This is a genomic window from Actinomadura hibisca NBRC 15177, from assembly GCF_001552635.1.
GTDB classification, from domain to species: Bacteria; Actinomycetota; Actinomycetes; order Streptosporangiales; family Streptosporangiaceae; genus Spirillospora; species Spirillospora hibisca.
The window spans coordinates 57,672-111,042 of the sequence record NZ_BCRO01000040.1; the positions used below are offsets into that span (position 1 = coordinate 57,672).

Consider the following 53,371-nt stretch of genomic DNA (forward strand, 5'->3'; position numbering starts at 1 on the left):
CAGGCCGCCGAACAGGGCCTGCACGCCCTGGCCTGGCAGGCCGCCGAGGTCATGCAGGCCTACCTGGTGCACACCAAGGACTACATGTTGTGGCGGGTGCTGTGCCGGATCGCGGCGCCCTCGGCGCGCGCGTGCGCCGATCCGGGCGCCCAGGCCCGCATCCACATGCTCACCGGCGTGCTGGAGCGCCAGTGCGGCGACTACGACCTGGCCGAGCAGCACTACACCGACGCGAGCCAGTTGTTCACGCAGATCGGCGACCTGCTCGGCGAGGCGTCGGCGGCCGAGCACCAGGGCGCCACCCTGCTCCAGTCCGGTCGCCACGCCGAGGCGCTGCCGGTGCTGGAGCGCGGCCTGGCCCTCTACCAGGCCGTCCACCACCCGCGCGGCCAAGCCCTGCTGATGCGGCAGCTGGCCGTCGCGCTGTCACGCACCGGCAACTGGCAGCAGGCCACCCAGTACTTCGCCACCGTCGACGCCGTCCTGGCGTCGCTGGACGAGCCCTACCTGCGCTGGCGCAACGGCCTGGACAACGCCGCCGCCGAGCTGCACGCCGGGCACAGCGACGCCGCGCGCCAGGTCCTGGACCGCATCGCGCCGCTGTGGCCCGACCCCTCGGTGCCCGACCGCGCGCAGGAGCTGTGCCTGCGCGCCGCGATCTGCCTGCACGACCACGACCCGCAGCAGGCGCGCGCCCACTACGACCAGGCCACCGACCTGGCCGACGCCGCGGCCCTGCCCGACCGCCACTTCGTCCGCACCCGCCTGGCCGAAGTCGCCCGGCTGCTCCCGCCGCCCGCGCCCGACCAGCCCTGACCCTGCACCCGGAAGCCACCAAGGACTTCGACATGAACACCACACTCGGCCCCTCGGCCGACCTGCTGGGACACCTGGCCCAGCAGATGGCCTACACGCTGCTGTGGAACGCCGCCGCCGAACTGGCCCGCCACGGATACCAGGCGCACACCGCCCCGGGCCTGACGCTCTACCTCCACCCGCCCACCCGCACCGGCACGCGCCGCCTGGCCTGCCGGCCCCACGTCCTGGACCAGGAACGGCTGTGGATCTGCGAGGTCGACCTCAACACCGCCGCCGGTACCGGCAGCGACGGCGGCTGGTTGGTCCCGGCCCGCCCGGAGTACTGGGACGACCTGCGGACCGCCCTGCAGCCCCCGGGAGGCACCGCATGATCCCGCAGCGCACGACCCCGCCGCAGCGGCTCTCCGCCGTCGCCGAACGTCCACCGTGGCCTGTCGCACAGCCGGACCACAACCGGCATGACGCGCCCCCCGACGTAGTGCCTGGCACAGCGTTCTTGGATGTCGGGCCTAGGGAAGCCCCAGTCGCCACGCCCAGCACCACCCGGACGCCCCGGCCGGTCGGTATGGACGCCGTCCCGGACCCGGCGGCCGAGCCGGGAAGCCAACAGGGGAGTGGGCAAGGGCGTGACGACGCGCCCGACGCACCCGACACCTCGGGCAGGGACGGCGAGAAGTCCGCGGTCCAGGTCACGCCGCCCGGCCAGCAGCGGGAGCTGGAGGCGTTGCGGCACCGCTTCAATCCCAGCCGCCACGACCGGCCCGGTGGCATCGGCATCCTCTACCTGCCTGGCCATCCCCGTCCCTGGACCGCGGTGCACGGGCCGCACACCATCGCCGCACGCACTCCCGGCGAGTTACACGACCGTCTCTCCTCCAACTGGTGGACCCGCTCATGATCGATTTCCCTGCGCCGCCCGTCGGTCCCGGGCTCGGCGACGACCTGCACGCCGCATGGGTGCGCGAGGTCCTCGCCCGCGTGATCATGATGCCGTCGCGTGCCTGGTCGGTCACCCGGGCCGTTCGCGAGCCCGGCGGCCCCCCGGTGGACATCATCATGCTCGCCGAGGACTGGCGGGACGAGGACCTGGTGGTGGTCTGGATCCGCTACCCCGGCTCCTACACCGGCACCGTCGGCAGCCAGATCACCTGCACCGGCCGCTACTGCACCGACATGGTCGCCGCCTGGGCGGCCCAGACCCACCAGCTCGCCGACCTGGTCGAGACCATCGACACCTGCGTGAACGACGCGCAGGCCGCCTACCTGCGCTGGACCGCCGCCTACGGCCAAGCCGTGGTGCTGGGCGGCCTGGCCGTGGACAAGATCCGCGAAGCCCACGACGACGGCGTACTGGACGGGCAGGCCAGCCTGGGCGACCTGACCGGCTCCGACATCACCGCCATCGCCTCCGGTGCTCGCCCCTTCATCCCGCCCGGATGGGTTGAAGACGGATGGGAGCCGGCGCATCTCAGCGCCGCCCCCACCGCCCCATGGGATCTTGCAGGCAGCAGAAACTTCGACATCCCCGCCTGCCCCTGCCCGCCGACTCGGCGCCCGCACCAGCGGGCGAGCACGCCGACACCGACGAGCCGGTAGACGCCCAGCATCATGGTGCGCCTACTGCTCGCCGCCTTCGTCACCGCCTCCGCCGCGGCCTATCCGCACCTGCCTCTGGCGGTCATCCCCGCCCCCGCCCGGCCCAATCGACTGCCCCGCGCTTCACGCCTACCCGCCACCGATCCCTGCCGCCGGAGACCTTCATGACGCCCGCCCTACCGGTGCGGGCCTGCCCATGACCAGGCCCGCACCGCCGCGACTGCCCGGCGAACCCGCCGACCTGGACTGGACCAGGCACCGCACCCCAAACGGGCGCTTGATCGCCGAATCCTCTCCCCGCCAGCCGATCCAGTACCAGCTGCTGGCCGGCGGCGGACAACGGTGGATCCGCCGGATCGACCGCACCGGTCCCGATCCGGTCACCGTTGAGACCCGCCCCGGCCGCGCTAGGACCGTCACCGACCTGTGGAACAACCTCCGAACCGCAGCTAACCCGCCTAGGGATAACGACGCATGGACTCCCGAGAAGACCTTGAATTCCTGAGAAAGACTCAGAAAGACCTGCTGGGCGGGATCGACACCTGGGTCCCAGACTCCGCGCGCGTCTGGAACTACTGGCTGGGCGGCAAAGACAACTTCACCGTCGACCGAGAGGCGGCCGAGGAGTATGCCCGCCTGTTTCCTGGAATCTTCAAATTGGTCCATGGCCAGCGGGCCTTCGGAGCCCGCGCGGTCCGCTACCTGGTCGCCAAAGGCGTCCGGCAGTTCCTGGTCCTCGGCAGCGGACTACCCGCCGACGAGAACCCCCACCAGGTCGCCCAACTGCTGGCGCCCCAGTGCCGTGTGGTCTGCGTCGACAACGATGCGATGGCGGTGACCCACGGGGAGGCGCTGCTGGTCAGCACCCCTGAGGGCGCCATCCATCAGATCGACGCCGACCTGCGCGACCCCGGCCGCATCCTGGCCGAAACCGCGCAGATCCTAGACCTCGGCCAGCCAGTCGCGATCCTGATGATCGCCGTCTTGGGACACATTACCGACAACGACCAGGCCCGCCAGATCGTGCGCCACCTGATGGACGCGCTGCCTACGGGCAGCTACCTGGCCCTCAGCGACGCCACCGACATCCACCCCGACCTGGTCCAGGCCCAGCAGGGCTACAACGCCAGCGGCGCGGCCCCCTACCGGCTGCGCACCCCCGAGCAGATCGAGCAGTTCTTCGACGGGCTGGAGCAGATCGAGCCGGGCCTGGTCTCCCCGGCGCTGTGGCTGCCCGACCTTGGGCACCAAGCGCCCTCGGCCGTGGGAGCGCTCGCGGGAGCCGCCGTGAAGCGCTAGGTTGTGTCGTCAAAGTTCATAGCCACATCAGTAGGGCGGTCAGGGTGACGGCGGTGTGGTAGGACTGGGCGGTCTTGTCATACCGGGTGGCGATGCCGCGCCAGTGTTTGAGGTGGTTGAAGCAGCGTTCCACCACGTTGCGGCGTTTGTAGATCTCAGGGTCGAAGGCCGGTGGGCGTCCGCCGCGCGAGCCGCGGCGAGTCCGGCCGGCGGCTTGGTCGGCGCATTCGGGGATGGTCGCGCCGATCCCGCGCCGCCGCAGGTAGGCGCGGATGGCCCGGCTGCTGTAGCCCTTGTCGGCCACCAGGTGATCGGGCCGGGTCCGGGGCCTGCCCCCGCCCGGGCGCGGCATGGCGATCTGCTCCAGCACCGCCGCCAGCATCGTGCAGTCACCTGCGTTGCCGCCGGTCATCACCAGCCCCAGCGGCCGCCCGCGACCGTCGACCGCCAAGTGGAGTTTGCTGGTCAGCCCGCCCCAGGACTGCCCCAGCCCCTGGTGGCAGCGCCCCCTTTTTGAGCGCCTGCGGCGCTCTGGCGGGCCCGCACCACGGTGGAGTCCAGGCGGGCAGGTGCTGGCTGCGGTCCTGGAGCTGGCCCTTGGGCGACAGCGTGACCTGGTTCAGCGTGCCGACCGGCCGGTAGTTGAGCTGGCGGCTGGACTCCGGCCGCCACCGCGGGTGCTCCTGGTCAACGCGTTTTCCCAAGTCGCCGATCAGTTCACCGGAGGTCGCTCCCCCGGCCAGCACCAGCCAGCCGTCGTCCAGCAGCACCGACTTGACCGCCTCCACCAGCTCCGGCGTCATCGTGCTGCGACCCAGGCACGCGGGTGATGAACTCCTTGACCGGTCCGTCGTCCAAGCGGCTGAGGATCTGCTCGCGCACGTACAGGGCCTTGTCCAGCGCCCAGTTGCCCAGCCGGCGGGCGCTGCCGCTGCCGAAGCGCCCGTCACGCCACCACCCCAGCATCTGCGTGCGGAACTGGAAGGCCAGCGGCTCGACCAGTGCGAAGATCCGCGAGGTTCACGGCGCCACCAGCTTCTGCCACTGCTCGGCCCGCCGGTCCAGCAACCGCAGGTGGTGACCACCGAACAGACCGGTCAGTTGCCCGGCCAGCGGCGCCAGGACCGAGCTGGACAGCCCGCTCAGGCGCGCGACGTTCCAGGGCGAATCCAGCACGCCCCACCGGTTCCGGTCAGCCTGCGCCGACAGCCAAGAACCGTGGGACATCTGCTCCAACGGGCTGCGGAACGCCGCCGAGACCTGCGGGGTAGCGACCGCACCGCCTGCCAGCCGGGAGAACCCGGTCACTGAGGCAGCGGACCAGGCAGACAGCGCGCCGCTGAACAGCGGCGCGCCGCTCGGCCTGCGGCTGGCCAGGACGCGACCGGCCTCGGAGCGGCTGATCACCGAGATCATGTTCGCGCCCAGGACGAGAGCTGTGCCCTGCGCACCGTCTGCGGTAGTTTCCCCACCGGGGTCACCGTCATCACCAGCGGCGGCGAGCGGACCGATGCCGCCACCACGGTCAACTCCTTCACGTCCGTCTCGCTGGAACCGCCGCTGGTGCTGTTCTGCCTGCACCGGGGGTCCCGGCTGCGCGGTCCCCTGGAAGAATCCGGGAGCTTCGTCGTCGACTTCCTGACGCACCGCCAGGAGCAGGTGGCGTGGCGGTTCGCGGGCCGGGAGTCGGCACACCTGTCCGAGGTGCCGCACCACCGGACCCCGAACGGGCTGCCGGTGCTCACCGAGGCGCTGGTGTTCCTGGAGTGCCGGGTCGCCGACGAGTACGACGGCGGCGACCACACGATCGTGCTCGGCGAGGTCATCGGCCTCGGCACGTCGGCCGAGGAGGTCGACCCGCTGGTCTTCTACCGGGGCGGGATGCGCGTACTCGGCGCGGCCGGCCCGGAACCGGTCGACGTCTGAGCGGCCGGCGGGACGTCCCGCGTCTCCCGGTGTCCGGCCGGGCCACGGCGACCGCCGTGACCCGGCGGGTCTCAGCGGGCCGCCGCGACGGCGGGCTGGTCCGCCTCGTCGAACTCCTGCCTGGCCCGGTCGACCTTCGCCAGGTTCTCCGCCGACCACTCGGCGAGGTGGGCGAAGACCGGCGCCAGGCTGCGGCCCAGCTCGCTGATCTCGTACTCGACGCGGGGCGGTACCTCCGGGTAGTACGTGCGCATCACCAGGCCGTCGCGTTCCATCTGCCGCAGCCGCTGGGTAAGCACCTTCGGCGTGATGGTGGCGATGTTGCGCTGGAGTTCGACGAAACGCTGGCGGCCGAACTGATTCAGCGTCCACAGGATCGGCGTGGTCCACCGGCTGAAGACGATGTCGAGCACCGGGGAGACCGGGCAGGCCAGCTCCGACCCGGCCTGCGCGTCCGGCTTGCCCCGGCCCGCCACCCGGACGTCCTGCATAGCGGTGATCTCGTTCATCCGTCCCTCCCGGGGAAGTCACTTTCCTCTAGGTACCTACTTTACTCATGATGCTAGCTTCCCGGAATGAGGACGGCGGTCGCCGTTTCCCCGCCTCGCACCATGTCTTCCCCGCCCGACCGGAACTCCTCTCCGTGAACCTCATCAGGAGCGACATGTCTGCCCAAGAGTCCCTGCGCCTCACCGACCACAGCCAGGGCTCGGGGCCGCCCAGACGACCCGGCCTCATCCTGGCCTTCCTCTGCCTGGCCGGCTTCATGACCTTCCTCGACGTCTCGATCGTCAACGTGGCACTGCCGACGATCGAGAAGGAACTGGGCATCTCCCAGACCTCGCTGCAGTACATCGTCACCACCTACGGCATGCTGCTCGGCGGCTTCCTGCTGCTGACCGGCCGGCTGGCGGACACGTTCGGCCGCCGCCGGATGCTCCAGACGGGCTTGGTCCTCTTCGCTCTCGCCTCGCTGGCCGCGGGCTTCGGCCAGAGCGCCACCACGCTGATCATCGCCCGCGGCGCCCAGGGTCTCGGCGCCGCGTTCATCGCGACCGCCGCGCTCTCCCTGCTCGCCAACAACTTCGAGGAGGGGGCCGAGCGCAACAAGGCCCTCGGCGCCTGGGGCGCGCTCAGCGGCATCGCCGCCGTCGCCGGTGTGACCCTCGGCGGTCTGCTCACCGACGGTCCGGGCTGGCGCTGGGTCTTCTTCATCAACGTGCCGATCGGCCTGATCTGTGCCCTGCTCGCCCCGAAGGTCGTCGCCGAGAGCCGCGCCGCCGAGCGAAGCTCCTCGTTCGACGTGGCCGGCGCCGTGACGCTGACCGCCGGTCTCGTGCTGCTCATCTTCAGCCTCGGCCAGACCGTCAGCGACTCCGACGTGCCGACGGGCCGCGTCTACGGCGGCTTCGCCCTCTCGGCCCTGCTGCTGATCGCCTTCGTGCTCATCGAGCGGCGCGCGGCCGCCCCGCTGATCCCGCTGGGCGTGTTCAAGCGCAAGCCGCTGCGCGCGGCCAACGTGGTCGCGATCCTGCTCCTCGGCACCTGCGTGACGCTGTTCTTCTTCGCCAGCCTGTTCATGCAGCAGGTCCTCGGCTGGTCGGCACTGCGCACCGGCCTGGCCTACGTGCCGCTCGCCATGATCGTCGCCGTCGGCGCGGGCGTCGCCTCGCAGCTGATGACCAAGGTCGCCGCCAAACCGGTGCTGGTGACCGGTCTGACGCTCACTGCTGTCGGCATGTTCCTGCTGTGGCGGGCCCCGTCCGACTCCTCGTACCTGGTCGATCTGCTGCCCGCCTTCCTGCTCTCCGGCCTCGGACTCGGCCTCTCGTTCGTGCCGGTGCAGGTGTCGGCGTTCACCGGCACCCAGGAGGACGAGTCGGGTCTGTCGGCCGGCCTGATCAACACCGCGCAGGAGGTCGGCGGCGCGCTCGGCCTCGCGGTGGCGGCGACCTACGCCTTCCGCCGGGTGGCGGAGCTGACCGAGTGGGCCGACGGAGTGCCCTCCCGCGTGACCCACGCGCGCACCGAGGTGTTCCACGACGCGTTCCTCGCGGGCGCCTGCTTCGCGGTGGCCGGCCTGCTGTTCACGCTGATCCTGCTGCCCTTCACCAAGGCGGAGCAGCCGGAAACCGCTCCCACCCACGCCTGAGGAACGGACCGACCCGCATGACGACCCAGCGGCTGTCCCCGGCGGCGGACGCCTTCCTCGCCGAGAATCACCTGTGCACCCTCACCACGCTCCGCCCCGACGGCTCCCCCCATGTGACGCCCGTGCGCTTCACCTGGGACGGCGAGGCGGGTCTGGCCCGGGTGATGACCGCGGCGACCCGGCGCAAGGCGAAGAACCTGCTCGCCGCGCCGGGCGGCCGGGTCACGCTCTGCCAGACGGCCGGCCCGAACTGGATCTCGCTGGAGGGCCACGCCACGGTCGTCAGCGACCCGGCCCGGGTCCGGGAGGGGGCGCGCCACTACGCCAAGCGGTACTGGAGCCCCCCGCCCCAGCCTCCGGGCCTGGTGGTGATCGAGATCGAGGTGGACCGGGTCATGGGCCTGATCTGACCCCCGTACGGCCGTCGGCCGGGACCCCGCGCACCGGGCTCCCGGCCGACGGCCGTACGGGCGGGACGCTGGCCGGCCCCGCCGATTTCCCGGCACACTGCCCCCGCGGTCCCTCTGACACAGCGGGAAGACATCTGACGAAACTTGTCAGAGTCCTGTAATTGAGGTCGTTCAGCTTCACCGGCTCCCCGGAATACACTCCAGTCCATCCACCTCGCCAGGCTCATCCTCGCGCACCTGCAGAGGTTCCTGAAAGAGGGGCGCAGGGCCGGTGACCCGCCGCGTGCGCGCAAACCTGGAGTCCGCGCTGCGTGAGCGCGGAAAAGAAGGTTCGTTATAGGGGACGGTCGAGTACGCCAGAAACATACCGCCGTGCGGTCCTGGCCGGACAGAATCTCAGCTTTGTCCGGCCAGGGCCGCAGCATTTGCGCAGCGCCAGGCTTCTACGACGCGGACGGCTTGTCCGGAGCGACAGAGGCGTTCTTCGTCGGCGCGTACTCTTTCACCGGCGCGTCCTTCGCCCGGGAGGCGAGCGTTGCCTGGCGGGTCAGGGGTGGGTGGGGTAGTGGGGTGGAAGCCACAGGTAACCGGTGGCGGTGGTCTCCTTGTGGGTGATGTGCAGCGGGCGGTAGGCGTTGGGGTCCAGGCCGGTGGCGGCGTCCTGGTGGACCTGTTCTGACAGCAGCACTCCCAGGTCGGCCGAGCCGGGAGCGGCGGCCAGTTCGGCTTTGAAGGCTGGGGCGTCCAGGAGCCGGTAGAGGTGGATCAGGGCTTGGCCCAGGACGCCTTGGTCGTCGCGTTCGATGTCGCCGATGTGGATGGCCATGCGGACTTGCAGGCGGCATAGAGGGCTGGCCAGGCGGTTGGACTGGCGCATCAGCACGGCCAGGTGGTTGATGAGGGGGTCGGTGACGGTGACGGCCCGCACGGTCGGGGGCAGCACCATCAGGCGTCCGTCGCCGCGGTCTTCGCTGTGGATGGTGCACAAGAGCGGCAGGCCGCTCATCGCGAAGGCGCACGTGAGGTGGTCCAGGTGTCGTCGGCGCAGCAGGCGCTGGATGTCGGCGCCGCGGCGCTGGTCACCGAAGCCGCGGATGTCGGTGGCGATGATGAGGGAGTACATGGTGGAGGGCAGCTCGCGAAGTAGAGGAGAAGATGGCAGGGCAGGAGCGCAGGCGCTGGCGAGGGTGGGCGCGGGGGGCAGCGAGGTGGTCATGAGCGGCTCCTGGTGGTCGGTGCGGCGGGCACGGCCGGGTTCGCCGCCAGCGCGGTCCCTGCGGTGGGCGCTGCGGATGCCGAGGGCGCGGGACGCGGGTCGAGCGGCTGCTGGTCGGCCCAGCGGTCGATGAGCGTGGTGGTGGTGCAGCATCGGATCCGCGCCCGCCACAAGGTGCGCAGGAGCGCGGTGGTCTTGGGGGCGACGGCCGCCCGAACGGGACCTGGGCGGCTGGCCCGGCCATGCCACGCGCTGGCGGGCGCCGGCGAGTTGACCGATCCGGCGGCCAGGCCAGCGAACGGCTCCGTCTTGCGGAGGGCGCTGGTGTTCGGTTGGGCCCGGTCAGCGGGCCCCGGCTCCAACGCGGCGACCTGCGGCAGGGAAGAGCGCTTGGCAGGCGCCGGCCTGCACCGGTGAGTGGATCGAGGAGTGGGCATCTGGCTTCCTTTCCGATTTCACTGACCTGGCCACCCGCGGTGGACTGCCACTTCCTGAGCCGACCCGGGTGCGCCCTGACCGTTCGAGGACGTTCGAGCGTGCGACGGAGCGGCGTTCACCGGGAATGCCAGTTCAGCCAGGGTTCATAAGAAAGACCCGCCATCCGGTGATCGTCTGGTTGCAGACCGTCTCCGAATGCGGTGCAACCACTGTGGGGGCTGGACTGCGGCGCGGCAATGACCTGGCCCAAGCCCGGACGTCCGGCCGCCGCTACGTCCGGGTAGCTCTACGTCCGGGTAACCCATGGCTCCGCAACCCGAAGGGCCGCTGGAGTGCTCGCCTTCACGGACGTTCCACAAAAGACGTTTTCGAGTGCTCCTAAAACGACTTGGGAAATTTGCGTCGTGTGACCAAGCTTGACGCGGATCTGATGGCACGATGGTCGCTGCCTGCGGGGAGGCATCGATGTCGCTTCGCTTTGAATGGACGCCCGATGACAGACGACGATCTTGGCACTATCAACGCCGCTATCATTACGCCCTTGCGGCACAATCGCGGCATTGCGGACAAAGCGTCGTTGCGTGAAATCACTCGGCGCTCTGAGAAGCTCCACGCCGCCGGCCGGCTCGTTGACGACTTCGTGGTGGAGGAACTTCCCAAGTCCACCGTCGGCGATCTGTTGAAGCTGCCGCGCCGGCGTGTTCCGCGCTGGGGGCAGGTGGCGTCGCTGTGGGCGGTGCTGGTCGACATCGCCGAGACCGCGGGGCGGCCCGTCGACCAGATGGTCTCCCTGGAAGTCCTCCGTGACTACCATCAGCGCCTGGAGCAGGAGATGCCCGCGCCCGACGTCCAGATCCCTCCCCTGCCCGCCGCCCCGCCACCTCCCGCGTCCGGTGCGCCTGGCGGCGCCCACGGCGGTTCCAGGACCGCCGATGTCGGCGAACAGGAGACCGAGCCAGAGCCTGAGGTGGCAGCCGCACCGGCGGCCGGGCCGGTGGCGGGGGGCCAGCACACCGGTGCCTCGCGGGCGGCGGCGCTGGAGCAGTTGATCCGCACGGCCAAGCACACCACGCAGGATGTGTGGTGGAGCGCGTTCGCCGACGTGGTCAGTGACTGGTTCCGGCCCTACCTGTCGCTGGAGCCCGTCTCGGCGCAGATCAACACCTATGCCCCCTACCGGCTGCCGGGGCTGCTGCAGACCGCCGACTACGCCCACCACGCCCTCGCAGTCGACCGGCCCGACCTTGAACCCGGCGAGCGCAAGCGCCTGGTGGACCTGCGGACGCTGCGCCAGCAGGTCATGTTGCACCGCGACCAGCCGCCGGGCCTGTGGGCCGTCATCAGCATCCGTGCACTCCTGGCCGAAGACCTGCCGCGCGCGGTGGTGCGGGAGCAGATCAAACACCTGATCGCCATGGCCGCCCACCCCCACGTGAATCTGCGGATCATCGACGACCAGGCCGCCGACCGCATCCACTCCGGGGCGGTGACCCTCCTGCGGTTCGCCGACCCCGGCTACGCCGACGCCGCCTATGTGGAGCACCCGGGATGGGGACACTGCCACCACGACCCCGAGGTCGTGGCGGGACTGTCCGCCCAGTTCTCCCGGCTGGCCCGCCAGGCGCACAAGAGCGCCGAAAGCATCCGCGTGCTGCTGGACATTCTTGACCAGTTGTAGCCAACACGGCCGCAGCCCGTGCACCGGCAGGCATTTCCTGGTGTCATGGCGGGAACAGTGAGATTCACACACGCCTTCACGCACGTGCCCGCCCACACGCGCACCCAGTCCCTGACACCTACCCCCTGAGCGGCACCCGCCTTCCTCTTTTCCCGATCAAATCGGCCTGCCATGCCGAAGTGATCGGGAAACAGCACCCCCATAGCGAAAAAGAGGGAGTTCGTGAGTTGCCGACGCGTCCCGGCGAGCCCGATGCGTGACATCGGGACACGCGGAGGCACGATGAGCGAGCAGCAGCGGAACTCCTGGACGGCGGCCACCGAGGAGCTCGGGGAGCTGAACGTCGACGACGGCGGCATCGACACCACCGTCCCGCACTCGGCCCGCATCTGGAACTACTGGCTGGGCGGCAAGGACAACTTCCCCGTCGACCAACGGGCCGGAGACGAATACGCCCAGACCTTCCCCGGCATCTTCGAGTTGGCCCGCTCCTCCCGCGCCTTCATCGGCCGCGCCGTCACTCACCTGGCCGCCGACCACCACATCGCCCAGTTCCTGGACATCGGCACCGGCCTGCCCACCGAGAACAACACCCACCAGGTCGCCCAGCGGGCCAACCCCCGCGCCCACATCGTCTACGTCGACAACGACCCGCTGGTCCTCACCCACGCCGAAGCGCTGCTGACCAGCAACCTCGAAGGATCCACCCAATACATCGAGGCCGACCTGCGCCGACCCGACCTCATCCTGGAGCGCGCCAGGAACCTGCTGGACTTCGACCAGCCGATCGCGGTGATGCTGATGGGCATCCTCGGCCACATCGCCACCCACGACCAGGCCCGCACCATCATCGGCGACCTCATGCAAGGCGTCCCGGCTGGCAGCTTCCTGGCCTTGTACGACGGCACTGCCACCAACCCCGACCTGCTCTCGGCCCAGGAAGGCTACGACGACACCGGAGCGGTCCCCTACAAGCTGCGCCACCCCGACCAGATCACCGCGTTCTTCGACGGCCTGGAAGTACTGCCTCCCGGCATCGTCCCCATCCACCAATGGCGTCCCACCACCGCCGACCCGGTGCCCGTCGACGCCCACGGCGGCATTGGCCGCAAACCCTGATCTTCGGCAGGCGCGACCATTCTGCTGGAAGCGCGGCGGTAGCCGCTGGGCTACAGCCGCGCCACGCATCCGGATCAAAACGGTGCGGCCTTCTGCCCCTCGTCACTCGTTACCAGTCGCGGCATAACCACCCATAGGCTGAGCAGCGGAGTTGGGCGCGCAGGTCGCTGGCTGCTGTTCTTAGCACCATCCCAACATCGAGTAGCGAGGGCGTGGGATCTTGGCGGTGTCGTAACCGCGTTTGGTGAGCTCGGCATAGCCGATTCGGTTGTCGAATTCGTTCACGACAATCTCGGACATGACGTATCGGTGGATCAACTGGTCGTCTGAGAGGGCCTCCAACTCGGTATGGCGCTTGTCATGGGAGACGACCTGGCGCTCGTACATGTTCGGGTGAGGGTTCTGGCAGAGCCATGCGCATCTGCCGCAGCGCCACTTGTCCATGCCGAGACGGTGTTCGGCGGCTTTGACCTCTTCGGGATCCGGTACGCGCATGGCCTCGCGCCAGCGGCGTTCGACGTCGGCGCAGTACTGTGCCCATCTGACTTCATGGTCGGCGTCACTCACGATAGTCACCAATCTTGAGCGTTGAGAGGGCCGCGGAGAAAAGATTGCCATTCGCGTTCGAGCGCGGCGAACATGGCGTCATCGGTTCTTCCTGCGTCCTCCCACTCCCAGATGATGTTCTGGACTGTTTGGGCGGTCATCGCGTAGTTGGTGCAGGGGGTTCCAATGAGGCGGCACTGTGCCACGTTGGCCATTCGCGCGTTCCCGGCCGATGGCTGGTGGGTGCTGCCGTGGCGAGTTCTCGTTGAGAGTGTGACGGCACCGTATGGCCCCGTGAGGCCGAATTCGTGGTGAATGTGCTTGATGCGCGTCAGGCCGTCGATGTGGGTCGATGTCTCCCAGATGGGCGGGTGAGGATCGACGCAGCGGATCCGCTTCGCCGGCATCAACATTCCTCCTCCATGGGCGAAGGAGACGATGACGCGGGGGCCGGCGTCTTCGATGCTGATGCTCTCAAACTGTGCTTGGCTTCCATCTCTGAGAAGGAGAGGTGTCCCTGATTCGAGGGTGTTGATATCGGAAAGGCGCATAGTGGTGGCTCCTTGGCTGGGTGTCGCCGACTCTGAAAGGTCGGCTGGGATGCCGTCCGGCGTGTGGGCGGACGCGGCCGACTTGGGCCGGACCGCAAGGTGGAGCGCCCGCAGCGCGAGGAACGAGCGCGCGGACGAACGACCTAGCGGGCAAGGCCCGTGGCCGCGAGAATCGCCCATGCCGGGCGGTAGCTATTGTTGGCGGGAGGGCCGGCGGGCCGACAGTTCCGCTTGGAGGCTCCCGAAGCTGCGGAGGCCAAGCTTTCTACGCAGGTGAGGGTGATTGTTGATCGTCATGCCGACCGGTGTAGGCCCGAGAACGGCCAGCAGGTCGGACTCGGTCTGCGGGTGGTAGCCTGCCGCGAGGATGTCGGCCTCGGTGGGAAAGACGTCCGCTACGCGGTCCCTTCGGAAGTTGATGAGCTCATCTTCGCGGCCCCCGAGGGAAAGGACCCATCCGGAGTTCTCCGGAGGGTCGGGTTCGATCAATCTCCGGTACCGGTCAACCTCTTTGGTGTAGGCGTAGAAGTAGACATGTGGATTGGCGCGGATAATTCTGAGCCACAAGGTCGTGTAGGAATCGGAGAAGAAATCGCCGGCGTCGTGCAGGCGTACCTTCTTTCCTTCCATGACCGGCCGGGCCAGTTCCGCCATCATCGCGTTTTCCCAGCCCGAAGGATCCTCCAGAACGTAGAGGAGATTCCTCAGGTGGGCGGTTTTCGCAGCGGGGAACATATAGCTCCCCGTTCGGGCGTAGCAAAGGCTCGCGCACCCGTGGGCCGCAGGGCACGTGCGGAAGAGGGAGCCGTCGGGAAGGCGAGCAGAGAGGGCCGGGATAGTCCAGCTGTAGATGCCGTCGCGACGAAGGTTGCGGTTACCGCTGGTCAGGAGCTTTTTGGGGCGCGGAGAAGGGGCTGCAGGGTTCATCGTGGTGTTCCTGGGTCAGGAAGGCCCGTGGCCCCGCCACCGAAAAGACGGTGCGGGGCCACGGGCGAACGGAGGGGTGAGGGATCAAGCGGCGGGGGTGAGTTCCTTGCCTTCCTCGGTGGGGTGGTGGGGCTCGGGCGGGAACTCGATGCGGGCGGTGAGGGCTTGGTGGATGCGGGCGGCTTTGCTGTGCCCGATGTGGAGCTCGCGCTTCAGTCGGCGGATCGAGGGCTCGGCTCCCTCGGCCAGGTCCCCGGCGTAGCGCAGGGCGGCGCCGACGATCTCAGGGACGAGATCGGGGACGAGATCGGGGAGCTCCTGGCCGTCCTGGTCGGAGAGGGGAGCGGGATCGGCCGAGGGCGCGGACGCGGCGGAACGGTCCTGGGTGTCCGGGGTGGTGCGGGTGTCGTGCAGTAGGCGCATGAGGAGTTCGAAGGAGCCGACGGCCACGAGGGCGGGCCACCCGGCGACGATGGCGCCGATGGGGCCGTAGGCCAGACCGCTGTGGACGTTGGCGGACACGGTGGCGATGATCCCGACGATCAGCAGTGCCCAGGCGTGCCACGGGGGCCGGCGGTTCTTGCGGATGCGGTTGAGGATCACCAGGGAGCAGGTCGCGACCAGGCCGTCGACGGTGAGGGGGAAGGTCTGGGCGTCGATGCCGGTCTGGCCGTAGGCGAGGGCGAACCGGTGGGCGTGCTTGTAGGAGATGACCGCGGCGATGCTGATCGAGGCCACGAAGGACAGGGCAGCCGCGGTGAGGATCAGGTGATCGGCGGTGATCCGGCGCGAGACCGGGCGGTCAGAGGTTGAGGGAGCGTGCTCCTGTTCTGCAGGGGTGGGCTGGTCGGTGGTGGAACCGTCGTGCACGGCTGGTTCTCCAAACAAGATCAGCAGAGAGCGGCTTCGATAGCGCCTCAGACAGGTGTGCTGGTCGAGGTCAGCTGGCAGAGGCCGTCGTGGATGCGCGAGCGGCCGGGGTGACGCGGCGTCGGGCGCTGGCGATGGTGCGTCGCGCTTCGGTCTCGGGGAGGCCGGCGTGGACGGCGGCGTCGAGGAGCGCGGTGAGTTCGGTGTTGCCCTCGGCGACGGCGCGGCAGGTAGCCCAGAACAAGATGCTGTTCCGGTTGCCCTCCGGGGTGCGGGCGACGGCCCGGGTAAGGGCGGTGATACCGCCTCTCGAAGCAGGACGTTTGATGAGCTGCGGAGGCGACGCAGGGACGAGGACCTGCCGGATCGCAGCCCAATCGAGGGGAGCGGAAGGGGCTTGGTCGGTGAGGTCGATCCATTGATACGGGCGGCCGTTGATGGCCGACGGCGGCGCGAGGACGTAGCCGCCTGCGGCTTTGAAGTCCAGGTGATGAGCGGGCAGGGCGCTGGAGGGTTGCGAGGTGCCGGGGAAGTAGAGGTGGAGCCCTCCACTGGGGGTCTGCGCGGCTGCCCGAGGCGGGGGGATGAGGCCGGCGCGCTTGAGCCGGTTGAGGGCGGCCCATCCGGATCCGGTGGGGCGGACGTCGATGTCGAGGACGTCGCCGGTGGGCTCGCCGGTGGGCCAGGCCAGATTGGCGGTCGGCCAGCGCCCCCACCAGCTCCGGATGACGTCCGGGTCGGTGGTGGCGTCATGGAAGCCGTGGACAGCGCCTACCACGTGATCGGAATGGTCCAGGTGTTCGGCGAGCGGTGCCTTCCCGTTCGGTCGGCAGGGGAAAACGGGCCAGCCGATCGCGGCGTACTGGAGCGCGAGATCGAGGATCTGCATGAAAGCGGTGTCTTTCTCCTCAGTGAGGCGCGAGTGCAGAAGGCCCAGCCGCTCGCTGGTGGTGGCGAGGGGCCGGGTTGAAGTTCAGGCGGCTTCGCGTTGACGGAGCTGCGCTAGGGGGAGGGGCCGGGAGTAACCACCGCGTCGGTCACGGAGGATCGCGACGTCGCCGAGCTCGGCACGCAGCTCCTCTTCCTCTGCCTCGACGCGTGCGAATCCGTGCGGGTCGACGGTGAGCATGTGCCGCCACTGGCGGATGCCGGCGCGGACGCAGAAACCGCCGCAGTTGGCGTGGGGCAGGGAGTAGGGCGGGTAGTACAGTGCGGGCGGGCGCAGGCCGAGGCTGATCGCCCAGTCGAGCATCTCTTCCTTGGTCAGATGGGGCTTGTCGCACATCGGGTACTGCACGCGCCAGGGTGTCCAGCCCCGGGTGATGGAGGCGGTGCGGTGCTCTTCGGCATGGTCGATCCCGACGTACAGGACCGCGTTGGCCGGATCACCGATCGCGTTCTCCAACCAGCGGCGCGCAGGGATTTGCTTGAGCAGTCGTGAGCACGGGGCGATGCGGTTGTTGCCCAGAAAACGGACGTCGCGGAACAGTTCGAAGGGAGTCCGGCCGTCGCATACCCGGTGTACTGGCAGGCCGAGTTGCTCGGCGGCCTGATGGGAGAACCTGTACACGTCGGGATGCTCAACGAGCGTGTCGGCGAGTCCTGTGCAAGTTCATGATTACTGAGGGGCTGACGGCGGGAACTTGCGCCTTGTGCCGGATGGCAAGGGGTGCGGTCAAGAGAGTTGAGGTGAACTGGTTGTTGCTCCATCCATGATGGTTTCCGGGCGAGCCCGGCGCAGTCTGTCGGAGCGCGGCCGACGGCATCGGCACGTCAAGGTGGAGCGCCCGGACCGAGCGCAGCGAGGGAGGACGAACGACCTTGCGGGTCAGACGGCGGACGCGAAGCTCCGGCGCGCCGGGTGACGCCTGGATGTCCGATCGGCGCGCCAGCACCAGCGACCGTTCTTTCTGCCGCAGCCCGTCGGGCCATCTGGCCGTCGAGCCCGTCAGCGTGGAGCAGATGGTTCCACTTGCGGATGGAGAACACCTCGCGCCGTAGGCTCACAAGGCCGCCGTCGACAACCAGGTCCCGTCCTTCTTGAACCGCATGGCCGCGGACAAGCCGACTACTGTTGCAGGGGTATTACACCGTGCGTAACTCCTCGCCCAAGAGGTGAGGATGGGGCGAAGTTATGGTCTCGGCTGTGGGGCATACGCCGCTCGAAATTCCGCTTGTGCCAATGAAGGTAAACCTATAACTCGTTGCGAGTCGTGTCCCCAAGAGTCCGCCTCGCTCTCATGGCCGAGTTGGCCGTTGAGGGCGTCCCGGTCAAGCAGGTATGTCTCGCCTCGAGTGTCCCGGTCGGTGGTTCTCCGCACGTTTCTTGGCCCCATCACGGCGGCCTCCGGATGCTGAGACTCTCAGCGCTTGATCGCCGCGTCGGCTCGAGTGATCAGCTCTGCATAATGGCTGTACTGCTCGTCGACGTGCGCCTTGTCGCGTACGAGCGTGCCTTCCTCCGGTCGGTAGGTGTGTGTGGGCTGGTCACGGAACGACAGCCAGTCGAAGCCGCTGTTGACCCAGGTGTCATCGAAGATCAGAACATTAGTGCCCGGCTCCGGCATGTGGGCCACTGTGAGCCGAGGGTATCGGCGGGCAAGCGTGCGCAGCCGACCGAGAGCAGTGTTATCGCTGTGCGTGAGATCGTGGCCGAGGCCATAGCCGATATGGGCGGTCAGGCCCGACTGGCGCAGCATGGTCTCCAGTTTGGCCAGGAAGTCGCCGGTGACCACCGCGTCTCGCACAAACGGTGCGGCCAGTAGGAATCTAGTGCGGGCCGTATCAAGCGCAGTCATCAGCAGCTCCCGGTGCTCGAACAGCGGGACGGAGCGCACGGTCAGGGCGTCCAGTTCGGCCCGTGCGGTGACGCTTTCGTGCTCCTTGGTGCCCGGCGAGACCGTGACTGGTGTGCCGTCATCGGCTGGTGGCGGGGTGTCGGCCCGGCGTTGCAGGTCGCGGACCACATCGTAGGGTGTGCGCTGGTGACGCAGCGGTGCTGGCAGGTCCGGTTCGCCGACGGCGGGCGCTATCTGGATCCTGGTCCGTTCTAGCCCGCCTACCTGGTGCAGCGCGCTGTCGTGGGACTCACTGAGCGTGTCGTCGACGACGAGATTGAAGCGCTGGTCGTCGGCTGTGTCCGAAATGAAGACCAGCAGCACGGCGGGCAGGTACAGCCGCGGCTGGCGGGTGATCGCCTCGACGCTGAGTACTTCGAGTTCCGGGTGGCCGTTGTCCTGCTGGGCTTGGTGCAGCAACAAGTTAAGCCGCCGCGGGGTTACGTCGCTGGTGGCCACCTCCGCAGTGCGAGCGGACGGCAGAACCAGCATGCCCAGCCCTTCGGCGTCGGCTCGAGCAACTAGATCGGACCGGCTGTGTGGGATCGGTTTCCACAGCAGCCGGTCGAACGCCGTCTGGTACTCGGTGCGTTGCGGGGTGACCGTGGACAGTTCCTCGACCGCACGCTGGCCGCCATAGGTCAGCAGAACCTTGCGTCCCCCCAAACTGTCTGGTCGGTATTCGATGGTTTCGGCCGACAACTGGTGCACGACGGCGTCTGAGACGGTCGGTGTATCGATGCCGAGCACGGCCGCCATGTTGCTGATTTTGTGGATGCCGTGGTCGGCCAGTCGCAGCACGAACTCGTCCACCAGAGGAAGCTCTTTGCGCTGCTGCGCTAGTACGTCGAGAGTGAGTAGAGACACCGGCACGGCCGCTTCGCCGGCGTAGGCAAGCCGGTAGCCGGGGTGCTGGTCGCTGTAGCGGCGCGCCGCGATGACGGTGGCGTCAGCCATTGCTCGCGTCTCCGATCCTGCAGGTGGCGTCGTGGCGCCGAATGTGGGTCAGCACCTTGCTCAGCGGGCCGGGCATAGATTCGCAGAACGGGGCATCGCCGACGATGACCAGGCCGTACCGCGACCGGGACAGGGCTACGTTGATGCGCCGCCAGTGCAGCGGTCCGAGGAACCCTAGTTTGCGCTGTTTGTTGCTGCGGACCACGGAGTAGAACGTGATGTCGGCTTCGCGTCCCTGCACGGCGTCGACCGTATTGACCTCGATCTCCAGATTTTCTGATCGCGGGCCGGCGACGGCGTGGTGTAGCCGTTCCCTCTGCTTGCCGTAGGCGGTCAGCACCAGCACCCGCAACGGTCTGCCGGATGGTGGTGTGATCGCGCCTTTCTCCACTGCTGCGCGCAGGGTGGTAATCGCGCGGCGGATGATGCGTACTTCGCAGTGGTTGACCACGCTGGTGCCGTCGGCTTGTTCGCGCCGATCTGCCATTGTGCCGGTGTCCAGCCAGGTGACCGGCTTGTACAGCGCGTCCCAACCGGGTAGAGCGTTGGTAGGCATCGACAATAGCTGACCGCCGTAGAAGCAAGCAGACACGAGATCACCGATGCCGGGCACCATTCGGTACTGGTGGGTCAGCCGGTGTCTGGCGGCAGCGGGCGCGTGGTCCAGCAACCGTTGGAACAGGCTCTGTTCGACATCGGCACGTTCGAGGCCATGCCGCTTCATCAGTTCAGGATGGTCGAGGACCTCTTCCTGCATCGGCGGAAGCTGGTGGGAGTCGCCGACTAGCACCCACCGCTTGGACCTCGACAACGGAACCAAGGTTTCGGTCGCGGTCGCCTTCGACGCTTCGTCCAGGATGCACAAGTCAAACTGGAGATCCCGGACGGCGGGGTGCGACAGGAACCCCAGGCAGGTGCCAGCGACCACCCGCGACGCGCGTAGCACCACGCCCTCCAGTTCGCGGCCCGATTCGATCCGCTGGAACCACTCTGCCTGCAGGGTCAGAAGGTCGACGAGTTTGCGTAGCTGTTCATCGTCGCCAACGACGGCGTCGAACGCGTCGTAGGCGATTTGCAGGGTCAGTTCCTGCGGCAGGTCCAGATCTCCATCCAGGACCAGGTTGGCCCGCTCGCGCAGATCGTCGATTCGGTCGCCGAGCGCTTGGATACGCTCGTTGAGCGAGGCGGTCTGCGCTTCGGTGTCCTGCTCTCCCAAATCGGGCAGCCGCCCGTTCGTGTTGCCGGACCTTGTGTCGAGGCCGTCGAGCCGGGCTTGGGCATTGCCAAGTTCGCGTAGCGCCTCGATCAGCTCCAGGATCGCCGCAGCACCTTCCACATGCCCGAGATCCACGCCGAGCGCGGTGGCGCGTCGTTTCAGTTCAGTTCCGGCCCGTTGCCGGACCTCACGGATCATCCCAGGCATCTTTTGATCGAGTAGATGCTTACGGGCCTCAGCGGCGATCCGCGGGTCGTCGTCCTTGCCGAGCCTGATCAGACGTTCCACGCCAGCTTCGGCGAGCCTTACCAGCGCGTTGTCGACTGCGACGTGGGCCTGGCTGACTAGCAGGATCCGTGCGTCAGGCTTGCGGGCCAACTCCTGCTGCACCAGTTCGGTGATAAAGCTCGTCTTGCCGGTGCCCGGTGGCCCCTCGAGCAGGAAGAAATCGCCGCTGCCCATCGCCGCCGAGACCGCGGTCTTCTTGTCGTCGTCCAGCGCACTGCCCGACCACTTGTCGATCACTCGGGAGCTTGGGACAGCGATCCGTGTGGGGTCGAGCAGTAGCGTGCGTAGCTGGGGGCGGACCGAGATTCCTGCGCGGACGTTGACGACGGCTTCGCGCTGCCGACGCAACGCCGACGCAGTCGGTGCGATGTGCCGCGCGAGTTCACCGGCATGCGGCAGGCTCTTGATCTTTCTCGGGTAGGCGAGCGTGATGGTCGTATCTTCCTGCTCGATCACGACGCCGGGACCGCCGACGGGCCGACCCGCCGGTCCGCGGCAGACCCGTTCCTGCCCCAGAAGGTCGGAGTCGCTGACCTCGCGGAGGTAGAACTTGACACGACGGCCATCAATGTCGATTGACTTGTACGCCAATGGTGTCTCCCGCTCGAGTTCCAGATCCTCCTTCGCTTCGAGCAGGTCGATCCACTTGTCGAACATCATGTTCTCGGCCCGGCGGTGCTTCTCGTCGTCCAACCGGATGTAATGGTCGTCGACGCCGGCGAGGACTAGTTCCTTGGCCGCCATGGCCGCTGCGGGCGGCTGGGAACGCGTCGTCCATACGATCTGATCGCTGACCGGCCAGCCTCGCCGACGCAGCCCCTCAAGGACCGACTCGGCGTCGTCATTGACCTTGGTCAGGATAAGCTCGGGCCGGTCGGGCTGCACGGCGAGCCGCAACCGGCGCTCCCGACCGATCAGCTCCAATGTGTCGATCGACACGTTCCCGGCGCCATCGGTGTACCTCAGCAGATGGGCGCCCTGGGCCAGTTCGCTCGCAAGGGCCTGTTCGACCGCGTCGGAGTCACGATTCAGCGGCGGAGCGACCAGCCTCCGGGCGGCGTCCTCGCTGACTCGCAGTTGCAGTCGGTGGGTGTACGTCGAGAAACGGCGTTGACGGCTGGACTGAATCTCCCGTAGCCGACTGCGCAACACCACTGCGTTCTGCGGCCGCGTCAGCGGGTCCGGGCTGGTGCACTGGGCGAGCAGTTCATGTACCTGTGGCGGCACATCGATGTCGGCCAAGGCTGCCGGGATGTCGGGGTAGTCGTCGAACGGGCCGCTGGTCAGGCAACGTAATGCGGTCGCGGCGAAGCCCCATACGTCCCGGCTCGCGCTAGCCATGCCCTGCCGGTCCGGCGGCGCGTACGGACGCGAGAAGTGCTCGACGAGTGTGAGCCCCGCGACCATCTGACTACGGATCTTGCTGATGCCGAAATCGGCCAGCTTGGGGGTGCCGTCCTCAGCAATCAGGATGTTCGCGGGCTTGACATCGCGGTGAACGACGTCTCGCTGATGCGCGTGTGCCAGCGCCTCGACCAGCGGAAGCCCCCATTGCTCGGCGAAGTCGTCCCAACCCAGATCACCGTCCTCAGGCAGAACGCCGGGCAGGTTCTTGTCGAACCAGGGCATGACCAGATAGAACGCATCCTCGTGCTCGTCTTCGCCGAAGGCGCGCAATGAAACGATGTTGGGGTGATCCAGCAGATAGAGGGCCTCGACGTCGCGGCGAAAATACTCTTTCTGGATCTCGTCGGCCTCATGCCGAGAAATGAGTTTTAGGGCGACCTGGGCTCCATCCACGGCGTCGAACGCCTTGAGGATTTTGCCCTGACCGCCGATGCGCTCGGGCTCGGTTCCGACGACATACCGGTCTGCCACCAGACGCAACGTTGAGCTCCCTCACCGTGTTTTGGCGCAGCGTAGCCTACCGAAACTTGGGCTGAGCTGAATAACTGTTCGAAGATTAGGCATGTTACTCACTGTCAGTCCGACCGGCATACACTTGCTCGCTGGCATCAGGTCCTGGCTGACCGAAGCTCACCCCAAGTACTGAATGGTGACAGCCAGTCGACAGCTCTCCTTGGCTCCCGCGACGGCTCCGGACGGCAGGCGCACTCTCATTCCGCTGACCGCGTGTCATCGGTTTGGACTGCGCTCGTGGTCCCATGTCCTGCGGGCGGCGAGGCAGTCGGTGCTCGTGGCCGTCAGGCTACCCCTCGTGAGAATCTTCGCCTGGGTTGCTTAGTAGGTGTCGGGCCGCGTCGGTGTACCGGATAGCTGCGGTTTCACTGATGCCGAAGACTGCGCTGAGATGGAGTGGGTCGGGTCCGTATGTGAGGCTTCTTCGAGCTGTCGGTCCATGCGGATCTGGTTGATCGTGATGCCGAGTCCGCGGAGCTGCTTGTTGAACCACCATTCGGTCATCGGCTTCTGGTCGTGGCCGCTCTGCTCGCTGAGGAACAGGTGTGGGTTGAGTGTATGAGGCCAGCGGTCGCGACGGTGGGTCAAGTGCTCGGCGATCAGGTGGGCGGTCAGTTCGTCCAGGAGACGGGTGTGTCCGTTGATGGTGATCTTCCGGTTGGCCAGGTCGACGTCGTCCAGGAGCAGGTGCCGCAACGTTGTGGGGCGGGCGGCGTGGATTGCAGTCAGGGCGAGGACCAAGCGGGCGGCCGGCGTCGTAGCGCGACGGGCGGCCTCTGCCAGGAGCTGGTCGGGGAGCGGGACGGGCAGGGAGGGGTTGCTGGGTCCGCCGCTGAGGCGGACAGTGGGGTCGCGGAAGATCCGGTGTGTGCGCTTGCAGAACCGGAACAGCGATCTCAGGGCGACGGCCGTGCGACGCCGGTGGGATCCGGTCATGCCAGAGAGCGCAGTGTGGGCGTCGTCGGAGGTGATCTCGCGCAGCGTGGTGCGGGTGGCCGACCAGGTGAGAAGGACAGGGTGGGCCGCCATCACGTAGGTGCGGACGGTGCCTTCCTTGCGTGGTTGGCGACGGGGGCTGCCGTGCCGGAGTTCATGGGTCCACGCGCGTACGTCATCGGCGATGCCGGATGCCAGTTGGCGGACTCGGCGTTCGAGCCAGTCACCCAAGGTGTCGGCGCGGTCATCGTGGAGCAGGCCGAGCTCGTGCAGGACCTCGGCGGTGCGTGAGACGTTGTGCCCGAGCTTGTCGACCTGAACGACACCGGAGAACAGGACGATGTCCCCGGGAGCCTGCCCAGACAGCAGGACCTTCAGCGCACGGACGATCTCTTTGCGGAGGTAGCGCGACCAGCCACGGGTTTGGCAGATCTCCTCAAGGACAGCCAGAGCGTGGATGAGGGTCGGGTTGTCGAGGTTGGTGTGCCGAGCGCGGTCGAAGCGGGTGAAATCAGGACGGGCGGAGAACAGCGGAAGCTGCCCGGGGACCTGCCAGGTCACGGGAGGAGCTGATGCGGGCGGGCCCTGAGCCCGTTCGCCGCGGAGGTCGACACCAAGCAGGAGATGCAACTGCCAATGGTCCAGCCGAAGGCCGACGGGGAGCGGACCTCGGATCTTGGCGAGGCCGAGCTCCCGCATGGCCTGGCCGCGGCACATCCGGCAGTAGCCATTGAGCGCGGGTGCCCTTCGGCCGCAGCCGATACAGTCGATCCGTTTCCAGCTGCCGCGCCCCTGGCAGGGGGTGCAGCGCCCGGTGGCCGGATAGATCGGGCCTCAGCCCAGGCACAAGCGACAGCTGTCGATGGGGCGTTCGAGGTGCTGGTTCACACCGGGGGCAACGAGCGGCCGGTGCGCGGGCGGGGAGTGACGGTCTCCGGGCCGGTGCCGGTCTGCTCCTGGGGCTGTTGGTCGGTGGTCTTGTGGACCTTGTCCGGTTCGGGGATCAGGAGCTCATCAACACCACAGCCAAGGACCGCGCAGATGATGTTGAGGTCGGAGAGCTTGACGCTGATCGGCTGGCCCGACCACAGCCCGGACATCTTGCCGGAGCTGATCACCAGGCCGTGTTCGGCGAGCATGCGCTGGAGTTCACTGGCCTTCCAGATGCCGCGGTTGGCGGCGGCCAGCCGCAGGTTCCATCTCATCCCAGCAGTCCTTCCATCCGGGCGGCGGCGCGCTGCGGGCCGGCGATCCAGGCGTCCTCGACATGAGTCTGGTGCACATGCACGTACCGCATTGTGGTGGTGATCCACCAGTGTCCGAGCAGCTCCTGGATCGCGATCAGATCCATGCCCGCCCCGTACAGCTGCGAGGCGCAGTAGTGGCGCAGCACGTGCGGAGTCAGCAGGTCCACCCAGTGCGGTAGGTGGACCTGCGCAGCTTCCCTCAGGCCCCGCCGGTAGGACTCGGGGCTCACCCGTGCGGCCGATCCATCGGCGTTGCGGCGTTCGGAGGGGAACAGCGGGGCGCCGGGGCGGGTGTGGTCCTCGTCGAACAGGCCCCACACATCCTCGATGTACCAGCGCAGCAACCGGTCCGCGCCGTTGATCAGCGGAGTGACCCGCTGGCGCGGGCCGCTTCCCTGGCTGCCCTTACCGAACCGCACATGAAGCTTGCCGAACCGGCCCAGTTCCCACCGCATGTCGTCCAGATCCAGGCAGCGGACCTCGTTGACGCGCAGCCCGATCAGGGACATTAACCGGGACGCGGTGTAGTTCCGAGCGGCCGTGGCGAATTTCCGGCAGGTCGTCAGCTCCGCACGCCATCCAGCGAACAGCACGTCGATCTCGGCGTCTGTCGGCGGGATCCGCAGGCCGATGTCCTTGCGGCCCCGCGGCCAGTTCATCTCATCCAGCGGACACTGCACGAGCTGGCCCGTCAGCTCATGCAGCTCCGCCCGGAACCGCAACTCCAGGAAGGTGAAGTAGGTCGACAGGCTCTGTGCGCGGGCCAACCGTGTGGCCTGGGAGTTGCCGCGCGTCACCTTCCCGAAGTAAGCGTCGGCATCCTTGGGCTCCATCGCCCACAACGGCGCTCCGAACCACTCCCTGACCTGCTCTAGATGACTCAGATCGTTGCGGACCGTGCTGTCGGACAGACCTGCGGACGCTCTCGCAAGGACGAAACCCGACAGCACGTCCGTCTCAAACGCCTCAATCTCCTCCACCGTCGCCGGAACCGGGCGGCGCGAAAGATCCCGAACAGACGCGAGCTCCACAGCAACCCCCGATCTTCGGCTAACCAAAACATAGACCAGGAATATTGGGAGAGTCTCGGGAATCCTGAAATATCTTCACCTGCTGTGGTTGCTGATGTATCCCCATGGAGGCCCAGGCCAGGGAGGAGGAATGCCTGGTTGCAAGCTGACGACCGAGGCGGAACCTAGGTGCTTTCCCGCAACAGCAGGACCATGTCTTGGACGCCGTGCTCGGCGGCGACCCGTTGTGCGGTCGCCCAGGAGCTGATCCCGCCCGACCACTGGATCACATGCGCGACGCGAGAGCCCGCTCCCGGCAAGGACATCACGCGCCCTCCGCAGGGACGGCGCCGATGAGGCCGACGATCTCGTCGATCCAGCCGCGGGCCCCTTGGAGAGTGCCGCGGAGTCCGTCCCGCTGCTCTTCGGTCAGGCAGGACGCGTCCCCCTTCAGCCGATAGCGCAGCCACTCGAACTCGTCGCTCGCGTTCTCGACGGCCATCACCAGCATCCGTGCCCGCTCCAGGGGCGTCTTCTCATAGCGGGGGAGTTGGCCGCCCTCGGCGATGTCGGCCTCGACTTGGGCATGGGCGGTCATCCACTTCTTGAAAGGGAAGTCGCTGGTGAGCTCGTTGCGTGCGGCGAGGACGGAGGCGGCCAGGAAGCGCACGGTCTCGACGGCGATCCGTTCGGCGATGAACAACCGCTGGTACTCCGTCAGGTCGCCGGGCGTCCAGCCGTTGGTCTTGCAGTACAGACGCTCCAGCCGCTTCCTGATCTCAAAGAACCGCTCCTGCTGGCCGGCCCCGGGGTTACCGAGAGCCAGCGCCATGTGCCAGGCCCCATCCGCGACGGCGGCGGCCTGGATGTGCAGCTGGAATCGGTCGCTGTGCTCCAGTTCGTAAAGCTCCTGCTCCTGCTGGTTCATGCGGCGCTCCCGGAGGGCGCGCCGGGGTTGGGAGACTGTTCCTGGAAGGCGTCGGGATGCTGGGAGCGCGCTTCAGCGGCGGTGAGCTTCCCGGTCACCTCGGTGTAGGTGATCTTGTTCTTCCAGCCGGGGCCGCCCGCCGCGTTACGGGCGTTGACGCTGGTGACGATCTTGAGTTGGTGGGTGTTCACGCCGTTGTGGACGGTGAGGGTCTTGGGGTTGCGGCGGGCGATCTCGTAGAACCGGGTGCCGACCTTGGCGAAGTCGCCGACGGCGAAGTCTTCGCGGGTCCAGACGCGGATGCCCTTGGCGGCGCGGGTCTCCTCCAGGTGCCTCTTCCAGTAGGTGATCTCTTCCTCGCGCATCGCGACGAGCGCGGCGCAGATGGCGAGGGAACCTTCGCTGCGGACGATCTGGATCTTCGCGAGGTTGCGTCGCAGGTCCAGCGCCAGGATCTTCGAGCCCACGGGGAGCTGGGCGAACCTGTCCCGGAAGCTTTCGCGCTGGCGTCGGTAGCCGAGCCCTCCGAGCCAGATGGTCCAGTAGTCCTCGCGCGGGAGCATCTCCCGCTTCAGGCGCCGGACCTCGGCTTCCAGCCGGTCGATCCGGTTGATCGTCGTCCTGATCGCTTCGCGGCCCTTCTGGTAGGTCGCGGCGTCCTCAGCGCGCTTGGCCCAGTGTCGGCCGCGCCGCACATGCTCCAAGCCCCGCTGCTCTTTGGCGTTGCGCTTCTCCTCTTGGCGGACGGTCCGGTTGAAGGAGTGGTGGCCGATGAGATGGGGCTGGCCCAGGGGGATGTGGCTGCGTTCCTCGTCGACCTGGGCGATCATCGCCTCGCCCTTGGCGGAGGCGCTCTGGGCCCAGCCATCGAGGCGGTCGGCGCGGGCGTTGGCCCGGTCGTAGCGGTCCTGCTCCAGCTCGGCGAACGGGGTGGTTGGCAGGGTGGTGTGGTCGATCTCCACCGTGACGTCGTAGTCAGCCTCGCGCAGCGCTTCGGCGCAACGGTCGATCTTGTCGGTCTTGGCCAGGTGCCGCCGGGTCGAGGGGACGTACCAGTACGCATCGCCGTGCTCAGGATGCTCGGGGAGGGAGTTGGACGGACGGAACCCGATCTGATGGATGATCGAGGCGGTGCTGTCGTTGCGGCTGGTGCCGTACACGACGGTGCCGGTCTCGAAGGTGTGGCTGATGACGATCAAAACGGTGCTCCTTTCTTGCCGGGATGAAGAAGCGCCCCGCCCGGAGTGGGCGGGGCGCTGAACGAGTTGGGGCGGGCCGGGTCAGTCCAGGCGTGGTTGTAGAAGGGATCGGTGTAGGTGTTCAGGGCCGCGTCGAGTTCGGCTGCTGGGATGGCGAAGGTGGCGCCCCATATGCGCCAGACCGCAGTGCAGGCCCAGGTTGCGACGGCGGCACGGTCGTTGTCGCTGGTGGGGGTGGGCCAGGCGGAGATGCAGTCCAGGCCGAGCTCCCACATGGTTGCGTGGATGCGAATGAGCGCCCACTGCTCGCCGGGGTGGGCGGGCAGATCGCGGACGTCGGTGTCCTCGATGGCCGCCCATGCGGCCAACGCTCGGGCTAGGTCCCAGAACTGGACTCGACCCGAACCCTGCAAGATGATCTTGTATTGCCCGTCAGATCCCCTGGACAGGACCAGCCGGACCGGCCGGATGCGCTGGGCGGTGGTCATGGCCGGAGTCGTCGTCACCGCTCGTCCCGGGACGGCGGGCCAGGATCGTTCACCCGGACGGTGCGAATGACCTGCCCGCCAGGATCGGTGCCGTATTCGCGACGGGCCTTGCCGGTTGGCTCGTAGTCGAGGAGCCATTCCCGAAGGCGGGCGCCGCTTGGGCCCTCCAGGAGCGGAGGAGGCGGTCAGCCGAGGGAAGCTGTGGCCGAAGTTGTCGCGCTTCCAGTAGTCGCGCAGCTCATCCAGGGCAATGACGGCCTCGTAGTAATGGACGGTGGTGCGCTCCCAGGCCAGGGTGACGGTGCCCGATTCCTGGATGAGGTCGACGTCCCAGGCCAGGAAGACCTCGGATCCGCCCTCGTCGAGCTCGGCGGAGTAGACGGTGGAGCCGCCGTCCTCGTTCTCCTGGTGCCTCCACCAGCCGGTGCACGTTCCGGTCTTGCCGGTCTCGCGCCAGCGAACCCGAACGCCTTCTTTGAAGATCGTCATGCGGCTTCCGCCAGCGCGGTCTTGATCAGGTCGAGGTCCTCGACATGACCGGGGTGGTGCCGTTGGACCTGGTCCAGGAGCGTCTCGCGCCAGTCCAGCGCGTAGGGCAAGCAGTTCCCGCAGTGCCCCGGGTGATCGTGACCGTGGATACGGACTTGTTCCCACCTGGCGGTGCGGGACCAGGACAGGCTGTCGGCTGAGGCGATCTTGTCAGCGGAGGCGAGGAGACCCTGGATCTTGTAGCCGAAGGTGTGGAGCTTGATCCCGTACCCGGCGAGTTCGTCGATCAGCAGGGCAGTGGAGATGGTGTTGCCGCGGCGGCAGACCGATCCGAGACCGACGATCGGCTCCTTGGTCAGGTCGATGCCGGCGGCGAGCCACTGATCGAGATGCCGAAGGTAGTCGCCCCTGCGGACGCCCTGAAGCACCATCATCCACGGCAGCTCCGGCTCACGTTCCCGCAGATCAAGCCCGTTCCGGATCGTCGCTGCCTGGTGTTCGGCGATCGACAGGCCGGTCTGTTTGAGGGCGGCGTCCTCGCACGGCCAGTCGAGCTGCGCGCAGTGCGACATCGGGCCTATCTCGTCGTGGTAGCGGCGGGCGAGCTTGGCGTAGGCGGGCGCGTCCAGCCGCCACCTGCCGAACGCGGTCAGCTCGGTGTAGGCGCCGGAATCCAACGCCCACACAGCGCCCTGGAGTCGGCGGGGCAGGGACACCAGCGGGGAGAGGGCGTGCTGGGACACATACAGCGGAACGCGGACGTGCCGCAGCCACGAGGGCTGGTGGGTGCCGAGGAAGAACCGCATCAGGCCGTCACCGCCCTGCGCACCGGCTCCTCGATGAGGGCCAGGTCTACGGGCCTGTCGTTGGTGGCGTAGACGAGCCCGAGCCGGACCGGGCCGCCGAACCGCTGGGTGCTGTCGACCGGCGGGAGCTCGGCGGACTCCTCGTCGGCCAGGTCGACGGTGACGGTTTCGCCCCGGGGATTGGTGACCAGGAAGTGGTTGGCGATCGAGCCAGGGGCACTGCGCATCCGCCATGCCTGCTCAGCGGCCTCGCGCGGGTTGATCGCCTGACACTCGGTCTCCCAGACGATCGTGTAGTCAGGCATTCTCAAGTTCCTCCCCGGAGCGGGCCGAGGTGGACTGGCCGGCCAGCACAAGGTGTTGACGGGCGCTGCCGAGCGCGTCGGGAATGTTCCGCAGGTTCTCCCTGGCGGAGTCGAGATGGTGGCGGGCGGTCATGGCCGCAGGCAGGTTGGTGATGCCCGGTCCGGTGCCGGAGGCGTCGTCCCGGATGGCGCGGAGGGTGAGCTGGATGAGCGCCTCGGCGATTCCGCCCAGCCGGGCGGAGATCATCTGGGTGCGGAGTGCGAGCCGGTCGATGTCGGCGGGCGTGATCTGGGGGTCGAGGTAGTCGTAATCACCGATGAGCGTCAGCGCGACCGACAGCGCGTCGTGGGCGTCGATCAGTGCTGGCTCCGCCGGAAGAAGATCGTGCATGAAGGTCTTTCGGGTAGAGACGGCGGAGGGCAGCCGCACCGGGATGCGGCTGCCCTCGGGGACGGAGGGGCTTAGGCGGCTACGGCTTGCGGCTCGGTGTGGTCGAGATCGCCTTCCTCGGCGACCTGGTCGTCCTCGCCGGACAGGTCCTGCGCCTCGTCGCCGGGCTCGTCGCGGGGCTCGTCGTCGGCCGTGGTCACGGCTTCGGAGCCCGGCAGCTCTTCGGGACTGGCCTGTCCGTCGGTGTTCTCGGCGGGCTTGGACGCCGCGGCCTCGGCCTCGTCACCGAGATAGGGGCGCTGCTCGGCGACGGCCCGCTCGATCGGGCTGGGCTCCCACCCCTGGCTGGCACCGATCGCGATGCAGAACCGCAGGTAGGCTCCGGCGTCGGCGAAGCCGACCGGGCTGTACTTCTCCTCCCGCCAGGTATCGCGGCGCACCCCGTGGTCATCGCTCATCTCCTGCTCGTAGGCGTTGATGATCGGCGCCAGCGCGAGCATCCACAGACCCGGCAGGGAAGCGCGCTCGGCCGCGGTACCGGCCTCGATCGCCCGCGCCCGGTTCCGCATCCCGAACAGCTGCGAGTTCTTGGCCGCGCTCAGCTTCTTGCACAGCGGCTCGGGCATCGTCAGGTACTGGAGCGCGACGAACTCCGCGACGGTCCGCACGAGATCCTTCGGCGGGGTGGGCCGTTTCAGGAACTCGGCCAGGAACTCGCAGCGGACGCGGGCCGCCGCCGGCCACGCCACGTTGCCCTCGCGAACGATCTTGTGGGGCATACGGGGATCGGCCTCTTCGACCGTTCCCTCCTGCCCGACCGGAACCGGGCGGGTCGTCTTCGGCTTGTTGGTCGTGCCGGTCGCGGCCCACACGTGCTTGTGCTTGACCGGGTTGTCGCAAAAGTACTTGGGCTCGCTGTCGGACCAGCGGGACAGGACCACACCGCGACCGAGGCAGGAAGCATGAGCCTCGGCGTCCATCCGCTCGGTGCCGTTCATCAGCTCGTTGAGATAGGCGCCCTTGCGCGGCAGCTCGTACGCCACCTGGACACCGGCCGCCTTCAGCTCGGCCAGGAGTTCAGCCTTGCGGGCCTGCTGCTTGCGCTCCTCCAGCAGCTTCTGCACGGTGTACTTCAGCGGGGCGGGGTTCCACTGGTTCCGGGACCGCAGCAGCCGGTCCATGATCTCTTCATCCTCGCTGTACTGCGCCAGGACCGACAGATCCTCGATGGTCCACTCGTAGCCGACCTTCTCCAGGGTCTTGTGGTGCTCCGGCGTGAGCGTCGCGGCACGGATGCCAGCCTTGACCTCGGCGGCCTTCAACCCAGTGGCCTTGCGGATGTCGGTCTGGGTCATCCCGAGCTCAAAAGCCCGAAAAAGCGCGGCGGCCTCCTCCTTGACCGTGAGGCCGACCCGGTAGCGGCTGGTGACCAGCATGTGGAGGGCCTGAAGGCCCTCGTTGTCGACGGTCTCGGTGTTGAAGGTGTACGGCACCTTCTCCAACCCGACCTTGAGCGCGGCGTCCAGCCGACGGTTTCCGTCGACGACCCGGAAAGCGCTCCGGTCCGGCTCGAACGTGATCTGCAGCGGGGTGATGATGCCGAGCTGGGCGACCGACCGGCAGAGCTGGGTATCGGCCTGCGCGTCCTCGCGGACGTTGTCCGGATGCTTGATCAGCAGCTCCACCGGGATCATCGGCCGGGCGGTGTACGCCGCGACCTCCCGATGCCGCTGCTCCGGGCTGAGGACCTGATCGACCGGATCCGACTCGACCGCTTCCAGATCGGGGGCTTCAACCACCCGCTCTTCCAAGACTTCGACCTCGGAGTCGATGACGGCTACTTCACTCACGTGCCCTCCAGGCGACCTATGCGCCGGGCTGGCCTGAGTCCCGCTTTTCTGCGGTGACCCGGGGGACACAAGGACGGTCCCTGCCCGGCTCAAGGCGCCCGCGGCGCCCGCAGGCGGGACCGCAACCGGTGGTCCGGGCGGGCCAAGATCTTTTCCCGAAGGGAAAAGATCTGTGGGCCGCCAGGGACGAGCGCAGCGAGAGCCGGTTGAGGGCACGGCAAGGGGGACGCAGCCTGGAGAGCCGGGCAGGGCCGTCCGCCCCCGGGGAACCGCAGCCGAACACTCCCAAGACGCCGAAAAGCCCGGCACATCCGTGACAGATGCGCCGGGCTTTCAGGGACTAACGATCTTCTATGAGTCTCGATCCACCACCACGGGAGGGCGGCGGATGATGGCGAATGCCGGGGTTGAGGGCCCAACGTAGGCCCCGGTCACGTTGTAGTCGATGTATTCGGCCGCTTCCTCGACCTCCATCCCTGCGTCCGTGAGGACTGTGAGGCAGATAGAGAGGTCGTAGAGGGCCACGACAGAACGGCCAGCGGCGCTCCATACCTCCGCAAGCCCGATCAAGGCCGGGTCAAAGCCGTCCGCGATCAGAGCCTGCCCGTCGCTTGCGTCGACGAGTTGTTCGACGATGTCGTCGAAGAGGGGGTCAGTCAAGCAGGCCCTCCACGTTCTCGTGACGACGGCGCCGGGTCTTGCGGCGCGGCCGGGCGGCGATCGAGAGCGGCATTCCAGTCCGGGTGTCGAACGGCTGACCCTCGCCGCTGGCGACCACGAGCATGTCCTGGAAAGCCTTGGCAAGGCTGTAAGAGCGGAAGTTCCGGCCTCGTCGGTGGCCGGCGACCAGCCACACCACGCGAAAGGTGTCGCCCTGGGAACCGTGCCGGACACTGATCCACTCCCATACCTGGATCTTGTAGGTGACCTCGTGCTTGTGGTTCCGGCTCTTGCGAACTTGGTTTGTTGAATTTGTCGGGTGCATCAGAGGAGTGCCTCTTTCTCTGGGCTGAAGGAAGTTGTTCAGGCGGTACCGGCTGGTTGAGCGGTCCGCCTGAACGTTTCGTACCGGACAAGAGTCAATACGAGTTCTCCTCGGTGGGAGACGTGGCAGGAATCTACACTCACGAGAATTTTTGGTCAACGCAGAGGGCTGATCCGGGGCAGATGGCACTGGCCGCACCTCATGGCGGTCGCTCGCCGGGAGTGCCTTGATCTTGATGGTGTGCCAGTGGCGTCCCTGGGGGTGTGGGGTCGGCGCGGTTCCCCAATCGGGAGGGGAGCGGCGTCGCCATGGCATCCCGTTAGGTTGCGCTCTTCTCCACAGGGCTCCGTCAACCTTCAAGGGGGCGGTTGGCGGTACTTGCTACCCGGCCAGGCCAGGACGTTTCAGGCTTCCTCGAAGCAGACTGCTGGTCGGACTACTACTGCGCGCAGGGCGCCGCGACCGAGAAGGGGCAGTGGATCATCGCAGAAGCCGAAGCGATCGGTACCAGCTACAAGAAGGCGCTGGAGATCACCGGGTATCGTCCTGCCGCGCGGGCCGCGATCCTCGGAGACCCGCTCACCACGGAGGCCCCCAGAGAGACGCTGCTATCACGCCCTGAAGAGCGTGCGATCACCCTGGCACAGGTCCTTGCGGCCCCTGTGGCGCGCAAGGCCGCTCAGAGGTCCTAACAGAATCAGCGGACGAGGTGTCGCCAGCAGATGATGGCTGCGGCCAGGATCATGAACGCCTCGTGGATGTCGTCGCGGATCTCCCAACGGATGCGCAGGTGGCGGAACCAGTGCAACAGGGCGATGGTGCGCTCGACGACGTAGCGCTGGGCGCTCAGGCCCGAGCCGTGCGGGGTGCTGCGGCGGGCGATGAGGGGCTTGATGCCCTTCTTCCGCACCAGGCGCCGACACCGTCGACGGACAAGCGTACGAAGTGCACCGAGCCGTGCAGCGCATCGGCGAGGCGAGGAGTGAGCCGGTGCCCGTGCGTCGTGAACGTCACTGCCATCGACGTCGACCCTGCGATCCCCGCACACCCCGGGCGAAGCGGAAATGTGCCATCGGCTCACCACCTCCCAGGCCGATCCCCAGGCACCCGGTGCCGTCGACCTTGACCGCCTAGCCGACCACGCGGTCGGCTTCGAGCATGGCGGCGTGCTTGGGCGCATAGCAGTAGCTGGAGCGGAGTTCACAGGCATTAGTCAGCGCGACGGACAGATACCGGGGAGCACGCGAGACCTGAGCTGGCGGCACTGCTACCTCGTCGAGCAGGATGTTCAATCCGGTATTGCGGTCGAACAGGTGCATCCCGGCTTCGGACAGGCGGACCTTGTAGCTCACCCGCCCCAGCATGCCAATGTCACCAGCCCCGGCGCGAACTGATCGGGTGCTTGGCGGCTTCTCTCGAAGCGGTTGCGGAGAGTGCTCACCGAAGACGCTCCACAGAGCGCCACAGGACTCCGCAAGTTCGGCGGAGAGGGTGGATTTTAGCCGCTTCTTTAACGAATGATCTTGCCGGAGGCGGGTTGGCAACGGACCAGGAGGGCCCGCGTTCAGCCCTCCCGGCCGGTCCGTCAAGGGGTCTTGGGGATGGCGCGTTCGATGATGGGGGACAGGTCCAGGCCGGTGGGGAGGGTGCCGTAGGCGTTGCCCCAGTCGCCGGCCAGGCGGGTGGCGCAGAAGGCGTCGGCGATGGCGAGATTACCGTGCCTGACCAGCAAAGATGCCTGGAGAGTGAGGGTCATACGCTCGACGACGCGGCGGGCGCGGACCTCGATGGTGGCGACGTCGGTGAGTGAATCTTTGACCTCACGGATGGCGGCGTCCAGGGCGGGGTTGGCGCCGGCAGCGAGCTCTACCTCGGTGAAGAACGCCTCGATCGTCTGAGGTTCGCGTACCATGGCTCGTAGGGAATCGAGAGCGGCTACGTTGCCCGAGCCCTCCCAGATCGAGTTCAGGGGCGACTCGCGGAACAGGCGCGGCATCCCCGACTCCTCCACGTAGCCGTTGCCGCCCAGGCACTCCAGCGCCTCGGCCGTGTGGGACGGCCAGCGTTTGCACACCCAGTACTTGCTGACGGCCAGCGCCAGGCGCTTGAAGGCCGTCTCGGACGTGTCGCCGCGCACCGAGCGGTCGGTCGCGCCCGCCAGGCGCGTCATCAGGACCGTCGCCGCCTCGGACTCCACCGCCAGGTCGGCCAGCACGTTGCGCATCAGCGGCTGGTCGATCAGGTACTTGCCGAACGCCTTGCGGTGCGCGGCGTGGTGGGCGGCGACCTGGAGGCCCTGGCGCATCCCGGCGGCCGCGCCGATCACGCAGTCCAGGCGGGTCATGTTGACCATCTCGATGATGGTCCGCACGCCCCGGCCCTCCTCGCCGACCCGCCACGCGACCGCGTTCTCGTACTCGACCTCGGACGAGGCGTTCGACTTGTTGCCCAGCTTGTCCTTCAGCCGCATCAGGCGCAGCGGGTTCAGGGAGCCGTCGGGCAGCACGCGGGGGACCAGGAAGCAGGTCACGCCCGCCTCGGTCTGGGCGAGGGTCAGGAACACGTCGCACATCGGCGCGCTGGTGAACCACTTGTGGCCGACCAGGGAGTAGGTGCCGTCGCCGTTCGGGGTGGCGCGCGTGGTGTTGGCGCGGACGTCGGAGCCGCCCTGCTTCTCGGTCATCGACATGCCCGCCAGCAGCGCGTTCTTGCCGAGGGGCGCGCGCAGGCCGAAGTCGTACTCGCGCTTGGCCAGGAGGGGTTCGTACTGGGCGGCGAGTTCGGGGGTCTGGCGCAGGGCGGGGACGGCCGCGTACGTCATCGAGATCGGGCAGCCGTGCCCGGCGTCCACCCGCCAGGCGTAGAACTTGGCGGCGCGCGCCACGTGCGCGCCGGGACGGTCGTCGGCCCACGGCGCGCCGTGCAGGCCGTGCGTGACGGCGACGGTCATCATCTCGTGCCAGGCCGGGTGGAACTCCACCTCGTCCACGCGGTGCCCGTAGCGGTCGTGGGTGCGCAGGACCGGTGGGTTCTCGTTGGCGAGACGGCCCCATTCCTGCGCCCGCTCGGTGCCCGCCAGGCGGCCGAGTTCGTGCACCTCGTCGGCGGCCCAGCCCGCGCCCTCGCGCGCCAGGCCGTCCAGGAGGGCGGCGTCGTCGGCGACGTCGTACCCGGTCAGCGGGGGGACCTGGTTGAAGACCTCGTGGGTGGTCACGGCTGCACTCCAAGGGCTCGGTGGGCGAAACGGATCAGGGCGGGGACGGGGGCGGGCGAGCCCGCGGCCAGCGGGCCGACCAGCGCCTCGCCGATCGCGCCGACCAGGGCGGTGGCGCTGAGGACGGGGTCCTGCTCGGGCAGCTCGCCGCTCGCGACGCCCTCGGCGACGTAGCGGGTGATCACCTCGGCGTAGGCGCGCCGGAACACCAGCCGCTCGGCCTCGACGGCCGGGTCCACGGGCTCGGCCAGCAGCGCGTACGCCAGGCGCGGCGCGCGCAGCGCCCGGCCCGCGAAGGTCTCGACGACGGCGGTGACGCGCTCGCGGGCGGTGCCCTCCAGCGCGGCGGCCCGCGCGACGGCGTCCACCTCGCGCTGCGAGGCCGTCCGGAACACCTCGGCGACCAGGTCGGCCTTGCCGGGGAAGTGCCGGTAGACGGTGCCGGTGGCCAGGCCCGCGCGGTCGGCGACGGCCGCGACCGAGCAGGCGCGGTAGCCGCCCTCGGCGACCAGCTCCAGCGCGGCGGTCACGATGCGCTCGCGCGAGGCGGTCAGGCGCGCCTGCACTCCGGGGGTCCTGCGGTAGGGCATGGAAGGATTGAACCTCAATTCATTTCTTGCGGCAAGCCCGCATCCTCCTGAAGGCGAGGGGACATCTCGTCCGCGCGGCGGATTGCCGAAGGTGGCCGGGGGCATACCTTCGGAATCATGAGTCAGCCCACCCCGCAGCAGGGACGGCCGCCGTCCCCGGCGCAGCCGCCGGGCGGCCGGTCGCACACGCCCGCCGAATCCGTCCGCGCCTCCGACGCCGAGCGGGAGGCGGTGGTCGAGCGGCTGCGGATCGCCTCGGTGGAGGGGCGGCTCACCTTCGAGGAGCTGACCGAGCGCAGCGAGGCCGCCTACGTGGCGGTGACGCGCGGCGACCTGGAGCGCATCATCGCCGACCTGCCCGCGCTCGGCGCGCCCGGCGCGCAGCCCGCCCCGGCGCAGGTGCGGCGGCGGTTCAGCGCGATCATGGGCGACTGCAAGGAGCGCATCTCCGGCCGGGTCGACCAGGAGCTGGAGGCGTTGTCGGTGATGGGCGACGTCGTGCTGGACCTGCGCGACGCCCAGGTGCCGACCGGCGAGGTGACGGTGGTCGCCACGGCGGTGATGGGCGACGTCAAGATCATCGTGCCGGACGGGGTTGCGGTCGAGCTGACCGGCTACGCGGTCCTCGGCGACCGGCGGGTCCTGGTGCGCGAGGGGGCCGCCGGGGCGCGCGCGCCGGTGGTGCGGGTGCGGGCGCACGCCGTCATGGGCGACATCAAGATCGTGGACGACGAGCACCACGCGCCGGTGCGGCGCGCCATCGTCTCCTGGTGGGACGAGCGCAAGGACAGGTAGGGGCCCGGCCGCCGCCGGACCCCGGCCCTGCTACTGCGGGTTCTTGCTGTTGTAGGCCGTGCGCGCGCCCAGCCACGCGGTGTAGACCGCCGTGCCGACCAGGCCGATCTTGCGGGTCTTCTGCGTGGTCAGGGCGAGGCCCAGGGCGAGTTCGGTCGCGCCGTTGCGCTTGATCCAGGCGGCGGTGTCCTGCGGGAAGGCCAGCTTGGAGATCGGCTCGAACACCTGCGGCGCGGCGAAGTGGGCGGCGCCGGTGGCGGCCAGGGCGAGCCCGGCGGCACGGAGAAGGGCCATGGTGCGGATTCCTTTCGAGGGTGACGCGGTCACGGGGTGAACGCGTAGTCGTCCAGGTCGAAACGCCTGGAGCGTCGGAGGGCCTGCAGGGTCGAGGTGGGGCGCAGGAGCGGGGCGTCGCCGTCGGCGGCGAAGTAGTAGCTGTTGGACGTCCCGCAGTTGTTGTTGTAGAACGCGGTGCCCTTGCTGCGCCGCAACATGTCGCGGAAGAACCGGTCGCTGGCCTCCTGCCGTACCTGGACCCTGGTCGCGCCCCGGCGGCGCGCCTCGGTGAGGCAGCGCAGCACGTGGGTGCTCTGGTACTCGATCATGCCGAACCAGGAGAAGCCCGTGAACGAGTAGGGCCCCATCAGCATCCACAGGTTGGGCGCCTGGGGCACCGACGTCCCTTCATACGCCTGGTAGCGGTTGCGGGTCCAGTGCTCGCCGAGGTCCACGCCGCCCGCGCCCGCGATCGGGTACGGCGGCAGGTTGTCGGGGTCGATCACCTTGAAGCCGGTGCCGAGGACGAGGGTGTCGAACTCGTGCTCGACGCCGTCGGCGGTGCGGACGCCCTTGGGCGTGATCCGCTCGATCCCGGCCGTCACCAGGTCCACGTTGGGGCGGCGGAACGCCGGGAAGTAGGTGCTCGACATCGACGGCCGCTTGCAGCCGAAGCCGTAGGTCGGCGTCAGCTTGGCGCGCAGGTCCGGCTCGGGCACCTGCCGTTTGAGGTGCGCCAGGCACAACCGCTCCAGGCCCTTCACCACGAACGGGTAGCGCCGGTTCTGCGTGACGCCGGTGACCAGGAACAGCTCCACGACGGCGTTGGTGCCCGCGCGCACGATCCGCTGCGTCACCGGCACGCGCCGGTACAACGTCCGCACCGGCTTCGGGATGCGGAAGTCGGCCTTGGGCGCCACCCAGATCGCGGTGCGCTGGTAGACGTACAGGTGCTCGACCCGCCGCGCGATCTTCGGGATGACCTGGAGTGCGGACGCGCCAGTGCCGACCAGCCCGACGCGGCGGCCCGTCAGGTCGTGGTCGCCGTCCCACTCGGCGGTGTGCATGACCTTCCCGGCGAAGTCGTCCAGGCCGGGGATGTCGGGCCGCTTGGGCTGGTGCAGGACGCCGTTGGCGGTGATGAGGAACCGCGCGGTGATCTCCCCGGCGGAGGTCGTCAGCCGCCACCGGTGGCCGTCCTCGTCCCAGTCGGCGCGCTCGACGCGGGTGCCGAGCCGCAGGTGGTCGCGGAGCCGGTACTTGTCGGCGACGTGGTCGGCGTAGCGCTTCAGCTCGTCGCCGGGCGCGAACACCCGCGACCAGTCGGGGTTGGGCTCGAAGGAGAAGGAGTAGGAGGCCGACGGGATGTCCACGGCGATGCCGGGATAGGTGTTGACCAGCCACACGCCGCCGATGTCGGCGCGCTGGTCCACGATGGCGAAGTCGTCGAAGCCGTGCCGTTTCAGCTCGATCGCGATGCCGAGGCCGGAGAACCCGGCCCCGACCACCACCACCTCATGGTGGGGCATGACTCACCTCTTGGGGGTGTAGGCGTAGTCGTCCAGGTCGAAGGTGCGGGCGCGCCGCCACACGTACAGGCCCGACTGCGGCCGCACGTAGGGGGAGTCGCCGTGCCGGTCGAAGTAGTAGCTGTTGGAGGAGGCGCAGCTCGGCTGGCCGAGGATGGTGCCCTTCATGCGGCGGCGCATGTCGTCGGTGAACGCGTCGTGCGGGGCCTGCTTGACGACCATCCGCCCGGCGCGGCGGCGGCGCGCCTCCACGATGCAGCGGGTGGCGTGCGTGGCCCCGGCCTCGATGATCGAGAACCAGGACGCGCCGGTGACGGTGTAGGGGCCGTTCATCAGCCAGAAGTTGGGGGCCTGCGGCACCGCCAGGCCCTCGTAGTTCTGGTAGCGGTTGCGGTCCCAGTGCTCGCCCAGCTCCACGCCGCCGAGGCCGGTCACCGGGAACGGCGGCATCGCGCCCAGCTCCAGGATCTTGAAGCCGGTGGCGAGGACGAGGGTGTCGACGGGGCGCTCGCGGCCGTCGCGGGCGACGATGCCGGTCGCGGTGACGCGCTCGATGCCGTCGGTCACCAGCTCCACGTCGTCGCGCGTGAACGTCGGGAAGTAGCGGTTGGAGAACGAGGGGCGCTTGCAGCCGAACCCGTAACGCGGCGTCAGCTTGCGCCGCAGCGCCCGGTCGGGCACCTGGCGGCGCAGGTGCGCGCGGCAGACCGCCTCGGTGGCGCGCACCAGGAACGGGGCCTTGTTGTAGTGCACGATGCCCAGCACCATGACCACCTCGGAGGCGACCGTGGTGAGGAACCGGACCAGGCGCTGCACCGGCGGCGCGAGCCGGAACAACGCCCGCACGGCCGCCGGGATCGGGAAGTCCACCTTGGGCAGCACCCAGATCGGCGTGCGCTGGTAGACGTCCAGGTGCGCGGCCCGTTCGGCGATCTCGGGGACGACCTGGAGCCCGGACGCGCCGGTGCCGATCACCGCGACGCGCTGGCCGGACAGGTCGTGGTCGTGGTCCCAGCGCGCGGTGTGGACGATCTTCCCGGTGAACTCGGCCAGGCCGGGGATGTCGGGGTTCTTGGGCTGGTCGAGCGGCCCGACCGCGCACACCACGAACCGGGCCGTCAGCTCGCCGTGCTCGGTGCGCACGCGCCACAGGTCGGCGGTCTCGTCGAAGTCGGCCCGCGCGACCTTGGTGTTCAGGCGCAGGTGGCGGCGCAGCTTGTACTTGTCGGCGACGTGCTCGGCGTAGGCGCGCACCTCCGCGCCGGGCGCGAACGAGCGCGTCCAGCCGGGGTTGGGCTCGAAGGAGTAGCAGTAGGTGGCCGACGGGATGTCCACGGCCACGCCCGGATAGGTGTTGTGCCGCCAGACGCCGCCGACGCTGGGCGCGGCGTCGAGGATGACGAAGTCGCGCACGCCCTTGCGGCGGAGCTGGACGCCGACGCACAGGCCGGAGAAGCCCGCGCCGACGATGACGACCTCGTGGTCGGGCTTGCTCAACGCGGGTCTCCTTCGGGACGGAGGGACGGCTCAGGGGCGGCGCGCAGGGTGGCCTGCTCGATGACGCGCCGGTCGTGGTCGCCGCGCGCGCCGAACGTCTGCCGGTAGGCGCGGTCGCCGTTCAGCAGCCGCTTGACGGTCCGCACCACCGGCTCGGGCGTCACGCCCAGCACCGGCTGCGCGGCCGCGAGCCAGCCCGGCACCGGGTACTCGGCGCGCCGGGTGACGCAGCTCTTCACGATCGCCGCCGCCACCCGCTCGGGGTCGATGGTCGGCAGGCCCCCGCCCAGCCGGACGCCCTCGGTGAGCCCGGTGCGGACGGCGGTCGGCAGCACCGCGCTGACGCTCACGCCCGTCCCGGCGACCTCCTCGCGGACGGCGGCGGTCAGCCCCACCGCCGCGTACTTGCTGGCGTTGTAGACCGCCATGCCCGGCAGCGGCAACTTCCCGGCCATGGACGCGACGTTGACGACGTGGCCCCGGCCGCGCTCGATCATGCCCGGCAGCGCCAGCCGCATCCCGTGCACCAGGCCCCAGACGTTGACGTCGAGCGTGGCGGCGCTGACGGCGTCGGGCTCGGCCAGGAACGGGCCCAGCGGCATGATCCCGGCGTTGTTGACCAGGATGTCCAGCGGCCCGGCCCGCTCGGCGACCCCGGCGAGGAAGGCGGCGTAGGAGTCGCGGTCGGTGACGTCCACCGCGAAGGCGTGCACGCCTGGGCCGAGGTCGGCGACCGTCTGCGCGGCGGCCTCGGCGTCGCGGTCGCCCACGCACACCGTCGCGCCGCGCCGCGCGAACGCCTCGGCGGCGGCCCGCCCGATGCCCCGGCCGCCGCCGGTGACGGCCACGACCGCGCCGGCGCGCGCCACTGCGGGATATCTCATCGGCGGGCTCCCCTTCGGCTCATTTGAGATACCGAAGGTATTTGGGACTTGGACGCGCCGTCAATAGGCGCTTACTTGCGCACGTTGAGCGGGGCGGCGGCTTCACATACCGTGGGTATCGGAGTACCGGTGGCCGATAGGGTGGGCGGATGGCGCGACTGACCAGGGCCGAGAGCCAGGCGCGGACCCGCGAGCTGCTGCTCGCCACGGCCCGGCGGCTGTTCCTGCGTGACGGGTATCACGCCACCACGCTGGAGAAGGTCGCCGAGGCGGCCGGGTTCTCCAAGGGCGCGGTCTACTCCAACTTCGGCACTAAGGACGAGCTGTGCCAGACGGTGATCGAGGCCGTCCGCGCCGAGCAGGTCCAGGCCATCATGGACGCGTTCCTGGGGGAGGGTTCCGACGCCGACCGGCTGGCGGTGTTCGCCGAATGGGCCGAGCACACCATCGGCGACCCCGGCTGGACGCTGCTGGAGGCCGAGTTCGCCATCCACGCCGCGCGCCGCGACCCGGGCCTGCGCGACCGCGTCGCCGAGGGCGGGCGCAAGTGGGTCGGGGCGCTGCGGTTCCTGCTGGAGGAGGAGGCGCGGCGGCGCGGCCTCGCGCTGCCGATGCCCGCGGGCGAGCTGGCCGACGCCCTGCTCAGCCTGGGCGTCGGCCTCGGCCTGCGGCGCGCGGTCGATCCCGCGCTGTCACCGCACGCACTTCCCGGAATGATCGGGTTGTTGCTCGAAATGGCCGATGCGGACGGCCGTTAGGCGTTCGGGTCGTCCTCGGTGAGCGGCCCCGCCCGCTTGACCCGGGCCTTGCCCTCGGCCGGGTCGTCGTCCTCGGCGGGGAAGGCGTCCTGCTGGCCCACGTCCACTCCCGGCACGTCGGTGCCGCCCGGCTCGTCCTCCTGCCGGGAGTACTCCTCCTCGGCGGCGGGCACGGTGGCGGAAAGGTCGTCGGCGCTGCGTTCTTCGCGATCAGTCATGCCCTCACGCATACCCATCTGGGCGTGACCATGCGCAAGGAACGCCTCGCGGCGGGCCCGGCATAGCATCGTCGCGTGATGAGCGACACGGACGTCCCCTGGGACGACCGGCGGGTGCGGCGCGCTCGGGCCGCGACGCTGGCCGCGCAGGGCGTCACGGTCGCGACGGCGCTGGCGATGCCGGCGATCGGGTTGCTGTTCGAGCCGCGCCCGGGGTGGATCGTGGCGGGGGCGACCGGGACGCTGCTGTTCGCGGGGGCGCTGGCGGTGGCGCTGTACGGGGCGGTGACGCCGTGGCTGGGGGAGACGGCGCGGCGGCGCTCGTTGGCGAGCTTGGCTGCGGCGACCGTGCTGTCGGTGCCGCTGGTGGCCCCGGCGGGCGCGGACGAGTGGGAGACGTGGTCGTGGATCGGCGGGACGGCCGCCGGGGTCGCGCCCCTGCTGCTGCCGCGCGTCCCGGCGGCGCTGGCGGTGGCGGGCGCGGCGGCGGCCACGGCCGGGATCGGCTGGTGGGCGGGCGACCCGGTGCTGTACCTGCTGCTGGCGGCGTCGCTGGCGGTGACGATCGCGGCGATGAGCGGGATGCCGGTGTGGATGTGGGGCCTGCTCGCCGACGCGCAGGCGGGCCGCGCGGCGCAGGCCCGGCTGGCGGCGGCCGAGGAGCGGCTGCGGTTCGCGCGCGACGTGCACGACCTGCTGGGCCACGACCTGTCGGTGATCGCGCTCAAGGCGGAGCTGGCCGAGCGCCTGGCACCGGTGGACGCCGGGGCCGCCGCCCGCGAGGCCGCCGAGGTGCGCCGCCTGGCGGCGTCCGCGCTGGACGGGGTGCGCGGCGCGGTGCACGGCTACCGGCAGGTGGACGTGGCGGCGCAGGCGGCGGCGATCGAACGGGTGCTGGCGGCGTCCGGGGTGCGCTGCACGGTGCGGGGCACGGCGGCGGGGGCCCCGGCGGAGTTCGCGGCGGTGCTGCGGGAGGCGAGCACGAACGTGCTGCGGCACAGCCGAGCGCGGTGGTGCACGATCGAGTTCGTGCGGGACGGCGGCGGGGTGCGGATGCGGGTGGCCAACGACGGCGCGGGCGAGGCGGTGCCGGACCGGCGAAGCTCGGGGCTGCGGGGCTTGGCGGACCGGCTGGCGGAGAGCGGCGGGACGCTGCGGACCTGGCGGGAGGACGGGGTGTTCACGTTGGAGGCGACGATGCCCGAGACGGGACGCGAGGCCGGGCGCGAAACCGGTTCCGAGGCGGGGGCCAGCCCTGAGACTGGAGCCGCCGGATGATCCGGGTGTTGCTCGCCGACGACGAGGACCTGATCCGCACCGCGCTGGCCGCGCTGCTCGGTCTGGAGCCCGACCTTGAGGTCGTCGCCCAGGCGTCCGGCGGGCGGGCGGCGGTGGACGCGGCGCTCGCGCACCGTCCCGACGTCGCCGTCGTGGACCTGGAGATGCCCGGCGGCCCCGACGGGCTGGGCGTCGCGGCCGAGCTGGCGCGGGCGTTGCCGTCGTGCCGGGTCGTGATCCTCACCGGGCACGGCCGTCCCCCGCTGCTCCAGCGGGCGCTGGAGGCGGGGGCGCGGGCGTTCCTGCCCAAGGGGTCGCCGGGCGGGGCGCTCGCCGACGTGATCCGGCGGGTGCACTCGGGCCAGCGGTACGTGGACCCGGCGCTGGCGGCCGACGCGCTGACCGCGCCGCCGTGCCCGCTGACCGACCGCGAGCTGGAGGTGTTGCGGCTGGCCGAGCACGACGCGCCGGTCACGGTGATCGCGCGGAAGGCGGGGCTGTCGCAGGGGACGGTCCGCAACTACCTGGCGGCCGCGGCGACCAAGATCGGCGCGTCCGGGCGGGCGGAGGCGTACCGCATCGCGCACGAGCATGGCTGGCTCTAGGAGGCACTGCGCTCGTGGGCGGCGTGCCCGGTGTACTCGGCCGGGCGCAGCAACATCGCCGCGAGCATGGCCGGGAACATCAGGACATGGCCGCCCATCATCACCCCGTGGCCCTCCATGACGCCCGCCCACAGCAGCGGGAAGAACACCGCGTACGACAGGTACATGGCCGCGCACATCTCGGCGATCGGCCGCCAGCCGTGTCGCCGGAACCGCATCCACGCCGCCATGCCGACGCTCATCGTCGTGGCCATGACCAGCGACGACACCTCTACCGACGGGTCGTCGGGGGCGACCAGCAGCCACAGCGGCCACAACACCAGCATCCCGACGAACATGGAGACGACCATTTCCAGGTAGTGCAGGGCGAAGTGGGCTTTTCCGCTCCGGACGCGCATCAGATCTTCCCTTCCAGGGGCAGGACGAGAACGGCGGCCACGATGACGTCGGCGACCACGCAGAACAGGGCATAACCGCGCGGCACGACCCTGTCGGAACGGTGGTGGACCGCGTCCCAGACGGCATGCGCGAGCCAGCCCGCGGCCACCAGGTAGCGGCCGACGTCGGGGCTGACGGCGAGCGAGGCGAGGGCGAGCGCCGTCAGGACGGCCAGCGCCGCGACCTGCGCGCTGAGCACGCCGCGCGTGCGCAGCTCGCCGCGGATCGCCCCGAAGGCCAGGTAGGCGAGGGCGAGGACCGGCAACATCCAGGTGACGAAGTTGCCGGAGGTCCAGGGGAGGGCACTGGAGGCCGTCAGCCAGCCGACGACGACCCCGATCAGCACGGCCGTGGACGCCCAGGCCGGGTGCTTGAAGTGCGAGTGCAGTGATGTCATGGCTTCAGCGTCCGGCGCGGGGTGTGCAAAGAGCAGGGGCACGATGTCATCGGTTCGGGGTGCGGTTTGCATGGACGGGCCGTGCGGACGGCGGTCCCCTGGCCTGTGACCTGCGTGGATACGCATCCCCATATGAACTCCTGACGCAGGTGGCTATTGGACATCGGGCGGCGCTCCTGATCTCCTCGTGAAGGTCGGAGACCGAGACGTGAGGAGTCCTGTATGCAGTCGCGCCGCCCCCGTCCTGCCGGAAAGACGCTGGGCATCGCCGCGCTGGCGGCGTCGGTGTTGTTCGCCGGGACGGCCTGCGGCTCGGGGGAGGCCGCCACGCGGCAGGCGTCCCCGGTCGCGTCGGGGACGACCGTCCAGGCGTCCCCGCCGGGGCGGGCGCTCGTCCAGAAGGAGCTGCGCAGGCTGGAGGCGTCGTACAAGGCGCGCGTCGGCGCGTTCATCCTCGACACGGGCACCGGCACGAGCATCGGCCACCGCGTGAACGAGACCTTCCCGACCGCCTCGACGTTCAAGGCGATGGCGGCGGCCGCCGTCCTGGACAGGGCGCGCCGGAGCGATCCGGGCCTGCTCGACCGCACCGTGCACTGGAAGAAGTCCGACGAGATGCCCAACTCGCCGCTCACGCAGGGGCGCGGGGAGAAGGGCATGAAGGTCGCCGAGATCTCCCGGGCGGCCATCACCCACAGTGACAACACGGCGGGGAACCTCCTGCTCAAGCAGATCGGCGGACCGGCGGGCCTGACGCGCTTCTACCGGTCGATCGGGGACCGGGTGACGCGGTCGGACCGCTGGGAGCCCGCGCTGAACGAGTGGAAACCGGGCGAGAAGCGCGACGTGACCACTCCCGCCGCGATGGGACGCAACCTCCAGAACCTCGTGCTGGGCAAGGCGCTCGTGTCGCAGGACCGGGAGCGGCTGGCCGGATGGATGCGCGCGACCGTGACCGGTGACAATCGCATCCGGGCGGGCGTGCCGAAGGGCTGGAAGGTGGGGGACAAGACGGGGACGGGCGGCAGGTACGCGCCCGCCAACGACATCGCGGTCGCGTGGCCGCCGTCCGGCGCGCCCGTCGTGATCGTCGTCTACACCACCCGTCGCGATCCTGACGCGAAGGTGGAGGAGAAGCTGATCGCCTCCACGACGGAGGTCCTGGTGCGCGGTCTGGGCAAGGGGGCCTGACGTCCGGCCGGGGGAGGCGGCCCCGGCCGGACGCCCGGTCAACGGTTGACGATCCACCAGACGATGACGCCCCCGGCGGTGCTGCCGGTGCCGTAGGCGAGGCCGCGGACGGCGGCGAAGAGGGCGGCGCGGTGGAGGCGGCGGAAGAGCTTGCGGTCGGGTCGCATGGCGCGGGTTCCTTTCGTTCGTGCCGTGCGACCCATCTCGCTGCTCCGGCCGGTTTCCGGCGATCTACGCCTTGCCCCGGCGGGGGTGTTCGTGCTGGTGAGGTTGTGGTCCGGAGGACGTCCGGTCCGGATCCGGAGGTGCCGGGTCAGGAGCGGGCGGGCTGCCAGTGCATGGCGATGACGCCGCATTCGAACGGGGTCGCATCAGCCAGACGGAACCGCTGGGCGGGGAACACCGGCACGCCCTCGCCGATCGCGACGGGGTTGACGAACAGGTGGATCTCGTCGAGCAGCTCCTTGGCGATCAGTTCGCGGGCCACGCTGCCGCCGCCCGCGACCATGACGTCGCCGCCCGGCTGGGCCTTGAGCTTGCCGACGATCTCGGCGAGGTCGCCGCCGGTGACCGTCGCGTTCTTCCAGGGCGACTCGGTCAGGCTGTGGGAGAGCACGAGCTTGGGCGTGTTGTTCATCTTGTCGATGCCCTCCTGCGTCTCGCCCTCGGGGCCGGACTCCCAGGCCGGGATGAAGCCTTCGGCGAGCTTGCGGCCCAGCACGATGCAGTCGACCGGTTCCCACAGGGCCTCGACGTGGGCGCTGATGTCGTCGGTCCAGGACGCCGCCACCCAGTCCAGCTCGCCGTTCGGGCCGGACAGGTAGCCGTCGGCGGTGGTCTGGAGCTGGAGCTTGATCTTGCGCATGGGGTTCCTCTCGGGGTCACTCGGCGAGCAGGGTGTCCATCTGGCCGACGCACGTGGCGAAGACCTCGGGCGCGCCGAGGCGCACCAGTTCCTCCATGTGTTCCGGGGAGGCGAACAGGGACCGGACGCGCATCCGGGTGCCGCCCTCGTGCTCGGTCAGACGGACCTGCACGGTGGTGGGCGGGGCGTCGGGGAGGGGCGTGCCGTCCGGGTCGGCGAAGCGGTCGACGAACTCCAGGGACGTCGGCGGGGTGACCTCGGTGATCTGCCACAGGCCGCGGGACTTGTCGCCCTGCGGGCCGGTCATGAAGTAGGCGACGCCGCCGCCGGGGGACAGGTCATGGTCCTCGACCGTCGCGGGGTATTCGGACGGGCCCCACCAGCGCTCCAGCTGCCGGGGGTCGGACCACAACCGCCAGACGCGCTCGACCGGGGCGTCGAAGTCGGCGACCAGGGTGAGGGTGAGGTTGTCGAAGTCCTTGTCCACGCTGGTGACGCTCATCGGGAGTGTCCTTCCGGGGGATCAGTGGGCTCGGCGAGCAGGTCGGCCATGCGGTCCAGGCGGCCTCGCCAGAGCGCTTCCAGCTCGTCGAGGGCGTGGCGTGCGCGTCGGACGGCGTCGGGCTCGGCGCGCACGAGCTGCTCGCGGCCGTGCCGTTCCTTGGTGACGAGCCCGGCGCGCTCCAGGACGGCGACGTGCTTCTGGACGGCGGCGAAGCTCATCGGGTACGCCTCGGCCAGGCGCGACACCGACAGCTCGCCCAGGACGGAGCGGCGCAGGATGTCGCGGCGGGTGGCGTCGGCGAGGGCGTGGAAGAGGCGGTCCACGGTGGCGTCGTCGAGTTCAGTTACAACCATTTGGTTGTAGGTTAGCGCTTGTTCCGATCACGCGGAAGGCGGGCCGGCCGCACGCTTCCGGGGCGGCCGGCCCGCGCGGTCAGCAGCCGGAGTTGAAGATGCCGTAGCTCTCGGCCTCGTTGTCGTAGCCGTTCAGCCGCAGGTCGGGGCGGAGCCGCTGCGCGCCGCTCTTCTGGATGGGGTGGGTACGACCGCTCCACGCGTCGTTGGCGTAGAGGACGACGCACTTGCCGGTGTTGTTGATGACGGACGAGATCTCGTTGTCGCCGTTCCAGCCGTCGATCTCGTGGTGACCGTTGATGGCGTACTGCTGCACGTAGAGGTCGCCGCCGTAGTAGGGGTCCTCCCACATGCAGACGTAGCCGCTGGGGCAGGAGGCGGCGGCCTGCGCGGCGGCGGAGGCGGGGGTGGTGCCGAGGCCGCAGGCGAGGAGGGCGAGGGTGCCGGTGAGGGCGAGGGACTTGCCGAGACGCATGATCTCTCCTGGGTGGGAAGGTGCGGAGCTCGTTGCTCCGCGCCGTGGGCCCACTGTGTTGCGGTCACGGTGCGGAGCCCAGGGGAGGGCGGTGCAGCGGTCCGGAAACTTGGGCGGGACGTCCCGGCGGCATAGGGTCGGCGCCATGACCGAACGGCGCGTGGTCATCGTGGGTTACGACGCGGCGGAGCTGCTGGACATCGCGTGCGTCACCGCGAGCCTGGAGATCGCGAACCTGCATGGTGCGTCGCCCGCGTACCAGGTGCGGCTGGCGAGTACCGGGGGCCGCCCGATCAGGTGCAGCGCGGGGTTGACGCTGGTGGCACAGGAGAGTCTGGAGCGCGTGTGCGGACCGCTGGACACGCTGATCGTGTCGGGCGGCGCGGGGCACGAGGCGGCGGCGGACGACCGGCTGGTGTTGGCGCACGTGCGTCGTCTGGCGCGGGAGAGCCGCCGGGTGGCGTCGGTGTGCACGGGGGCGAGCGTGCTGGCGGCGGCGGGTTTGCTGGACGGCCGCCGCGCGACGACGCACTGGCGGTGGGCACCGAGCTTGGCGGCGCGCTACCCGAAGGTGACCTTTGACCCGGACCCGATCTTCATCCGGGACGGTGGGCTGAGCACGGCGGCGGGGGTGACGAGCGCGCTGGACCTGGTGCTGGCGTTCGTGGAGGAGGACCAGGGGGCGGCGATGGCGCGGAGCGTGGCGCGGAACCTGGTGACGTATTTGCAGCGTCCGGGCAACCAGGCGCAGGTGAGCATGTTCACGAGCGCGCCACCACCGGCGAACGAGCTGGTGAGGGAGGTGGTGGAGCACGTGACGGGCCATCCGGAGGGGGACTTGGCGACGGGGACGCTGGCGGGGCGGGCGGGGGTGAGCGAGCGGCATTTGACGAGGCTGTTCATCAAACATTTGGGGGAGACGCCGGGGCGGTTTGTGCGGCGGGCGAGGACGGAGGCGGCGGCGCAGTTGCTGGTGTCGACGACGTTGCCGTTGGGGGCGGTGGCGACGCGGTGTGGGTTCGGGACGGCGGAGACACTGCGGCAGGCGTTCGTGGCGCGGTATGGGGTGCCGCCGTCGCACTATCGGGCGACGCACTCTTCGACGGGTGTGTGATGGCGTTCCTAATTGTCAACGTGGGTTGACGTTTCCCGTGTGTCAATCTACGTTGACGTCATGGATCTTCGTGCGTGGATACCGCTGTGGTGTGGGGTGTTGGCGGGCCCGATCTTCACCTGACTTGGCTCGCGGAAAGGGTGATGCGCGCTGATTACGACCAGCTGCGGCATCCGGTGAACTCGCTGGCCTTGGGCGGCCGGGGTTGGATGCAGACCCTGAACTTCCTCGTGGCCGCCGCGCTGACGATTGCTTTCGCCATCGGCGTGCACCGCGCGTCGCGACGCTCGGCATGGGGCCCGGTGGCTCTTGGAAACGGGCGGGTCGGCGGCACTACCCGCCGGGCCTAGGTGCAACTAGATATCGCGCTCATGACCCTTTATGTGCCTGTCTGCTCAACGACGCAATTCCGGCCAGCGCAGGCTGAACGCCGTATCCTGAGGCGTGATGAGTGACTTGGCGGATGAGGGAGCAGGCGCTGCTCGGCTGTCGCCGCCCAAAATGTCCGGCTCTCCAAAAGTGCTCACGAATCGTGTTACTCGCTGGTAGAGCCCCAGCTCAGCGAGTCTGCTCCCCGCGCACGCGGGGATGGACCCCGTTCGGTCTCCTCGGCGACGGCGTAGACGTCCTGCTCCCCGCGCACGCGGGGATGGACCCAAGGGATGCACGGCTAGGTCAGCCGTAGATCACTGCTCCCCGCGCACGCGGGGATGGACCCCAAACCTGCCTACCCTCACCGCCGACGTGCCGCTGCTCCCCGCGCACGCGGGGATGGACCCGTGCCCTGCACCTCCAGGCGCGTGGACTGGACCTGCTCCCCGCGCACGCGGGGATGGACCCCGTTCCCGCCTACGTGGTCTTCCAGACCGACGCTGCTCCCCGCGCACGCGGGGATGGACCCACATCGGCCACGAACGCGTCGGCACGGACTACCTGCTCCCCGCGCACGCGGGGATGGACCCGGCCCGTCCTCGACGTCGGCCTGGCCCTCGGCCTGCTCCCCTCGCACGCGGGGATGGACCCAACGCCGTCAACCCCTCGAGCACGGGCCGTTCCTGCTCCCCGCGCACGCGGGGATGGACCCAATGCCGGGGTCATCGCGCGGCACCCGTTCATCTGCTCCCCGCGCACGCGGGGGTGACGCCGTTCCTGTCCCGTCCACTGACGCGGTGACAGCGGCTCCAGCGACTCCCACTCGGCAGCGGTCAGCTCACGGGCGACCCGCCGTGCTTCAAGGGCGATATGAACCAGAAAGCCCGTCCTTCGACGGCACCACCTAGGGCTTCCTCGCGACGCCGCCTACGCCGTCCACGTTCTCGGCGCCTATGTGGCCGAGGTCCGGCCGCCACTCCGGCAGCGGGACGATCCCGGGCTCTACCGGCTCCAGGTCCTCGAAGAATCCCTCGATCTCTTCGGGCGTGCGCAGCAGGTAGGGGACCGCGCCGGTGTCGTCGTAGCCCTGCTGGGCCTCGTTCAAGGCCGGGTTCGTGTTCGTGCCGTCGTTGAGCGCCAGGTAGCTGCCGGACGGAAGGACGTCCATCAGGCGGCGCACGATCGAGCGCGCCTCGTCGTAGTCGGTGATGTGCCCGAGCACGCCCATGAACAGCAGCCCGACCGGCTGGGAGAAGTCCAGGATCTTCGCGGCCTCGGCGATGATGCGCTCGGGCGCGCGCATGTCGGCGTCGATGTAATGCGTAGCGCCCTCAGGGGTGCCGACCAACAGGGCGCGGGCGTGGGCGAGCACCAGCGGGTCGTTGTCCACGTAGACGACGCGGCACTCGGACGCCAGCGACTGGGCCACCTGGTGGGTGTTGTCCTCAGTGGGCAGGCCAGTGCCGACGTCTAGCAGTTGCTGCACTCCCGCCTCGGTGACCAGGTAGCGGACAGCGCGGCCGAGGAAGGCCCGCTCGGCCTTGGCCAGGTCGAAGATGCCGGGGAACAGGCGGGCGTACTCGTCGCCCGCCTCCTGGTCGACGGCGAAGTTGTCCTTGCCGCCGAGCCAGTAGTTCCAGATGCGGGCCGAGTGGGGAACGCTGGTGTCGATCCCGCCCATGAGGTCCTTCTCGGCTTCCGTCAGGAATTCTCCGTGCTCGTTGTCCATCGTTCTCCTCCAGCCGCGAAAGGTGTCGAGTCCTTTCCGCCATCAGACCAGAAGACGGGGAAAGGAGCACGAGTTGTTGATCTTCTGGCTGGAGGTGGTCAGAGGAGCCGTTGCAGGAAACGGTGGCTCTCCTCCGGCGGGAGCGCCTTGACGATGAGGCTCGCGAACAGCTTCGAGAAGTAGGCGACATCGTGCTTCCCGGTCAGATACAGGCCGTGGTCTCGCTGTTCGAGGAAGACCATGTCGTCGAGGTGGGATTCGGGAAAGCGCATCACGGTGAGAGGGCCGTCGGCGAGCGCTGCGTTCGCGTCCTTTTCGGTGATTACCTGAATGGTGATGTTGGGGCGACCGGAAAGGCCGATGAGGTGGCGGATCTGAGCGCGCCACACGGGCGGGCTGCCCACGTTGTCCCGCAGGACGCGTTCGTGGATGATGGCCCACACCTTGAGGGGCTCGGGACGGTGGATGAGCTCCTGACGGAGCAGCCGCAGTTCGACCTTGCGCGCCAGGTCGTCCTCGCTGAGCTCGGGAAGCTCGTGGGCGATGGTCCGTCGAGCGTATTCGCCGGTCTGGAGCAGGCTGGGAATCCGGAGTGGGGCGTAGGTCCTGGCTTCGGACAGCTCCGGTTCGAGCATCAGGAACAGCTCGAACCAGTCGGGCACCACGTCCTGGTATCGCCGCCAGGGAGCGTCGCGGTTGCGCGCTTGGAGCTCGGCGATGAACCGGGGGCCGACGGCTCGCTGACGGTTCCCGCCTGGAAGGTGGCTGTTCGGACCGCTCGGGGACCAGGACGGGAGGTTGGTGGGCAGGCCGTTGCCGCTCTGGGTGTCGGTGTCGGCCGCCGCCGGTTGGACGTCGTGCCGGGCCTGCTCGACGGGTGGGATGTCGG

Annotated in this window: 62 protein-coding genes and 1 CRISPR repeat array (2 of these 63 only partly in view); of the genes, 18 read left to right on the top strand and 44 right to left on the bottom strand. The window is 69.1% G+C overall.

The window, feature by feature from the left end; genetic code table 11:
• The 5 genes from AH6_RS19550 to AH6_RS19570 form a co-directional block, all read left to right on the top strand.
• Positions 1-816: the final stretch of a tetratricopeptide repeat protein gene (locus AH6_RS19550; RefSeq protein WP_067481841.1), read on the top strand. 1,383 nt of this gene lie to the left of the window's left edge; only the last 816 of its 2,199 coding nucleotides appear in the window; the start codon falls outside the window, past its left edge; it ends in the stop codon at positions 814-816.
• Positions 817-848: 32 nt separating this feature from the next.
• A complete protein-coding gene (locus AH6_RS19555) occupies positions 849-1,190 on the top strand; it encodes a hypothetical protein (RefSeq protein WP_067481843.1) in 342 nt (113 codons plus the stop codon).
• 194 nt (positions 1,191-1,384) lie between these two features.
• Positions 1,385-1,717, top strand: a complete 333-nt coding sequence (locus AH6_RS19560) for a hypothetical protein (protein ID WP_067481845.1) — start codon at positions 1,385-1,387, stop codon at positions 1,715-1,717.
• Positions 1,714-2,415 (top strand): hypothetical protein, encoded by a 702-nt coding sequence (locus AH6_RS19565; protein ID WP_067481847.1) that lies wholly within the window; start codon positions 1,714-1,716, stop codon positions 2,413-2,415. The genes AH6_RS19560 and AH6_RS19565 overlap by 4 nt, the downstream gene beginning before the upstream one ends.
• 474 nt (positions 2,416-2,889) lie before the next feature.
• Positions 2,890-3,714 carry an SAM-dependent methyltransferase gene (locus AH6_RS19570; RefSeq protein ID WP_067481849.1) on the top strand — a complete coding sequence of 275 codons (825 nt, stop codon included), beginning with the start codon at positions 2,890-2,892 and terminating at the stop codon, positions 3,712-3,714.
• Between the two features lie 16 nt (positions 3,715-3,730).
• On the opposite strand, the gene AH6_RS19575 is transcribed toward AH6_RS19570, so the two are convergent.
• The 3 genes from AH6_RS19575 to AH6_RS19585 all read right to left on the bottom strand — a co-directional run bounded on the left by AH6_RS19575 (position 3,731) and on the right by AH6_RS19585 (position 5,130).
• Positions 3,731-4,204, bottom strand: a complete 474-nt coding sequence (locus tag AH6_RS19575; protein WP_083983194.1) for an IS5 family transposase — start codon at positions 4,202-4,204, stop codon at positions 3,731-3,733.
• Positions 4,104-4,517: a hypothetical protein gene (locus AH6_RS43875; RefSeq protein ID WP_067481851.1), complete on the bottom strand. Its 414-nt coding sequence runs from the start codon at positions 4,515-4,517 to the stop codon at positions 4,104-4,106. The genes AH6_RS19575 and AH6_RS43875 overlap by 101 nt, the downstream gene beginning before the upstream one ends.
• A gap of 217 nt (positions 4,518-4,734) precedes the next feature.
• Complete coding sequence (locus AH6_RS19585) at positions 4,735-5,130, bottom strand: hypothetical protein (RefSeq protein WP_067481853.1); 396 nt, start codon at positions 5,128-5,130, stop codon at positions 4,735-4,737.
• A 27-nt stretch (positions 5,131-5,157) separates the two neighbouring features.
• On the opposite strand from AH6_RS19585, the gene AH6_RS19590 reads away from it, so the two are divergent.
• Positions 5,158-5,640 (top strand): flavin reductase family protein, encoded by a 483-nt coding sequence (locus AH6_RS19590; protein ID WP_067481855.1) that lies wholly within the window; start codon positions 5,158-5,160, stop codon positions 5,638-5,640.
• Between the two features lie 71 nt (positions 5,641-5,711).
• Here the strand turns inward: AH6_RS19590 and AH6_RS19595 are convergent, their stop codons facing one another.
• A complete protein-coding gene (locus AH6_RS19595; protein WP_245679382.1) occupies positions 5,712-6,149 on the bottom strand; it encodes a winged helix-turn-helix transcriptional regulator in 438 nt (145 codons plus the stop codon).
• A gap of 155 nt (positions 6,150-6,304) precedes the next feature.
• On the opposite strand from AH6_RS19595, the gene AH6_RS19600 reads away from it, so the two are divergent.
• Both AH6_RS19600 and AH6_RS19605 read left to right on the top strand, forming a co-directional pair.
• Positions 6,305-7,792 carry an MFS transporter gene (locus AH6_RS19600; protein WP_067481857.1) on the top strand — a complete coding sequence of 496 codons (1,488 nt, stop codon included), beginning with the start codon at positions 6,305-6,307 and terminating at the stop codon, positions 7,790-7,792.
• A gap of 17 nt (positions 7,793-7,809) precedes the next feature.
• A complete protein-coding gene (locus tag AH6_RS19605; protein ID WP_067481859.1) occupies positions 7,810-8,202 on the top strand; it encodes a pyridoxamine 5'-phosphate oxidase family protein in 393 nt (130 codons plus the stop codon).
• 547 nt (positions 8,203-8,749) lie between these two features.
• Here the strand turns inward: AH6_RS19605 and AH6_RS19610 are convergent.
• Positions 8,750-9,418: a hypothetical protein gene (locus AH6_RS19610; RefSeq protein WP_157431580.1), complete on the bottom strand. Its 669-nt coding sequence runs from the start codon at positions 9,416-9,418 to the stop codon at positions 8,750-8,752.
• A 931-nt stretch (positions 9,419-10,349) separates the two neighbouring features.
• On the opposite strand from AH6_RS19610, the gene AH6_RS19620 reads away from it, so the two are divergent.
• Positions 10,350-11,534, top strand: coding sequence for a DUF5753 domain-containing protein (locus tag AH6_RS19620; RefSeq protein WP_157431581.1), 1,185 nt, complete (start codon positions 10,350-10,352; stop codon positions 11,532-11,534).
• Between the two features lie 282 nt (positions 11,535-11,816).
• A complete protein-coding gene (locus AH6_RS19625; RefSeq protein ID WP_083983196.1) occupies positions 11,817-12,653 on the top strand; it encodes an SAM-dependent methyltransferase in 837 nt (278 codons plus the stop codon).
• 180 nt (positions 12,654-12,833) lie between these two features.
• Here AH6_RS19625 and AH6_RS19630 read toward each other — a convergent pair whose 3' ends face one another.
• The 21 genes from AH6_RS19630 to AH6_RS19730 all read right to left on the bottom strand — a co-directional run bounded on the left by AH6_RS19630 (position 12,834) and on the right by AH6_RS19730 (position 33,399).
• Positions 12,834-13,220, bottom strand: a complete 387-nt coding sequence (locus AH6_RS19630; RefSeq protein ID WP_157431582.1) for a hypothetical protein — start codon at positions 13,218-13,220, stop codon at positions 12,834-12,836.
• Between the two features lie 5 nt (positions 13,221-13,225).
• Complete coding sequence (locus AH6_RS19635) at positions 13,226-13,750, bottom strand: hypothetical protein (RefSeq protein ID WP_157431583.1); 525 nt, start codon at positions 13,748-13,750, stop codon at positions 13,226-13,228.
• 192 nt (positions 13,751-13,942) lie between these two features.
• Complete coding sequence (locus AH6_RS19640; RefSeq protein ID WP_067481875.1) at positions 13,943-14,677, bottom strand: GP88 family protein; 735 nt, start codon at positions 14,675-14,677, stop codon at positions 13,943-13,945.
• Positions 14,678-14,761: 84 nt separating this feature from the next.
• Entirely contained in the window at positions 14,762-15,547 is a 786-nt protein-coding gene (locus AH6_RS44730) for a DUF2637 domain-containing protein (RefSeq protein ID WP_067481877.1), read from the bottom strand.
• A 70-nt stretch (positions 15,548-15,617) separates the two neighbouring features.
• Positions 15,618-16,436, bottom strand: a complete 819-nt coding sequence (locus tag AH6_RS19650) for a bifunctional DNA primase/polymerase (RefSeq protein WP_067481879.1) — start codon at positions 16,434-16,436, stop codon at positions 15,618-15,620.
• Positions 16,437-16,520: 84 nt separating this feature from the next.
• Positions 16,521-17,117, bottom strand: a complete 597-nt coding sequence (locus AH6_RS19655) for a hypothetical protein (RefSeq protein ID WP_174555108.1) — start codon at positions 17,115-17,117, stop codon at positions 16,521-16,523.
• A 793-nt stretch (positions 17,118-17,910) separates the two neighbouring features.
• Complete coding sequence (locus AH6_RS19660) at positions 17,911-19,341, bottom strand: phospholipase D-like domain-containing protein (protein ID WP_067481881.1); 1,431 nt, start codon at positions 19,339-19,341, stop codon at positions 17,911-17,913.
• Positions 19,334-22,723, bottom strand: a complete 3,390-nt coding sequence (locus AH6_RS19665) for an AAA domain-containing protein (protein WP_067481883.1) — start codon at positions 22,721-22,723, stop codon at positions 19,334-19,336. Before AH6_RS19665 ends, AH6_RS19660 begins: the two co-directional genes overlap by 8 nt.
• Positions 22,724-23,086: 363 nt before the next feature.
• The gene (locus tag AH6_RS19670) at positions 23,087-24,262 is read right to left on the bottom strand and encodes a site-specific integrase (RefSeq protein WP_157431584.1); all 1,176 of its coding nucleotides are present in this window, start codon (positions 24,260-24,262) and stop codon (positions 23,087-23,089) included.
• Positions 24,263-24,585: 323 nt separating this feature from the next.
• Positions 24,586-24,906, bottom strand: a complete 321-nt coding sequence (locus AH6_RS19675) for a helix-turn-helix domain-containing protein (RefSeq protein ID WP_067481887.1) — start codon at positions 24,904-24,906, stop codon at positions 24,586-24,588.
• Positions 24,903-25,979: a tyrosine-type recombinase/integrase gene (locus AH6_RS19680; RefSeq protein ID WP_067481889.1), complete on the bottom strand. Its 1,077-nt coding sequence runs from the start codon at positions 25,977-25,979 to the stop codon at positions 24,903-24,905. Before AH6_RS19680 ends, AH6_RS19675 begins: the two co-directional genes overlap by 4 nt.
• Before the next feature lie 164 nt (positions 25,980-26,143).
• Positions 26,144-26,284, bottom strand: a complete 141-nt coding sequence (locus AH6_RS43880) for a hypothetical protein (RefSeq protein ID WP_157431585.1) — start codon at positions 26,282-26,284, stop codon at positions 26,144-26,146.
• Complete coding sequence (locus tag AH6_RS19685; RefSeq protein WP_067481891.1) at positions 26,284-26,886, bottom strand: hypothetical protein; 603 nt, start codon at positions 26,884-26,886, stop codon at positions 26,284-26,286. Before AH6_RS19685 ends, AH6_RS43880 begins: the two co-directional genes overlap by 1 nt.
• Positions 26,883-28,085, bottom strand: a complete 1,203-nt coding sequence (locus AH6_RS19690; RefSeq protein WP_067481893.1) for a DUF3560 domain-containing protein — start codon at positions 28,083-28,085, stop codon at positions 26,883-26,885. Before AH6_RS19690 ends, AH6_RS19685 begins: the two co-directional genes overlap by 4 nt.
• Positions 28,082-29,062 (bottom strand): hypothetical protein, encoded by a 981-nt coding sequence (locus tag AH6_RS19695; protein WP_067481895.1) that lies wholly within the window; start codon positions 29,060-29,062, stop codon positions 28,082-28,084. The genes AH6_RS19690 and AH6_RS19695 overlap by 4 nt, the downstream gene beginning before the upstream one ends.
• Complete coding sequence (locus tag AH6_RS19700) at positions 29,059-29,868, bottom strand: deazapurine DNA modification protein DpdA family protein (RefSeq protein ID WP_067481897.1); 810 nt, start codon at positions 29,866-29,868, stop codon at positions 29,059-29,061. The genes AH6_RS19695 and AH6_RS19700 overlap by 4 nt, the downstream gene beginning before the upstream one ends.
• Complete coding sequence (locus tag AH6_RS19705) at positions 29,868-30,173, bottom strand: hypothetical protein (protein ID WP_067481898.1); 306 nt, start codon at positions 30,171-30,173, stop codon at positions 29,868-29,870. The genes AH6_RS19700 and AH6_RS19705 overlap by 1 nt, the downstream gene beginning before the upstream one ends.
• A complete protein-coding gene (locus tag AH6_RS19710; protein WP_157431586.1) occupies positions 30,166-30,603 on the bottom strand; it encodes a hypothetical protein in 438 nt (145 codons plus the stop codon). The genes AH6_RS19705 and AH6_RS19710 overlap by 8 nt, the downstream gene beginning before the upstream one ends.
• A gap of 32 nt (positions 30,604-30,635) precedes the next feature.
• On the bottom strand, positions 30,636-32,414 hold the full coding sequence (locus tag AH6_RS19715) for a ParB/RepB/Spo0J family partition protein (protein WP_157431587.1): 1,779 nt from the start codon (positions 32,412-32,414) through the stop codon (positions 30,636-30,638).
• A 351-nt stretch (positions 32,415-32,765) separates the two neighbouring features.
• The gene (locus tag AH6_RS19725; RefSeq protein ID WP_067481907.1) at positions 32,766-33,074 is read right to left on the bottom strand and encodes a hypothetical protein; all 309 of its coding nucleotides are present in this window, start codon (positions 33,072-33,074) and stop codon (positions 32,766-32,768) included.
• Entirely contained in the window at positions 33,067-33,399 is a 333-nt protein-coding gene (locus tag AH6_RS19730) for a hypothetical protein (RefSeq protein WP_067481909.1), read from the bottom strand. The genes AH6_RS19725 and AH6_RS19730 overlap by 8 nt, the downstream gene beginning before the upstream one ends.
• Before the next feature lie 368 nt (positions 33,400-33,767).
• Between AH6_RS19730 and AH6_RS19735 the strand changes: the two genes are divergently transcribed.
• The gene (locus AH6_RS19735) at positions 33,768-34,091 is read left to right on the top strand and encodes a hypothetical protein (RefSeq protein WP_067481911.1); all 324 of its coding nucleotides are present in this window, start codon (positions 33,768-33,770) and stop codon (positions 34,089-34,091) included.
• A 5-nt stretch (positions 34,092-34,096) separates the two neighbouring features.
• Here the strand turns inward: AH6_RS19735 and AH6_RS19740 are convergent, their stop codons facing one another.
• The 4 genes from AH6_RS19740 to AH6_RS19755 form a co-directional block, all read right to left on the bottom strand.
• Positions 34,097-34,309, bottom strand: a complete 213-nt coding sequence (locus AH6_RS19740) for a transposase (protein WP_083983202.1) — start codon at positions 34,307-34,309, stop codon at positions 34,097-34,099.
• Between the two features lie 220 nt (positions 34,310-34,529).
• A complete protein-coding gene (locus AH6_RS19745; RefSeq protein ID WP_157431588.1) occupies positions 34,530-34,751 on the bottom strand; it encodes a hypothetical protein in 222 nt (73 codons plus the stop codon).
• Positions 34,752-34,984: 233 nt separating this feature from the next.
• Positions 34,985-36,613, bottom strand: a complete 1,629-nt coding sequence (locus AH6_RS19750) for an acyl-CoA dehydrogenase family protein (protein WP_067481915.1) — start codon at positions 36,611-36,613, stop codon at positions 34,985-34,987.
• The gene (locus AH6_RS19755; protein ID WP_067481917.1) at positions 36,610-37,203 is read right to left on the bottom strand and encodes a TetR/AcrR family transcriptional regulator; all 594 of its coding nucleotides are present in this window, start codon (positions 37,201-37,203) and stop codon (positions 36,610-36,612) included. Before AH6_RS19755 ends, AH6_RS19750 begins: the two co-directional genes overlap by 4 nt.
• 117 nt (positions 37,204-37,320) lie before the next feature.
• Here AH6_RS19755 and AH6_RS19760 point away from each other — a divergent pair, with 117 nt between their 5' ends.
• Positions 37,321-37,998, top strand: coding sequence for a DUF1707 SHOCT-like domain-containing protein (locus tag AH6_RS19760; RefSeq protein WP_083983204.1), 678 nt, complete (start codon positions 37,321-37,323; stop codon positions 37,996-37,998).
• Between the two features lie 30 nt (positions 37,999-38,028).
• On the opposite strand, the gene AH6_RS19765 is transcribed toward AH6_RS19760, so the two are convergent.
• Genes AH6_RS19765 through AH6_RS19780 form a run of 4 tightly spaced genes read right to left on the bottom strand, consistent with a single transcriptional unit; the run spans position 38,029 to position 42,184 of the window.
• Positions 38,029-38,292, bottom strand: coding sequence for a DoxX-related protein (locus tag AH6_RS19765; RefSeq protein ID WP_067481919.1), 264 nt, complete (start codon positions 38,290-38,292; stop codon positions 38,029-38,031).
• 29 nt (positions 38,293-38,321) lie between these two features.
• The gene (locus AH6_RS19770) at positions 38,322-39,803 is read right to left on the bottom strand and encodes a flavin-containing monooxygenase (protein ID WP_067481921.1); all 1,482 of its coding nucleotides are present in this window, start codon (positions 39,801-39,803) and stop codon (positions 38,322-38,324) included.
• Between the two features lie 3 nt (positions 39,804-39,806).
• The gene (locus tag AH6_RS19775) at positions 39,807-41,300 is read right to left on the bottom strand and encodes a flavin-containing monooxygenase (RefSeq protein ID WP_067481923.1); all 1,494 of its coding nucleotides are present in this window, start codon (positions 41,298-41,300) and stop codon (positions 39,807-39,809) included.
• A complete protein-coding gene (locus AH6_RS19780) occupies positions 41,297-42,184 on the bottom strand; it encodes an SDR family NAD(P)-dependent oxidoreductase (protein WP_067481925.1) in 888 nt (295 codons plus the stop codon). The genes AH6_RS19775 and AH6_RS19780 overlap by 4 nt, the downstream gene beginning before the upstream one ends.
• 149 nt (positions 42,185-42,333) lie before the next feature.
• Between AH6_RS19780 and AH6_RS19785 the strand changes: the two genes are divergently transcribed.
• Positions 42,334-42,942, top strand: coding sequence for a TetR/AcrR family transcriptional regulator (locus AH6_RS19785; RefSeq protein WP_067481927.1), 609 nt, complete (start codon positions 42,334-42,336; stop codon positions 42,940-42,942).
• Here AH6_RS19785 and AH6_RS19790 read toward each other — a convergent pair.
• Positions 42,939-43,160: a hypothetical protein gene (locus AH6_RS19790; RefSeq protein WP_067481929.1), complete on the bottom strand. Its 222-nt coding sequence runs from the start codon at positions 43,158-43,160 to the stop codon at positions 42,939-42,941. The two genes, AH6_RS19785 and AH6_RS19790, sit on opposite strands and share 4 nt — an antisense overlap.
• A gap of 78 nt (positions 43,161-43,238) precedes the next feature.
• Here AH6_RS19790 and AH6_RS19795 point away from each other — a divergent pair, with 78 nt between their 5' ends.
• Entirely contained in the window at positions 43,239-44,438 is a 1,200-nt protein-coding gene (locus AH6_RS19795; RefSeq protein ID WP_083983229.1) for a sensor histidine kinase, read from the top strand.
• The gene (locus AH6_RS19800; protein ID WP_067481933.1) at positions 44,435-45,043 is read left to right on the top strand and encodes a response regulator transcription factor; all 609 of its coding nucleotides are present in this window, start codon (positions 44,435-44,437) and stop codon (positions 45,041-45,043) included. The genes AH6_RS19795 and AH6_RS19800 overlap by 4 nt, the downstream gene beginning before the upstream one ends.
• Here AH6_RS19800 and AH6_RS19805 read toward each other — a convergent pair.
• Together AH6_RS19805 and AH6_RS19810 are read right to left on the bottom strand one after the other, a co-directional pair.
• The gene (locus AH6_RS19805) at positions 45,040-45,441 is read right to left on the bottom strand and encodes a hypothetical protein (protein WP_067481935.1); all 402 of its coding nucleotides are present in this window, start codon (positions 45,439-45,441) and stop codon (positions 45,040-45,042) included. The two genes, AH6_RS19800 and AH6_RS19805, sit on opposite strands and share 4 nt — an antisense overlap.
• Positions 45,441-45,878 carry a hypothetical protein gene (locus AH6_RS19810; RefSeq protein WP_067481936.1) on the bottom strand — a complete coding sequence of 146 codons (438 nt, stop codon included), beginning with the start codon at positions 45,876-45,878 and terminating at the stop codon, positions 45,441-45,443. The genes AH6_RS19805 and AH6_RS19810 overlap by 1 nt, the downstream gene beginning before the upstream one ends.
• Before the next feature lie 222 nt (positions 45,879-46,100).
• On the opposite strand from AH6_RS19810, the gene bla reads away from it, so the two are divergent.
• Entirely contained in the window at positions 46,101-47,069 is a 969-nt protein-coding gene (bla, locus tag AH6_RS19815; protein ID WP_083983206.1) for a class A beta-lactamase, read from the top strand.
• Positions 47,070-47,107: 38 nt separating this feature from the next.
• Here the strand turns inward: bla and AH6_RS46695 are convergent, their stop codons facing one another.
• From AH6_RS46695 to AH6_RS19835, 5 genes are all read right to left on the bottom strand, one after another.
• Entirely contained in the window at positions 47,108-47,236 is a 129-nt protein-coding gene (locus AH6_RS46695) for a hypothetical protein (RefSeq protein ID WP_281180265.1), read from the bottom strand.
• A gap of 146 nt (positions 47,237-47,382) precedes the next feature.
• Positions 47,383-47,934 (bottom strand): dihydrofolate reductase family protein, encoded by a 552-nt coding sequence (locus AH6_RS19820; protein ID WP_067481938.1) that lies wholly within the window; start codon positions 47,932-47,934, stop codon positions 47,383-47,385.
• A 16-nt stretch (positions 47,935-47,950) separates the two neighbouring features.
• Entirely contained in the window at positions 47,951-48,436 is a 486-nt protein-coding gene (locus AH6_RS19825; protein ID WP_067481940.1) for an SRPBCC family protein, read from the bottom strand.
• A complete protein-coding gene (locus tag AH6_RS19830) occupies positions 48,433-48,792 on the bottom strand; it encodes an ArsR/SmtB family transcription factor (protein ID WP_067481942.1) in 360 nt (119 codons plus the stop codon). Before AH6_RS19830 ends, AH6_RS19825 begins: the two co-directional genes overlap by 4 nt.
• A 79-nt stretch (positions 48,793-48,871) precedes the next feature.
• The gene (locus AH6_RS19835) at positions 48,872-49,267 is read right to left on the bottom strand and encodes a peptidase inhibitor family I36 protein (RefSeq protein ID WP_067481944.1); all 396 of its coding nucleotides are present in this window, start codon (positions 49,265-49,267) and stop codon (positions 48,872-48,874) included.
• Between the two features lie 145 nt (positions 49,268-49,412).
• Here AH6_RS19835 and AH6_RS19840 point away from each other — a divergent pair, with 145 nt between their 5' ends.
• Together AH6_RS19840 and AH6_RS19845 are read left to right on the top strand one after the other, a co-directional pair.
• Positions 49,413-50,381, top strand: coding sequence for a GlxA family transcriptional regulator (locus AH6_RS19840; protein WP_067482109.1), 969 nt, complete (start codon positions 49,413-49,415; stop codon positions 50,379-50,381).
• A 74-nt stretch (positions 50,382-50,455) separates the two neighbouring features.
• Entirely contained in the window at positions 50,456-50,731 is a 276-nt protein-coding gene (locus AH6_RS19845) for a DUF998 domain-containing protein (protein ID WP_245679383.1), read from the top strand.
• 217 nt (positions 50,732-50,948) lie between these two features.
• A CRISPR array of direct repeats spans positions 50,949-51,526; the repeat unit is 29 nt; unit sequence CTGCTCCCCGCGCACGCGGGGATGGACCC.
• Between the two features lie 131 nt (positions 51,527-51,657).
• Here the strand turns inward: AH6_RS19845 and AH6_RS19850 are convergent.
• Positions 51,658-52,482 carry an SAM-dependent methyltransferase gene (locus AH6_RS19850; RefSeq protein ID WP_245679384.1) on the bottom strand — a complete coding sequence of 275 codons (825 nt, stop codon included), beginning with the start codon at positions 52,480-52,482 and terminating at the stop codon, positions 51,658-51,660.
• A 98-nt stretch (positions 52,483-52,580) separates the two neighbouring features.
• Positions 52,581-53,371 carry the 3' portion of a DUF5753 domain-containing protein gene (locus tag AH6_RS19855; protein WP_157431589.1) on the bottom strand. The gene runs 403 nt beyond the window's last position, so the window shows 791 of its 1,194 coding nt (coding positions 404-1,194); the start codon falls outside the window, past its right edge — the gene reads right to left on this strand; the stop codon is at positions 52,581-52,583.

What these genes read in the sequence shown, in the direction of transcription:
- AH6_RS19555 (WP_067481843.1), top strand. Translation starts at nt 849, where the DNA reads ATGAACACCACACTCGGCCCCTCGGCCGACCTGCTGGGACACCTGGCC.
- AH6_RS19560 (WP_067481845.1), top strand. Translation starts at nt 1,385, where the DNA reads ATGGACGCCGTCCCGGACCCGGCGGCCGAGCCGGGAAGCCAACAGGGG.
- AH6_RS19565 (WP_067481847.1), top strand. Translation starts at nt 1,714, where the DNA reads ATGATCGATTTCCCTGCGCCGCCCGTCGGTCCCGGGCTCGGCGACGAC.
- AH6_RS19570 (WP_067481849.1), top strand. Translation starts at nt 2,890, where the DNA reads ATGGACTCCCGAGAAGACCTTGAATTCCTGAGAAAGACTCAGAAAGAC.
- AH6_RS43875 (WP_067481851.1), bottom strand. Translation starts at nt 4,517, where the DNA reads ATGACGCCGGAGCTGGTGGAGGCGGTCAAGTCGGTGCTGCTGGACGAC.
- AH6_RS19585 (WP_067481853.1), bottom strand. Translation starts at nt 5,130, where the DNA reads ATGATCTCGGTGATCAGCCGCTCCGAGGCCGGTCGCGTCCTGGCCAGC.
- AH6_RS19595 (WP_245679382.1), bottom strand. Translation starts at nt 6,149, where the DNA reads ATGAACGAGATCACCGCTATGCAGGACGTCCGGGTGGCGGGCCGGGGC.
- AH6_RS19600 (WP_067481857.1), top strand. Translation starts at nt 6,305, where the DNA reads ATGTCTGCCCAAGAGTCCCTGCGCCTCACCGACCACAGCCAGGGCTCG.
- AH6_RS19605 (WP_067481859.1), top strand. Translation starts at nt 7,810, where the DNA reads ATGACGACCCAGCGGCTGTCCCCGGCGGCGGACGCCTTCCTCGCCGAG.
- AH6_RS19610 (WP_157431580.1), bottom strand. Translation starts at nt 9,418, where the DNA reads ATGACCACCTCGCTGCCCCCCGCGCCCACCCTCGCCAGCGCCTGCGCT.
- AH6_RS19620 (WP_157431581.1), top strand. Translation starts at nt 10,350, where the DNA reads ATGACAGACGACGATCTTGGCACTATCAACGCCGCTATCATTACGCCC.
- AH6_RS19625 (WP_083983196.1), top strand. Translation starts at nt 11,817, where the DNA reads ATGAGCGAGCAGCAGCGGAACTCCTGGACGGCGGCCACCGAGGAGCTC.
- AH6_RS19635 (WP_157431583.1), bottom strand. Translation starts at nt 13,750, where the DNA reads ATGCGCCTTTCCGATATCAACACCCTCGAATCAGGGACACCTCTCCTT.
- AH6_RS19640 (WP_067481875.1), bottom strand. Translation starts at nt 14,677, where the DNA reads ATGAACCCTGCAGCCCCTTCTCCGCGCCCCAAAAAGCTCCTGACCAGC.
- AH6_RS19650 (WP_067481879.1), bottom strand. Translation starts at nt 16,436, where the DNA reads ATGCAGATCCTCGATCTCGCGCTCCAGTACGCCGCGATCGGCTGGCCC.
- AH6_RS19660 (WP_067481881.1), bottom strand. Translation starts at nt 19,341, where the DNA reads ATGGCTGACGCCACCGTCATCGCGGCGCGCCGCTACAGCGACCAGCAC.
- AH6_RS19675 (WP_067481887.1), bottom strand. Translation starts at nt 24,906, where the DNA reads ATGAGATGGAACCTGCGGCTGGCCGCCGCCAACCGCGGCATCTGGAAG.
- AH6_RS43880 (WP_157431585.1), bottom strand. Translation starts at nt 26,284, where the DNA reads ATGTCCTTGCCGGGAGCGGGCTCTCGCGTCGCGCATGTGATCCAGTGG.
- AH6_RS19685 (WP_067481891.1), bottom strand. Translation starts at nt 26,886, where the DNA reads ATGAACCAGCAGGAGCAGGAGCTTTACGAACTGGAGCACAGCGACCGA.
- AH6_RS19695 (WP_067481895.1), bottom strand. Translation starts at nt 29,062, where the DNA reads ATGACGATCTTCAAAGAAGGCGTTCGGGTTCGCTGGCGCGAGACCGGC.
- AH6_RS19700 (WP_067481897.1), bottom strand. Translation starts at nt 29,868, where the DNA reads ATGCGGTTCTTCCTCGGCACCCACCAGCCCTCGTGGCTGCGGCACGTC.
- AH6_RS19705 (WP_067481898.1), bottom strand. Translation starts at nt 30,173, where the DNA reads ATGCCTGACTACACGATCGTCTGGGAGACCGAGTGTCAGGCGATCAAC.
- AH6_RS19730 (WP_067481909.1), bottom strand. Translation starts at nt 33,399, where the DNA reads ATGCACCCGACAAATTCAACAAACCAAGTTCGCAAGAGCCGGAACCAC.
- AH6_RS19755 (WP_067481917.1), bottom strand. Translation starts at nt 37,203, where the DNA reads ATGCCCTACCGCAGGACCCCCGGAGTGCAGGCGCGCCTGACCGCCTCG.
- AH6_RS19760 (WP_083983204.1), top strand. Translation starts at nt 37,321, where the DNA reads ATGAGTCAGCCCACCCCGCAGCAGGGACGGCCGCCGTCCCCGGCGCAG.
- AH6_RS19765 (WP_067481919.1), bottom strand. Translation starts at nt 38,292, where the DNA reads ATGGCCCTTCTCCGTGCCGCCGGGCTCGCCCTGGCCGCCACCGGCGCC.
- AH6_RS19770 (WP_067481921.1), bottom strand. Translation starts at nt 39,803, where the DNA reads ATGCCCCACCATGAGGTGGTGGTGGTCGGGGCCGGGTTCTCCGGCCTC.
- AH6_RS19780 (WP_067481925.1), bottom strand. Translation starts at nt 42,184, where the DNA reads ATGAGATATCCCGCAGTGGCGCGCGCCGGCGCGGTCGTGGCCGTCACC.
- AH6_RS19785 (WP_067481927.1), top strand. Translation starts at nt 42,334, where the DNA reads ATGGCGCGACTGACCAGGGCCGAGAGCCAGGCGCGGACCCGCGAGCTG.
- AH6_RS19790 (WP_067481929.1), bottom strand. Translation starts at nt 43,160, where the DNA reads ATGACTGATCGCGAAGAACGCAGCGCCGACGACCTTTCCGCCACCGTG.
- AH6_RS19795 (WP_083983229.1), top strand. Translation starts at nt 43,239, where the DNA reads ATGAGCGACACGGACGTCCCCTGGGACGACCGGCGGGTGCGGCGCGCT.
- AH6_RS19800 (WP_067481933.1), top strand. Translation starts at nt 44,435, where the DNA reads ATGATCCGGGTGTTGCTCGCCGACGACGAGGACCTGATCCGCACCGCG.
- AH6_RS19805 (WP_067481935.1), bottom strand. Translation starts at nt 45,441, where the DNA reads ATGCGCGTCCGGAGCGGAAAAGCCCACTTCGCCCTGCACTACCTGGAA.
- AH6_RS19810 (WP_067481936.1), bottom strand. Translation starts at nt 45,878, where the DNA reads ATGACATCACTGCACTCGCACTTCAAGCACCCGGCCTGGGCGTCCACG.
- bla (WP_083983206.1), top strand. Translation starts at nt 46,101, where the DNA reads ATGCAGTCGCGCCGCCCCCGTCCTGCCGGAAAGACGCTGGGCATCGCC.
- AH6_RS46695 (WP_281180265.1), bottom strand. Translation starts at nt 47,236, where the DNA reads ATGCGACCCGACCGCAAGCTCTTCCGCCGCCTCCACCGCGCCGCCCTC.
- AH6_RS19820 (WP_067481938.1), bottom strand. Translation starts at nt 47,934, where the DNA reads ATGCGCAAGATCAAGCTCCAGCTCCAGACCACCGCCGACGGCTACCTG.
- AH6_RS19825 (WP_067481940.1), bottom strand. Translation starts at nt 48,436, where the DNA reads ATGAGCGTCACCAGCGTGGACAAGGACTTCGACAACCTCACCCTCACC.
- AH6_RS19830 (WP_067481942.1), bottom strand. Translation starts at nt 48,792, where the DNA reads ATGGTTGTAACTGAACTCGACGACGCCACCGTGGACCGCCTCTTCCAC.
- AH6_RS19835 (WP_067481944.1), bottom strand. Translation starts at nt 49,267, where the DNA reads ATGCGTCTCGGCAAGTCCCTCGCCCTCACCGGCACCCTCGCCCTCCTC.
- AH6_RS19840 (WP_067482109.1), top strand. Translation starts at nt 49,413, where the DNA reads ATGACCGAACGGCGCGTGGTCATCGTGGGTTACGACGCGGCGGAGCTG.
- AH6_RS19850 (WP_245679384.1), bottom strand. Translation starts at nt 52,482, where the DNA reads ATGGACAACGAGCACGGAGAATTCCTGACGGAAGCCGAGAAGGACCTC.